Raw genomic sequence first — 56452 nt, 5'->3', positions numbered from 1 at the left:
GCAGTTCCAGCACGCCGACGCGCAAGCCATGGGGCAGGGTGACGGCAACGCCACTGCGGCGCCCGCCGTGGCGCCGGTGCTCAGCGACGGACCGAAGGTCGGTCGCAACGACCCGTGCCCCTGCGGTTCGGGCAAGAAATACAAGCACTGCCACGGACAGCTCAGCTGATATGAAAAACCCGCCGAAAGGCGGGTTTTTCATGGGTATCAATCGCCGCCGCCCTTGGGCTTCTGCCGGTAGGGCTCGGCGTCCACCGTGATGTAGGCCGGCTCGGGCGAGTCGAGACGCATGGCGGTAAGCTGGCCGCCCCACACGCATCCCGTATCGATGGCGTAGACGCCGAGGCCCGCGAAGCGGCCCAGTGCGGACCAGTGGCCGCAGACGATCTTCGTTTCGCGGCGGCGCACGCCAGGTACCTCGAACCAGGGGTAGAGGCCAGGCTTTTGCGTGCCGGGCACGCCCTTGCCCTCGAAGTCGATGCGTCCGTTCACGTCGCAGTAGCGCATACGCGTGAGCGTGTTGATCGTGGCGCGATGGCGCTCCACGCCTTGCAGACGATTGTTCCAGCCCGGCGGACGGTTGCCGAACAGGTTCTTGAGCAGACGCTGGTGGCGAGGGCCGCCGAGTTCGCGTTCGACCTCGAGGGCGGCGCGCTGGGCCTGGCGTAGCGTCCACATCGGTGCGAGCCCGGCATGGATCATGGTCCAGCCAAGTTCCTCGTCGTGATGCAGCAGCTTCTGCATGCGCAGCCACTCGAGCAGCACGGGTGCGTCGTCGGCGAAGAGCACTTCGCGGAGTTCGGCATTCACCCTCGCCTGTGCATCCTCACGGCGTTGGCCGATCGCGAGGAGCGACAGGTCGTGATTACCGAGCGTGATGACAGTCTGATCGCGCAGCGAATGGATGAGCCGCAGCGTGGCGAGGGATTCGCCGCCGCGATTCACCAGGTCGCCGCAGAACCAGAGCCTGTCCGCGGAGGGATCGAAGCGGAGCTTTTCCAGCAGGCGCTGGAGTTCCGGATAGCAGCCCTGGACGTCGCCGATCGCATAGACGGCCATCAGCCCGTGTGCTCCAGAGGTGTGCTCTTGTGGCCGTTCCCGGCATGCGCGCAGTCCATGTTCCGATCCTAGTGGAGCGTGCGCGGTATCGAAAGCACGAATGTGGGAATCGGCGCATCGAAGTGCGTGCCGTCGTCCGCGACCATGCGATAGCTGCCTTCCATGGTGCCCACTGCCGTTTCCAGCACGGCACCGGAGGTGTATTCGAACGAATCGCCCGGACGCATCCACGGCTGCTCGCCGACGACGCCGTCGCCGCGAACTTCCTCGACCTTGCCGTTCGCATCGGTGATGACCCAGTGCCGGGTCAGCAACTGGGCGCCGGTCTGGCCGACGTTGCGTAGCGTGATCGTGTAGGCGAACACGTAACGGTTATCCGTCGGTTGCGATTGGTCGGGAACGAAGCGGGTTTCGACCTCCACGTCGATCGTGTAGGGGGTTTTGGAATTCATGTAGGGATTGTCGGGGACGGGGAGGGGGTGGGCAAGTGTGCCCCGAAACCGCGCTTACATCACGTTCGCAAGCTTCACGAAGTCCGTGGGCGCCAGCGTTTCGGCCCGCGCCCTCGGGTCGATACCGACAGCGCGGATGGTAGCTTCGTCGATCATTCCCTTCAGGGTGTTCGCGAGCGTCTTGCGGCGCATCGCGAACGCCGCCTTCACGACGGCGTGAATTTTCGCCGGATCGCCCGCGGGACGCTGGTCCACCGGCAGAGGCACCAGCCGCACCACGGCGGAGTCGACCTTCGGCGGCGGCCGGAACGCCCCCGGCGGAACCGTGAACAGCGGGGTTACCCGGCAGGCCAGCTGGAGCATCACGCTGAGCCGGCCGTACACCTTGCTGCCGGGCTCGGCCGCCATGCGGTCCACCACTTCCTTCTGGAGCATGAAGTGCATGTCCTGGATGGCGGCCGCGTGCTCCACGCAATGGAACAGGATGGGACTCGAAATGTAGTAGGGCAGATTGCCGGCAATGCGCAGGCGCTCGGCACCCAGTTCGGCCGCAAGTGCGCCGAAGTCGACCTTCAGGACATCGGAGTGGACGATCCGCAGGTCGCCGATCGCCGCCGCGCGCTGCTGAAGGCCGGGAATGAGGTCGGTGTCGAGTTCGATGGCCGTCATGCGTTTGGCCACGGCCAGGAGCGGCAGGGTCATCGCTCCCTCGCCGGGACCGATTTCGACGAGCGTGTCGCCGTCCTTCGGCGAGATGGACGAGACGATGCGGTCGATGTAGCGCTTCTCATGGAGGAAGTGCTGACCAAAGCTTTTCTTGGGACGTGCGTTCATGACTGCCTGCGCTGCCGGGCGAGATCCATGGCCAGATGGGTGGCCGAGAACAGGCTGGCCGGGTTCGCCGTGCCGGTGCCGGCACGGTCCAGCGCGGTGCCATGGTCCACCGACGTACGGATGAAGGGGAGGCCGAGGGTCACGTTCACCGTGCTGTCGAACGCTTCGCTCTTCAGTACCGGCAGGGCCTGGTCGTGATACATGGCCAGTACGGCGTCGTAGCGATCGCGCATGGCGGGAACGAAGGCGGTATCCGCGGGCAGGGGGCCCAGCAGTTCCATGCCCTCCGCACGCAGGCGCTCGAGCACGGGCACGATGGTGTCGATCTCTTCGTGCCCCATATGCCCGCCCTCGCCGGCGTGCGGATTGAGCCCCAGCACCGCGATGCGCGGCTGCGGAATGCCGAACAGCGACGCCAGCGCCGTGCGGACGATGCGAAGCGTGCGTTCGAGCAGGGCAGGCGTCACGGCCGAAGGTACGGCGGACAGCGGAAGGTGCGTGGTGGCCAGGGTAACGCGAAGGCGAGGCCCGGCAAGCATCATCACGACCTCGGCCGAAGCGCGTTCCGCGAAGAACTCGGTGTGGCCGCTGAACGGGATGCCGGCGTCGTTGATGCTGGATTTCTGCACGGGGCCGGTGACCACACCGTCGAACTCGCCGGCCAGACAGCCGTCGGCGGCCAGGGCAAGCATGTCCAGGACGTGCCTCGCGTTGCGGGGATCGGGATGGCCCGGGGATTCCGCAACGGCGAGCGGTACGTGGCGGACCCTGATCCGACCCGGTGGTCGCGAGGCGATGCGCTTGCCGTCGTCGTCGACGATGTCGAGCACGACCCCGGACGCGGACGCGGCGCGCCGCAGGAGTGCCTTGTCGGTAATGGCGACGAGGTCGGCGGCGCAATCGCTTGCGGCGAGGCGGGCGACCAGTTCGGGCCCCACCCCGGCAGGCTCACCGGCGGTGACGGCGAGCCTTGGCAGGGTGGTCGCGTCCATGGGCTTACGGCGTGGCCGAAGCCTGCTTGTCGTCCGGGTCCTTCAATTCCGGCACGCGGATATCGACGAACGAGGTCGAACGCAGTTCGCGGAGGTAGTTCTCGTAGGCTTCGTCGGCCTTGCGGTTGCCGATGGCCTGACGGGCCTGGTCGCGCTGGAGCTGATCGGTGAGGTCGCTCTGGCGCGAGCCGAGGCGCTGCAGCACGATCCAGCCGGCGTCGGTCTGGATGGGGTGCGACACCTCGTTGTCCTTCAACTGGTCGATCTGCGCGCCGATGGCCTGGCCCCAGGCGTCCTTCGCGAACCAGCCCATGTCGCCGCCGTTGTTGGCCGTGGTCGTGTCCTTGGACTCGTCCTTGGCCAGCTTCGCGAAGTCTTCCTTCTTGTCGACGATTCGGGTGTAGAGATCCTGAGCCTTCTTCTCGGCCTGCTCGGGCGTGACGATTTCCGAGGGTTTGATGAGGATCTGGCGGGCGTGGTACTCGGTGACGATCTGCCGGCCCGGCTGGCGCGTGTCCACCAGCTTGAGAATGTGGAACCCGGTGGGGCCGCGCAGGGCGGCGGTGGTCTCGCCGGGCTTGAGGGTGGCAACGGCGTCGGCGAAGGCGGGCGGCACTTCGTCGAGGCGGCGCCAGCCGAGGTCGCCGCCGTCGAGCGCGTCGGGCGCGTCGGAGAAGCGAATGGCCGCGGCATTGAAATCCATGCCGCCCTTGATGGCCTTGATCGCCTCCTCCGCCTTGGCCTGGGCCTGCGCGATGTCGTTGGCGCCGCCGCCTGCCGGGGTGCTGATCTGGATGTGCGCCAGGTGGACTTCGCCGGCCTTGTAGGTGGGGCTGGCGAGCAGGTTGTTCACTTCGGCGTCGGTGACGGTGACCTGGTCGCGGACCACGCTCTCGTGCAGCTTCTGGGCGATGAGCTGGTCGGACAGCTGCTGGCGGAACGCCGCGTAGCTGAAGCCGTCCTGTTCCACCGCGGCGCGCAGCTGGTCGAGGCTCATCTTGTTCTGCTGGGCCACGTTGCCGGCGGCCTGGTCGATGTCCTGGTCGGACACGCGGATACCCTGGTCGTTGGCGCGCTGGACCTGCAGGCGCATGAGGATCAGGCGGTCGAGCACCTGGCGGGCCAGGACGTCCTTCGGCGGCAACTGGCCGGGGTTGGAGGCGTACTGGCGCACGATGGCGTTGATGGCCTCGTCGAGCTCGCTCTGCAGGATGACGTCTTCCTCCACGACCGCCACGATGCGGTCGAGCGAGCCGTTGCCGACGCTCATGTTGCCCGGGGTGGGCTGGGCCGAAGGCATCAGCTGGGCGTGGGCGGGAGGCACGGCCGCCAGGAAGGAGGCGGCGAGCAGGGAATACGCGAGGATCTGCTTCATCGAATAGGGAGCCCGGGGCACCTGCCCCATTTATTGATAGCCAAGGATAGCACGGCGCAGGTAGGCGCCCGATTGCGGGTTGAGCGAGCCCAAGCCCTTGAATTCAACCTCGAACATGATCGCGTTGTCGGTCTTCCGCAGGTAGTCGTGCACGTAGTGCCGGCCGAGCACGCGGAAGGCCACGCAGCAGCTGTCGTATTCCACGCCCGCCGCGGCCTCCAGCGTGCGATGGGAGAAGGTGAAGGCGCTGAAGGTGGCTCCATTGTCCAGGGTCACGGGTAGGACGTCGCGGCGGGCGAAGACCCAGCGAGCCAGCGCGCGCCACCTTTCCGAGACAGGAAAGACCACGGACGTGTCGAATTGTTCCATGACATTCCGGCGGTACCGGTACGAGAAGTTGACGATGCCGTCGCCCTTGATGCGCCTTTGCAACTGGACGGTGGCCAGATCCGTATCGCGGCCCTGCTGGAACAACTGGCCCTGGTCGTTCAGGTATGGGCTCTGCTGCTTGTTCGGATTCCACTGATACGAACTGTTGAAGCGCCACTTGTCGTTGAGCTGGATAGCGAGCTGGGCCACGTAGTCCGACCTGGAGAAGTCGGTGGGCGCCACGCCCGGCATCTGCACCTTCTGGTCGCTGAAATACTTGATTTGGCCGACGCTGGCGGAAAGCCGCTCCACGCCGCTGTCGTCAAGAAGGCGGGTGGTCAGCGCCGCTGTGAGGTTGTTCGCGTCCATCTGCCGGTCGGCGCCGGAGAAGCGGTTCGTGGTGAACAGCTGCCAGAAGTCGAACGACATCACGTTGGTGTCGAAGGTCGGAAGATCGTTCTGATTCCGGTACGGCACGTAGAGGTAATAGATGCGCGGCTCGAGCGTCTGGGTGTAGTCGCTACCGAACAGATTGACGTGCTTGTCGAAGATCAGCCCGGCATCGAGGCTGCCGATGGGCACCGAACGCGACGGGCTCTGCTTCGTGTAGTTGAAGCTGCGGAAATCCGAATCCAGGCGGTAATCGGTGTAGCGATATTCGACGCGCGGGCGGACGAACCAGGACGCACCGGAGAAATCCGCAGCAAGATAGGGGGCGAGGTCCAGGCGGTTGCCGTCGACCTGGCCTGGGAAGGTTCCGGATACTGGCGCGCGGTCGACCTTGCGGAACGCGACGGCCTCGCTGTCGACACCGACGTCGAGCCAGTCGTTCACCGGCGCATCCAGATTGAACGTGGCGCGTGGCCAGCGGCGATACGGTACGACGTAGTTGGGCAACCCGGCGTCGACGTTCTGGTAGTCGTCGGCGCCGAGGGCGGCACTCCAGTACTTGCCCCCCTTCGTGACATAAGCGCTGGACGAAAGGATGCCGATCGCCGATTGGTAGAGGTCGTTGCTGAAGTCGCGGAAGTACTGGTTATCCGATGCGCGGTTGATGTTCGCACCGAAATTGAAGCCGTTGCCGAGGTTGGTCGAGTTGGTGATGTGGACGAAGTAGCGCTGCTTGGAACCGTCGCGGTCGCTGGTGCCGCTCTCGTCATCGTCGGGGCCTCTGTCGCGAGCCATATAGCTCACGTCGAACGTACCGTTCGAGCGCGGCAGCAGGTAACGGAACTCGGCGCCCAGCATGAAACCGCGATCGCTGTAGTAGCCCGGCGTGATCGTGGCGTCGTAGTTCGGCGCCAGGTTGAAGTAATACGGCAGGTTGAGGAACAGGCCGGAACGGCTGCTCGAACCGAACGTCGGATACAGGAAGCCGCTCTTGCGCCGGTCGTCCAGCGGGAACGTGAAGTAGGGCAGGTACATGAACGGCACGCCCTTGAAGCGCATGGTGGCACTGCGCGCCTCGCCGACACCCGTTTCCTTGTTGAGGTTCATCGTTTTCGCGCGGAACTCCCACATGCGGCTGCCGACGTCGCACGTGGAATAGCTGGCGAGGGTGAACCTGCCATGTTGCGGGTCCATCACTTTCGCATGGTCGGCCACGCCGTTGCCGCGCGATTGCAGCAGCTGGTAACGGACGTTATAGGCATCGCCCTGATTGGGCGTAGTGGTGCCGGTCATGCGGTCGGCCGACACGAGCATGCCGGCTTCTTGATACTTCACGTCGCCGCGCGCGTCGTACGCGGTGGAGTCGGAGTTATAGGTGACGTCCTGCGCGCGCAGCACCTGGTCGGCGCGCTCCAGGCGAACGCCACCGGTCATGTGGTAGACGTTCGGCTCCGGGCTTTCGACCTTCACGCCCGCCTGATTGCCGTCGTCGATACCCGAATGGATGTCCGTCACCGCGGTCTCGCGCAGAGAGCTGTCCTTGGTGATCGACGGCTCGTAGAAATCGAGCATCGCGTTCGGCCGGCACAGCGCATAGCTGACCGGGCGGGGCGGGCAGATGAACGAGCCCAGCGGGCAGGTCTCCGCGGCCACCGGGGCGGCGGGAGCCACGGCGCGTGTTTCCCCCTGCGTCGGCGCACTCTGGGCGGGCGCCTCGAAGGCGTAGCCGGAAACGATGAAGGCGACGGCGGTCGCCAGCAGGCGGCGTTTAGGCAGGATGCTGATGCGTGACGTCACGGGCGATGTCTTATCCGGTCGAAAGGCCGCCAACTTAGCAGAATCGCCAGCCCCACCGCACGATGGCACGTCGCCCATGAGCATGATTCCCTGAAAGGCGCGGTCCGCATGGCCGCACCGGCCTGGCGAGCTTACACCGGCGGGGCGCCCGGCAGTGTTCCCGCCTTACCCGCGCGGGCGGCGTTCGTGCTCCCAAAGCACCTCGCCGTGGCCGCTACGACGTGCGATCACCCGGGCGATGACGAAGAGCAAGTCTGAAAGGCGGTTCAGGTAACGCCGGGCCTCGGGGCGGATGTCCTCTACCCTGCCCAGCGCAACCACCTCGCGCTCGGCGCGGCGGCAGATCGTGCGGGCGAGGTGACAGGTGGCGGCAGCGATGCCGCCGCCGGGGAGGATGAAGTCTTTCAATGCCGGAAGGTCGGCGTTGAAGCCGTCCAATACGGCTTCGAGGCGATCGATGTCCTTCGCCTGGATCATCGCCATGCCGGGGATGCAAAGCTCCCCGCCAAGGTCGAACAGTTCGTGCTGAATCTGGAGAAGCGCCTCGCGAATGTCGTCGCCCAGGCCATCCGCCGCGACCACCATGCCGATGGCGCTGTTCAGTTCGTCCACCGTGCCGTAGGCCGCGACGCGGAGGGAGTCCTTGCCGGTGCGGCTGCCATCGCCCAGGCCCGTGCTGCCATCGTCGCCGGTGCGTGTATAGATCTTCGAAAGTCGGTTACCCATCCGCGGATTCTAGACGGTCGCCAGCGCACTGTGACCAATTGCCGCCGGTGCCGCGGCGGTCGAGTCCGGTTGTGCCCGACGGCACGGGCGTATGATTCGCGCATGAGCCAGTCCGAACCCATCCTTATCGTCGGCGGGGGCCTGGTCGGCGCCAGCCTCGCCATCGCGCTCGATACGGCGGGCCTGCCGGCAGTACTTGTCGAGGCGTCGGCGCCCCGTATCGGTGAGCAGCCCAGCTACGACGAGCGCAACCTCGCGCTTTCCCGGGCCACCGTGAACGGCCTGGACGCCATTGGCGTATGGGATCACGTCAGGCAGCGCGCCACGCCCATCCGTCACATCCATACGAGTCGCGCCGGCGACTTCGGCAGCGTGCGCATGGACGCCGCCACCGAGGGCGTGGATGCGCTTGGCTGGACCTTGCCGGCGCGCGAACTGGGCGCTGGTCTCCTGCGGCGCCTCGACAGCTGCCGGCATCTCGTTCGCATGGCGCCTGCGCGCGTGGAGTCCATAGCACCCACGGCGGACGGCTGGGCGGTAAGCGTATCCAGCGGAAGCGACAGGCGGGACATGACGACGCCTCTACTGGTCGGCGCGGACGGAACGGGTTCCGTCGTTCGCGCGCAGCTTGGCATCGGCGTCCACGAACACGATTACGAACAGGCCCTCTTCGTCACCACGATGACCCCGGAGCGCGATCCCCAGGGCAGGGCGTTCGAACGCTTCACCAACCACGGGCCCGTCGCGGTCCTGCCGCTTACTGACCGACGGGTCGGTGTGGTGCTCACCGTCGATGCCGGTCGGGCGGACGCGGTCGCCGTGCTCGACGACGCCGCGTACGCGGCGCTGGTGCAGGAACGTTTCGGCTGGCGCCTGGGCCGACTGAGCCGGCCGGGCAAGCGTGTGCCTTATCCCATTCGCCGGGTGGCGGCGACATCGTTGACGTCGACCCGCGCCGTGCTCGTGGGCAATGCGGCACAGACCATTCATCCGATCGGTGCGCAAGGTTTCAACCTCGGGCTGCGCGACGCCCTCACCCTCGCCGAGCTGGCGGTGTCGGCACACGATCCCGGCGATGCGGCCGTGCTGGCGGAATATGTCCGTCGCCGCACGCCCGACCGCGAAGGCACCATGGCAATGAGCCATGGCCTCGTGCGCCTCGCTTGCATGGACCAGCCGCTACTGGGGCCATTGCGGTCGGTGGCGATGCTGGCCCTCGACCGGCTTCCGCCATTGCGGCACGCCCTGGCCCGGCGTGGCATGGGATTCCGTCCGAATGCGCCGCTGGCCGTACTGGAGAAGACACCATGAGCGACGCCTGGAACGATCCGGCACCGCGCCGGCGCGGCCATGTGCTCGACGTGGCGGTGGTCGGCGGTGGCATGGTGGGCGCGGCGGCCGCGCTGGCGCTTGCCCGCGCCGGATTTTCCACCGCCCTCGTCGACGCGCGCGAACCCGCGCCCTGGGCTGTGGCAAACGAGGTGGACCTGCGCGTGGTCGGCCTTGCGGCATCGTCCGTCAGCCTGCTGCACGATCTGGGCGTCTGGCATGCCGTTGCTTCCGCGCGTGCGTCCGGCTACGAACGAATGGAGGTCTGGGACGCGGAAAGCGGCGCCACGATTCGTTTCGACGCCGCCGACGACGGTCGCGACGTATTGGGTTACATCGTCGAGAACTCACTGGTGCAGGCCTGCCTGTGGCATGCGCTCGACGAGGCAGGCGTGCGCCGGATCGTTCCCGCCGAAGTGGTGGGCCTGACGCAGCGGGAAGATCGCGCACAACTCGAACTGGCCGACGGCCAGGGAGTGTCGGCGCGCCTCGTGGTCGCGGCCGACGGCGCGGCGTCGCCCCTGCGAGCGATGGCTGGCATCGGCACCCATGGGCGCGACTACGCGCAGCGGGCCATCGTCGGGCATGTGGAAACGGCCCGGCCGCACGAACGTACCGCCTGGCAGCGTTTTCTTCCGACGGGGCCGCTGGCCCTGCTTCCCCTGGCCGATGGTCGCAGTTCCATCGTCTGGTCGCTGCCCGACGCCGAGGCGTCGCGCGTGCTGGCCCTGGACGACGAGGGATTTCGCGACGCCTTGGGGGTGGCAAGCGATTTCCGCCTCGGTCCCATTACGGGAACGACGGAGCGAGCCGCGTTCCCGTTGCGTCTCCGGCTCGCCGACCGGTACGACGCCGATCGTCTCGTGCTTCTGGGCGACGCGGCGCACGCGGTGCATCCGCTGGCCGGGCAGGGGGTGAACCTGGGCCTGCGCGACGTGGTGGAACTGCGCGACACCCTGGTGCATGCCCGGGACCTGGGTCGCGACATCGCCGCCGCGCACGTGCTGCGCCGTTACGCTCGTCGCCGCCGCAGCGCGGACGGCCTGGATGCGTGGTCGTTTGACGCGCTCGCCCGCGTTTATGCGTGGCAGGCGCCGCCCCTGGTGGCGGCACGCGGCTTTGGGGTCAGGGCCGTCGACATGTTCGGCCCCTTGAAGCGGAAGCTGGCAAGGCACGCCGCGGGGCTGTGAGCCGCGGTTCCGGTCGTGCCCATCGGCCGGCCTGCATCGGCATGCCCCGGGCGAGGGGCATCGCGACAGACGCTCCGTCGACCTATGCTTGGCGCACTTTCCTCCAGGGAGTCTCGCCATGCGCCGTTCATTGCTCGTCCTTTCCTTAGTCGCTTTCGGTCACATCGGGGCGGCCGCAGCGGCCATGGTCGCCAAGCCGGTGCAATGGACCGACCACGGCGTGACCTACAAGAGCTTCCTCGTCTATGACGACGCCGTGGCCGCGAAGCGCCCGGGGCTCGTGATGGTGCCGAACTGGTTCGGTGTGAACGATATGGCGGTGGCCAAGGCCAAGGAAATCGCCGGCAAGGATTACGTGATCCTCCTCACCGACATGTATGGCGGCGACATCAGGCCGCGCAATACAGACGAGGCCGGCGCGGCCGTGAAGCCGCTGTATGCCGACCGCAAGATCATGCGCCAGCGCGTGTCGCGGGCGTTCGACGAGCTGAAGGCGCAAGCGCGGCAGGCGCCCATCGATACGTCAAAGCTCGGTGCCATCGGCTTCTGCTTTGGCGGCTCCGCTGTGCTCGACCTTGCCCGCGCGGGGGCGAACCTCGCCGCGGTGGTGACGTTCCATGGCCTTCTGGCCACGGACGACAAGCTGCCGTCGAACATCCACGCCAGCGTGCTCGCCTTGAACGGCGCGGATGACGAAAACGTGCCGATGGAGCAGCGCGCCGCCTTCGAGGACGAGATGCGTCGCGCGAAGGTGGACTGGGCCATGGAAGACTTCGGCGGAGCGGTGCATTGCTTCACCGAGAAGGAAGCGACCACCGCGACGGGCAATTGCCGCTACGACGCGAAGGTGGCGCGTCGCGCCTATGCCGCGATGCACGCCTGGTTGAAGGAGGCCTTCGCCGCGGCGAAGTGAACTTCCCTCAGAAGCGGCGTTCGACCGAGTAGTCGGCGAGCGCCGCCAGCGCGTCGCGGAACGGCGAGGGCGCCAGATCCGCCAGGGCGTCGCGTGCGGCCGCCGCATGCGCCACGGCCTTTTCGTGCGTACGCTCCAGGGCGCCCGAATCGCGGATGGCGGCAACGATGCGATCCAGCGAATCCAGTCCGCCATGTTCGATGGCATGGCGGAGCGATTTCAGCTGCTCCTCGTCGGCAGCCTGCATGGCATAGATGAGCGGCAGGGTCGGCTTGCCTTCGGCAAGATCGTCGCCGATGTTCTTGCCGAGGGTTTCCGAATCGGAAACATAATCGAGCAGGTCGTCGGCGATCTGGAAGGCGTAACCCAGTTCCATGCCGTACCGGCGCAACGCGGCGATCTGCGCGTCGGGCAAGCCGCCAAGCACGCCGCCCAGTTCGGTCGCCGCGGCGAACAGCACGGCCGTCTTGCGTTCGATCACCGCCAGGTAGGCGTTCTCGTCGACATCGGCGTTGCCGATGTTCAGGAGCTGCAACACCTCGCCTTCGGCGATGGTGTTCGTGGTATCGGCAAGGATGCGCATGATGCGCATGTCGTCGAGTTCCACCATCAGCTGGAACGAGCGCGAATAGAGGAAATCGCCGACCAGTACGCTGGCCGCGTTACCCCACAGTGCGTTCGCCGTCTTCCGGCCGCGACGCATGTCCGAATCGTCAACCACGTCGTCGTGCAGCAATGTCGACGTATGGATGAATTCGATGATGGCCGCGAGCTTCGCGTGCTCCTTCCCGTCGTAGCCGGCGGCCCGTGCGGCGAGCACGTGCAGCATCGGCCGCAGGCGCTTGCCGCCGCCGGCAATGATGTGGTCGGCGATACGGTTGATGAGCACCACATCCGACGACAGACGGTGGCGGATAAGAGTGTCGACCTCCGTCATGTCGTCTGCCGCCATGGCGCGAACACCGGCGAAATCGAGGGAGGAGGAACGTGCGGCGATGGAGGACATGGATCCGATCGTAAGCGACATGGCAGCCGGCATTATAGGGGCGGAGCCGTCGTTATCGGTGTGCATGGTCTCCTTGGGGCCGAGACATGGCCGCGACACTTCACTCACGCGGCCAAGGGGCGACCGCCGACCCGTGTTCGCGGCGCCGTCCACGAAAGTGCCTGTACTCGTTGAATTTTTCAGAATTTGCGTATCGACGGTAGCGGCGTCCGTGGGCAGATTGGCCGCGCACGCCCATCCGAGGCGTGTTCCAGCCTTAGAGGAAAACGCCATGCACAAATCTTCCATCGCGGTGGCCCTGCTCGCTTCCACCCTGGCCACGGCCGCGCTGGCCGCGAACGACGGCACCATCGACATCACGGGCACGATCACGTCGGCGACATGCCAGGTCGAGGGTCAGCAGCCGGGCACAGGGGGCGCCAAGAAAAGTGTCCCTCTGGACACCGTCAGCGCAGGCGCTCTCGCCCAGGTTGGCCAGACGTACGGCGACAGGGGGTTCAGCATCCAGGTCGGCGGCAACGCGGAATGCGCCAACGACACAAAGGTCAAGGTGCGCTTCGATCCGGCCAGTCCCGCCATCGACCGCCTCAGCGGGCGGCTCAACGTCGATGCCGGCAGCGCGGCGGCGGCCGGCGTCCAGATCCAGATCGCCAACGGCGACGGCACGCCCATCAACGTGTTCACCGAGGACTCCAAGAGCGTGATCGTGGCTGACAACAGGGCTCAGATCGATCTGATCGCACGGTACTACCGGTCGGGCGACATCACGCCCGGAGCGGCGAACTCCCGCGTCGGCTTCCAGATCGCCTACGAATAGGCCGGGGATAACGCATAACGGCCGGGCTGCATCGTCGTCCGGCCATCGTCATCGTGACAAAAGGAACCGTCATGCTACGACTCGTCCTGGCCATCCTGGCCTGTCTCCTGCTCGCCGAAGCGGTGCGCGGCGCCGTGGTCATCGGCGGCACGCGCGTCGTCTTTCCAGGGCAGGCGCGCGACGTTTCATTGAAAGTGGAGAACAAGGGCGCCGAGCCCGCTTTGGTGCAGGTATGGATCGACGACGGCGACGAGACCTCCTCGCCGGCCACGGCGCACGCGCCGTTCGCCATCACGCCACCCGCTTTCCGGATCGATCCAGGGCAGGCACATACCCTGCGGATCGTGCATGTCGGCGAGGCGGCTCCGAAGGAAAAGGAAGCACTTTACTGGTTGAATGTCCTGGAGATCCCGCCCAAGCCCACCACGACCCAGGGCGCGAACGTCCTCCAGTTCGCGTTCCGTCATCGCCTCAAGCTCTTTCATCGGCCTGAGGCCATGCCCCCGCCAACGGTGCGAACGACGGCGGCCCTCCGCTGGAAGCTGGAGCGCGATGGCGACACCGAGGTGCTCAAGGTCGAGAACCCATCGCCTTACCACGTGTCGTTCAATTCCGTGGCACTGGTGCCTGACAAGGGCGCCTCCGCGACGGCAACGCTCCGTGGTGGCATGGTGGCGCCCGGCGCGACCATGCGTTTCCCGCTCCCTGCCACCGCGCGTGGCGCCCAGGGCGGCAAGGTCGACTTCGTGACCATCAACGACTTCGGCGCGCCCATTCCCGGTTCGACGGCACTTGAACGATGACGCGGGCGACGCACGTATGGCGTGGCGCACGGATGCATCACCCGTTTACCGGCGGGGGCGCGGCTTGCGCACGTTCGCGAGCCAGCTTTTCGGTGCCTGCATCACGGTGGCTCGCATCGCGCGTGCGCAGGATGCCGGCGAGGTCGAGTTCGAGGGCGCGTTCCTCACGACGAGCGGCGGGGCTGCGCTCGACGTATCGCGTTTTTCTCGCGGCAATCCTGTCCTGCCCGGCAACTACCACGTGGACATCCGAATGAACGGCGAATGGCAGGCACGACGGCCGGTTCGATTCGAATCCGTGGGCGATCGTGCGGACGCACACGCATGCATCGCCAGGGACGAATTGATTGCCTTCGGCGTCGATCCGGCGGTGCTTACGCCGCGGGAGGGCGATGCGTCCTGTCTTCCGATCGAACGCCGCCTCGATTCGGCAACGGCCCGGTTCGACGTGGGCGAGCAACGCCTCGATATCGAGGTACCTCAGGCGGCCATGGCACGGCGTCGTGACGGCGTGGTGCCCCCGGAACAGTGGGATGACGGTATCGCTGCCGGTCTCCTGTCGTGGCGGGTGAATGCCCGCCACACGTCGGCCTCGCGCGGGAACGCCACTGCGCTCCTGGCCGCCGGCGATGCAGGCATCAATGTCGGGGCGTGGCGCCTTCGCCATGCCGGTTCCTGGACCGGTGGACGATACGGCTATCGCCATACGTACGTGGAGCGCTCGCTCGCGGTGTGGCGGGCGCGCGTGCGCGTCGGCGACCTGCCCCTGACGGGCGAGTTGATTTCGCCCGTCAGGTTGCGCGGCATCTCCGTGGCAAGCGACATGCGCATGGCTACCGACGGCACCGACGGCTATGCGCCGCGGGTGAAGGGCGTCGCCCTTGCCCATGCGAGGGTCAGGGTGATGCAGGCCGGCGTCGTCTTGCGCGAAGTTCTCGTCCCGCCGGGGCCGTTCGATATCGACGACCTGTACGCTGCCACTCGCGGCGGCGACATCGAGGTCGAGATCGAGGAGCAAGGGCGGCTTCGCACCTTTCGCGTGCCGTATTTCCCGGCGCCCGAACTCCTGCGCGAAGGCCACACCTCCTATGCGTTCAGTGCCGGTCGCACGGTGGTGGCGCGCGGGGTGGCCCCGGCCATCGTGCAAGGCAGCTGGCGGCGTGGGTTCGCACGCGGCGTCACCACCTTTGCAGGTGGTCGCGCGTCCAGCGACAACGCGTCTCTGTTGCTGGGTAGCGCACTCCCCACGCGCGCGGGCACCGTCTCGGCCGAGGTCACGCACACGCGATGGTCATCGGGTGGCCAAGGCATGCTGTGGCGTGTGCGGCACGGCCGCCTCTGGGGCACGAGTACCCTGGTATCCGTGGGCGTTGCGCGTGGGTATGAAAGCCAACCGCGATCCCGAAGCGCGTTCGCATCGCGGCGGCACGCCATCCGGCGCTTCGACGTGCTGATGCAGCGCGAGCTTGCCGGGCGCGGTGTACTCGGCGTGAGCGTGTCCCACGCCAGTGACGGAAACCTTGGCAGCAGGCACGACGAAGCGATCTCCTGGGCGCGCCACTGGAGGCAGCTCAGCGTTGACCTCACGCTCCGCCGGTCGCGGCGCAACGACGCTTCGGGAAGGTCGTCGGAAGCGACCGGTCAGCTGAGCGTGTCCATGCCGCTCGGCCTTTCGCCTTCGGGCGCCACCGTGTATGCCACCGTGCCCGCCGGCGCACGGGCCGGAGCGCCACGGATCGGTCTGCACGGCATCGCCGGCGCGGAAGGAACGACCCAGTATGGACTGGCGTTCGCCCGGCATCGGAGTGGACGCCATGGCGTCGACGCATCGCTCTCGCGGCGCCTGCCGTGGGGGGAGCTGACCGGTGCGGTCGCCCGCTCGGTCGCGGTGCGGGCGGCGTCGATCTCCGCATCTGGCGGCCTGGTGGTCCATGCGGGCGGCGTCACCCCGGCGCAGCGTCTCGGCGACGCGGTGGCACTCGTCCATGCACGGGGCGCGACGGGTGCGGGTGTCGCGACAGGCGCGGGCACACGAATCGGCGGGCGCGGCTATGCCGTGGTGCCGCATCTCATGCCCTACCGGTGGAACCCCATCGACCTCGATCCTGGCGGCACGTCCCTCGACATCGCCTTCGCGTCCACGCATCGCCGCATCGCGCCCACGGCGGGCGCTGTGGTGCGCGTGCCTTTCGAGACCGACGTGGCCACGACCTGGCTCGTCACCGCACGCTTCGCCGACGGGCGGCCGGTGCCGTTCGGGGCCGAGGTGCTGGATTCGGCGTCACGTTCCGTCGGGTTGGTGGGTCAGGGCGGCAGGATCTTCCTGCGCACCGACGACATCGCCGGCCGATGGACGCTGCGCTGGGCGGGCGACGCGGCTGGCCAGTGCACGCTACGGCTGCATCCACCGGCGCCGACCACGGCACGTCCCCGCTACACAGGAGTGTGTGAATGAATAGGATCGTCGCCGGCCGTCTGGCCGGCGGTCTGCTTTGCCTGGGGGCGTTGGCCGTGAGGGCCGACGACCGCCTGGACTTCCATGTGCTCGGCTCCATCGCCCCGTCCTGCGACCTGGTGGCCGACCGCATCCGGATCGACCTTGGCGCCGTGGCGGCCGGCGAACTGGCCGGGGCGGGCGCTATCAGTCCGTGGCGCGGGGCGGCTTTCAGCGGCCGGGACTGCATCGGCGCGACGCGTGCCGTCGTCACGATGCGCGCCACGCCTTATCCGGGACATCCGGGCCTCATCGCCCCTGTGGGCGAGGCCACGGGCGTGGCCATCGAGATGCGCTCCGCCAGCGGCCAGCCCTTGCCGCCGGACGGCAGCACGGCGGTGGAATTCTCCTGGACCGGCGGGCCGCCCGAATTGGGCTTCCAGGCGCGCTATGTCAGGGTAGGCCCATTGCAGCCAGGGACCGCGGGCGCCACGGCCCAGGTCCAGATCCGCTGGGAATGAGCGTTTCGCGCCCACGCGCCGCGTTGGGCGGGCTTCGCAGGCGCGGTTTGCAAGCCGCGTGACCAATCGACGAAACTAGCCGGTCCCGCCCGCCGGCGCCCCCTGCGCACCGGTATCATGGGCGAGCATACGCATACGAGGTAAATCCATGGCACGCGGCATCAACAAGGTCATCATCGTCGGGAACCTCGGCGCGGATCCGGAAACCCGCTACACCGGCAGCGGCACGGCGATCACGTCCTTGCGCATCGCCACGTCCGAAGCCTGGACCGACAAGCAGAGCGGCGAAAAGCAGGAACGCACCGAGTGGCATCGCGTGAAGCTGTTCGGCAAGCTCGCGGAAATCGCCGGCGAATACCTGAAAAAGGGCCGCCAGGTCTACATCGAAGGCTCGTTGCGCACCGACAAGTACACCGACAAGGACGGCATCGAGCGCTACTCCACCGACATCATCGCCAACGAGATGCAGATGCTCGGCGGACAGGGCGGCGGTGAAGGCGGCGGCTTCGCCGGCGGCCAGGGTGGCGGCCGTCCGCAGCAGTCGCGCGGCAATTTCTCCGGCGGCCAGGGTGGCCAGGGCGGCGGTGGTGGCGGCAACTGGAACAGCGGTGGCGGCCAGCAGCGCAGCGGCTACGCCGGCGGCTCGCGCGGCGGCGACGACTACGGCCAGTCGCGCGGCGGCAATGCACCGCAGCGCTCGGCCCCGCCCGTCAATGAAGGTTTCGACGACGACGATATTCCGTTCTAAGTCGGACCTTGGAGCGTCCCTCTCCGGCTTCGATCCAGAAACCCCCGATGCGTCGGGGGTTTTTCTTTGGCAGAAGGGACGATGGCGCCCCGCGCCGGCGTTCCGAGACGCCTGGTCGAAGAGGACATCTCCTTCTGGGCGATCGCGCAGCCGGAACTCAACTCAAGGCCGTACCGCAATCACCTCGATCTCCACCCGATACCCCGGGTTGCCCAGCGCCGCAACCTGAAACGCCGAGCGCGCAGGCAGCTTCGGCTGCTCCTTCGTCCCGAAGAACTGGCGATAGCCCGCCATGAAGCCGGCGAAATCCATTCGCCCGCCGTGGGCTTCGTCGCCGACCAGGAAGACTTGCATCTTCACGACGTCGCCGAGCCCCAGGCCCATGCCTTTCAGCTGTTTGTCGATGGCGGTGAGCACGCCCACGGTCTGCGTTCTGGTGTCGCCGTAGGCGGCTACGGAATCCTTCGCTGCCTTTGCATCGACCACGGGCGGCACATTGCCGCTGACGTAGACGGTCGCCTTGCCGGCCGGTATTTCGACCGCGGCGGAAATGGGGAAATCGCTGTCCGGAATCTTGTAGCGCTTTACTTCCTGGCCCTGCGCCGTCGCGGTGGCAGTCAGCAGGGCGAGCAATAAGGCGTGGCGGAATCGCTTGTGCATAGGGCCTCCTGTGACGAAACGTTGTCACCGATGCATCGCGGCGACGTCGTCGGCGCTGATGCGGTCGGTGTAGTGGTTGCCGAAGTGCGTGCGGATGTAATTGATCACGTCGGCAATCTGCGCGTCGCTGAGGCCGACACCGAGTACGAAGCGATCTTCGTCTTCCGCAGCGGGCTTGAACGAAGGCATGTCGCGCCGACCGTGGAGGATCACGGCCGCCATGTACTGCGGCGACACCAGCCGGGGATTGCCGGCCAGCGCCGGGTAGGTGCCCGCGCCTTGTGCGCCCCTGGCATCGGGCATATGGCAGCCCTGGCAGATGCCGCGATAGACCGCCTCGCCATCGACAGCGGCGAAGCGTCCACCGGCATGGCCGGCATTGTCGGAGGACTGCGCACCTGCAACGCTTGCGACGAGCAGAAGGAAGACACAGGTCGGCGCGAGTGCGATGCGTCTTGCGTATCGGTTCATACGATGCCTCCTGTTGCGCGCCGATGGAGACGTTCGATCGCGTCGAGCGCCGACGTCACTGCACCTTCCTGCCAGGCCGGCAGATAGGATGCGTGCTCGCCCGCTAGCACGATACGGCCGTCCAGACGGCAGAGGTTGTCGTAATGACGCTCGCGCATGTCGTCGGACCACGCAGCGAAGCAACCCAGGGTGAACGGGGAGCGATGCCACCCCACGGCAATCCCGTTCTCGAACTCCTCGCGGTACTGCGGATGGATGCGGCTGCCGTACTCGACGGCCTTGCGCACACGTTCCTCCGGCGCCATCGCCGTGAACTCATAGGCGTCCTTGCCCCACATATAAGCGCCCAGCAGCACACCCTTACCGCCATGGAAACCCGTGCTGGGATAGCTGATGTTGGCGATCGGCAGATCGGTATAGGTCATGCCTCCGTAGATCTGCTCGTCTTCTTCCCAGAAGCGACGCTTGAACTGCAGGCCCACTTTGACCGAAGCGGCATACGGTACCGCGGCGATGGCGTCGGCCATCGCGGGCGACACGTTGAGCGGCAGCTGACCGAGGATCGACAGCGGGATGGTGCATACGCACCACTGTGCGCTGGCCGTCTGCGTGGCGCCTGGGATGTCGGCGTCTTCGTAGGTCACGCTTACGCCACGTTCGTCCTGAAGGATGGCAGTGACCTTGGCACCGTAGCGGATCACGCCTTTCAGCTCGCGGCCAAACGCTTCGCCGATCCGGCCCATCCCGCCGACCGGCTGGAACAGCGTGGTCTGGAACTCGTAGATCTCGCTGTCCACAAGGTGTTGCCACAGGCGCGACCCGAGCACGTCCTTCAGTTGCAGCGGTGTGGAAGGTAACGGTTTGGCGGTCAGGCCGCCACCCGCATCGCGATCGTAGCCGCGACGGTTGCTGCTGGCCTCGCCGCGTGTGTAGACGAAGCGCTTGTCCAGTGCGCCCCATTGCCGCAGCGATTCCAGCAAGCGTTCCTGGTCCTCCTTGCTCACGCTCTGGTCCAGCTGTCCCTGCTGTGTGCTCTTGGCCAGCAGTTCAGCGACGTGGCCGCGGTAGTCGGCATGGATCTCGCGGTAGCGCTGCGGCTTGCCGCCGAACGCATCCGCGCTGTGCAGGTAGGCGTTGTAGTTCACCTGCACGAAGGGCTCCAGCGCCACGCCGAGCTTCTTGCAATACGACAGGATGCCGCGATGGTGATAGGGCAGGCGCCACGGGCCGGGATTGAGATACAGCCCGTCGTCGAACCGGCAGTGCTGGGTGAATCCGCCGAGTTCGGTAAAGCTGTCGCCGCCGCGCAATGACCAGTTGCGACCACCGGGGCGGCGGTTGTACTCGAGCACCTGCACCTGGTATCCGGCCTGGCGCAGTTCGTAGGCGGCCACCATGCCCGCGATGCCGGCTCCGAGCACGAGGACCGACGCGCCACGCGGTGCACCGTGCAACGTCGGCGTGCCGCGAAACGGCGACTCGGTCGCGAGACCCAGGCTGCTCATGGCCTGGTACATCGCTGCGCCGCCGGCAGTGGCGCCAATCATGCGCAGCAGGTCGCGCCGCCTCATGCTGCGCGGGACATCGGCCGCGCGCGAAGAAACCTCGTCGTGCATCGCTTACCTCTGACCTTGATTACGGAATGCCGCGAAGGCAGCTCATCGCCCCTCCGCGCGCGCAAGCGCGGAGGGGGCGTCGTCAGAAGCGGTAGGCGACCTTGCCGTACCAGTAGCGGCCGTTGAAGCCGAAGGGCGACAGCGCGGAGTACTGCAGGCCATCCGCGCGGTCCTCGTACACGTTCGCCAGCGAGGCCTTGGTCGGATACTGATTGGTCACGTTGTCCACGCCCAGGGTGAAGGTCCACGCGTCCCAGGCGTACCGGCCGGAAAGGTCGAGCAGCCAGCGTGCGGCGAACTTCTGGTCCTGGCTGCCGTCGTCGGCGTCGCCGCGCCGGATCACCGAGCCGTACCGTGTGAGGTTCGCATGCAGACCGAATCCCTTCAGTTCCCAATCGCCGCCGAACACATACTTGGTTCGTGGCGTGGACGAAGTGAGCAGCCCTTCGCTGGCGCGGCCGAACGCCGGCGTGGAGACTTCGAGCACCTTGGTCTTGTTGTAGTTGCCGCTGGCCGTGAAGTTGAGCCTTCCCCAGTCGGCCAGATCCATCCGGTAGGCGGCGATCAGGTCGGCACCGCGGGTGCGCGTGGTGGCGCCGTTGACGAAGAACTGCGCGCCGGTGACCTGGCTGTTCGGGATGTCCACCGCGATCTGATCCGAATACAGGATCGCGTGGGCGACACGGATCTGATACAGGTCGAGCGTCGCGCTGAAATTGCTCCATGGCTGCCACACCGCGCCCAGACCATAATTGGTCGATTTCTCCGGCTTCAAGGGCTTGGCGCCGAGCTCGATCGCCACCGGGTCCGACGTGCGATACGTGCCGATCTGCGCGAGCGTGCCGTTCTGGATCAGCGTCACGACCGACTCATAGTTCTGCTGTGCCAGCGACGGGGCGCGAAAGCCGTTGGAAGCCGTGGCGCGCAGGGCGAACGTATCGGTGAACTGATAGCGTGCCGACAACTTGCCCGAGCGCGTGGAGCCGGCGTCGCTGTAGTGCTCGTAGCGGCCGGCCAGGCCCGCGGAAAGCTTGGACGTCACGTCGGTTTCCAGATCGACGTACGCCGCCTGGCTATGCCGTCCGAAGCTGCCGGCCACCTCGGGTGTCAGGCCTGGAAACACCTGCGAGCCGCCAGCGTAAGGCGTGTCGGTGCCGGGAATCAGTGTGTTGGGATCGAAGAAGTAGGAGTCCGGGTCGCCGGACTCGATGTCATAGGTCTCCTTGCGGTATTCGGCGCCGAACGCCACGGTCACGGGATTGGGCAGGAAGCCGACGTGCACGTCCTTGCTCAGGTCCAGGTTGGCCACACTTTGCTTGTTGCGGAACGTGCCGGCATTGAAATACGTCGGCGAATAGCCTTGCGTGTAGTAGAGGTTGGTATTGACGCTGTTGGCGATGTCGAATGCCAGGTTGTTCTCGCCGTGATCCGCCGAGAAATCCCAGTGCCAGCCGCCGTCCGTCGTGCCACGCACGCCCAGCACCGCCGCGATGTCGTTGCTGTGATTGACGATCTGCGGAAGAAAGCCGTTCGGGTAGATCTCAGGGACATTGCGCGCCGAATCGTAGGCGCGGTAATAGCCGTTGGAGGTGACGTCGCGCCTGCTGCCGTTGAGGTAGCCATACAGCTCGACGCCGTGCGCGATGTCGTAGCCGAAGTTGAGCAGCAGCTGGTATGTCTTCACGGCCGGGTCGCCGTAACGCTCGTACGGTATGCCGGAGGGGTTCGGGGCGCCGGCGAGCGTGGTCGACCGGTCGCGGTTCTCCGCGCGGTTGGTGTTCATGGTGTTCTGGTAGTTCCACGCCACGCGCATCCAGCCGGGCGCGTTGCCTTCCGGACCGCCGAGCGGCACGCCCAGGCTGCCCTGCACGCCGTTCTGCGCGCCGTCACCCTTGTCCATGATGCCGCCGCTGGCGGTGATGTCGTTGCCGCCCGCGGCGCCGCCCCGCTTGAGCACCACGTTGATCACGCCGGCGATGGCGTCGGAGCCGTACTGTGCCGCGGCACCGTCGCGCAGCACCTCGATGTGATCGATCGCGGCGATCGGAATCGAATTGAGGTCCACCGGTGCCGAGCCGCGGCCAACCGACGAGTTGTAATTGACCAGGCTGGTGGTGTGGTAACGCTTGCCGTCCACCAGCACCAGCACCTGGTCGGGCGACATGCCGCGCAGGCTCGCTGGCCGGATGGCGTCGTTACCGTCGTTGATGGCGGGGCGGGGGAAGTCCAGCGATGGGAGCAGGGTACTCAGCGCGCTGGCCAGGTCGGTACTGCCGGTCGCGTTGAGATCGGCGGGGCTCAAGACATCGATGGGTGCGAGGGATTCGGACGCGGTGCGGTCGGTGCTGCGCGTTCCGGTGACTACGACTTGCTGGAGTAGCTTGGCTTTGTCGGGCGTCGCCGTGTCGGCGGCGGGCGTATCGTCGGCCCGGGCCGTCGAGGCGGCAAGGGCATGCAGCAAGCAAAGGGGTAGCAGTGCGGCCGCCGGCAGGCGCCGCTTGAGTCGTCTTGTCATCGGTGGTGTCCCCGGTCAGGCAGTCAGTGGAAAGGCTCCTTGGCTGGATCTGAGTCGCAGCAGGTACTCCCCAGGGCTGCGACGCCTCGAGGCTAAGCGCGAATGTTGCAATGCGTCAATATCTGGCAATCCTGGTGCCATTACGCTGTAATGGCGGGCCATGCTCAGTTTTGCACCGCGACAAAGTCGGGTGCCTACGGCCGGCCGGCGATCCCGGGGCCGTCGATGAAGGCAGCCATGGCATCGCCCACACCGGCTTCGCTGTCGCAGCGTCGCGCTGCCATGCCTGCCGCCACCGCGCCGTCGACATTCGCTTGCGCGTCGTCGATAAACAACGTGTCTTCTGCGCGCCACCCTAGTCTTTCGAGCACGGCGATATAGACACCGGGATCCGGCTTGGCCACGCCGAACTCGGCCGCCACATGAGCCCGGCCGCGAAAGAGGGGGAACAGCTCCGGGACGATATCTTCCCAATGTGCCGCGAGAAGGCGCCCGTTGTTGGTGAGGATGGCGACGCCGGTGCCCCGCGAGGCCAGCGACGAGATGTGCCCTATCAGGCCAGGGCGTGCACGTGTTGCGAGTCGGCGAGCCTCCGTCCAGACCTCGACGGGCAAAGGCACGCCCATCATCGCGCCAATGGCTTCAAGGTATTCGTCCGGGCGGAGGCGCCCGGCGTCCGCCTCCGCTTCCACGCCCGAGGCATAGATCGCGGCATGAACCTCGGCCGCGCTTCGCTGAAGCTTCGTGGCGATGTGATTGACGCGGATTGCGGGTTGGTAATCGACCAGCACGCCGTCCATGTCGAAAAGAATGTTCTTCATCGCCGGCATGGTATCTCAGGCACGCAAGAAGCCCGCGGGGACACCGCGGGCTTCTTGCGGAACCATTGCCTGGGATCAGGACTTGGCGTGCAGCGCGTGCTTCAGATCGCGCATCTGGTCGTGGCCCGTCTTGACCGACACATAAGCCTGGTTGATGGCCGACATGGTGCCTGCGGATACGTCGCTGTCCTTCAGGGCGTCCTCGTACTTCGCCTTGATGTGATCTTCGCCGCGTTCCACTTCGTCCACGATGGCGGTATCGTCGTTGGAGCTCATCTTCGCGCGCAGTTCCACGAACATGCGGTGGGCCTTCGCGAGAATGGTGCCGTCGTCTTCCGGCGTGCCGCCCAGCGAACGCACCTGCTGCTGCAGGCGCTGCGCCACCTGGCGGCGCTCGGCCGCGCGCTGCTGGAAGGCAGCGGCGTAACGGGTATTTTCGGCATCCTTCGCCGCTTCGCCGTAGCCCTCGGCGCTGTCGATGGTGGTCTCGATGAGGGTGTTGAGAACCTTGATATCGTGCTCGGTGCTGCTGGTCATCGTCGTGGGCTCCTTGGACTCAGAATGAGTCGTTCTGGGAGTGCCAGCTTCGCGGTTGGGGCATGCACGGAGTCGTGAAGGCCGCGTCTGAACGAAGGGCACAAACCCTCCTCGTTCATTCATGCGAGCTCGTTGCATACTTCCGGATCACGTGGCGACAACGGAGACACCCATGGCATCCAACCGCCGCGCCCTGGTGACGGGCGCATCCGCCGGTATCGGCGAAGCCTTCGCCCGCGAACTCGCGCGCCGCGGTCACGACCTGGTGCTCACCGCCCGGCGCGCCGACCGGCTGGAGGCGTTGGCGAAGGAATTACGTGAGCGCCATGCCATCGAGGCCATCGTCGCACCGCTGGATCTGGGCAGGGCAGATGGCCCTGAAGCTCTCGTCGCCGCCCTCGAGGCGCAAGGTCTTTCGATCGATGTGCTGGTGAACAACGCCGGTTATGGCGTACCGGGGTATTTCGAGGACCAGCCCTGGTCGACGCACGCGGCCTTCATCCAGGTGCTGATGACCGCGCCCAGCGAACTGGTATATCGCCTGCTGCCTGCCATGAAGGCCCGCGGTTATGGGCGCATCCTCAACATCGCCTCGCTGGCCGGTCACGTTCCCGGTTCCGCAGGCCACACTTTGTACGCCGCGTCGAAGGCGTACCTCATCAAGTTCTCGCAATCCCTTGCGCTCGAATGCGCGGGTACCGGAGTGCACGTGACCGCCGTGTGCCCCGGTTTCACGCGCTCGGAGTTCCACGATGTCACCGGGTCGCGCGAGCTGGTCTCAAAGATGCCGGACTTCATGTGGATGGATGCGCCCACCGTGGCTCGCCAGGGCCTGGAGGCGGTAGAGGCGGGCAAGGCGGTCTACGTCAACGGCAGGGTGAACAACGCAATCAAGGGCCTCTTCAGGCTCCTGCCCGACGCGTTGGCGCTCAGAATGGTCGCCAGGCAGGGCCGCCGCTTCCGCACCGGGCCCAGGCAGGGCTGATCCGTTACCCGTGACCTTTGGCATAGGCCCTTTCCGGTACAGGGGGGCTAGCCTCATCCGGTTTGCGGTGCTTCCCGCACCGCCCCAGCCGTCCATGGGGACCCTCGATGTCGACCAAACGTAACGCGGCGCTTTCCGGCGCCGTTCTCCTTGCCCTGATCGGGGCCTCCACCGCGAGCGCGGCGGTGACCACCGACGACTACCGCCGCGCGGACTCGTTCCTCGCCACCAACACCATGCCGCTGGTGGATCACTCCGTGCAGCGCGTCACCTGGATCGACGACGGCCACTTCTGGTATCGCGACCACGACAAGGACGGCGACCAGTTCATCAAGGTGGACGCCGCCACGGGCGAAGCCACCCGCGCCTTCGATCGCGACAAGATGGCCGCCGCGCTCTCCGCGGCCACCGGGAAGAAGGTCGACGCGGGCAAGCTCCCGATCACCGGTTTCGTCGTGCGGCCCGACGACGGGCTCGACGTCACCTCGGGTGGCAAGAACTACGTTTGCGACAAGGCTATCGGCAAGTGCGAACTCGCCGCGGTGAAGAAGGACGCCAAGGGCAAGGAATACGGCAGCGAACCGGGCCTGAAATCGCCGGACGGCAAATCGGAAGCCTTCCTCCGCGACTGGAACCTATGGGTGCGGGATGTGGCGACGGGCGCGGAAACGCAGCTCACCACCGACGGCGTGAAGGACTACGGTTACGCCACCGACAACGCCGGCTGGAAACACACCGACGAGGCCATCCTCGTGTGGTCGCCGGATTCGAAGAAGATCGCCACCTTCCAGCAGGACCAGCGCAAGACCGGCGAGATGACGCTCGTCAGCGTCAACGTGGGTCACCCGAAGGTGGACACCTGGAAGTACCCGCTGCCGGGCGACAAGGACGTGACCCTGATCGAGCGCGTCGTGATCGACGTGCCGACGAAGAAGATGGTCCGTTTCAAGATGCCGGCTGACCAGCATCGCTCCACCATCTGCGACGATATCTCGTGCAGTCCGGGCGTGTGGGACGATGTGCGCTGGGCGGCCGATGGCAAGAGCATCGCTTTCGTGTCCACCGCACGCGACCATACGCATGAGTGGTTCCGCATCGCCAATCCGGAAACCGGCGACGTGCGCACGATATTCGACGAAAAGGCGAAAACCTATTTCGAAGGCGGCAACGACAAGGCCAACTGGCAGTACGTGCCCGAAACCGACGAGGTGATCTGGTTCTCCGAGCGGAGCAACTGGGGCCACCTGTACATGTACAGCCTGAAGACCGGCAAGCTCGAGCACGCGATCACTTCCGGTGACTGGAACGTCACCCAGGTCCTCCACGTCGATCCGAAGACGAAGACGATCTGGTTCCGCGGCGTGGGTCGCGAGAAGGGCGTCGATCCGTATTACCAGCAGTTCTATAAGGTGGGCTTCGACGGCAAGGGCCTGACCCTGCTGACGCCGGAAAACGCCGACCACAGCGTGTCCATGTCGAAGGACGGCACGTATTTCTTCGATTCGTATTCGACGATCGACACGCCGCCCGTCGCGCTCGTGCGCCGTTCCGATACCGGCGCCACGGTGAAGGAAATTGCCCGCGCCGACATCTCGCGCCTGAAGGCGAAGGGCTGGGTGCCGCCGACCGCGTTCACCGTGAAGGCGCGTGATGGCAAGACCGACCTCTACGGTCAGATGTTCAAGCCCACGAACTTCGATCCGTCGAAGAAGTATCCGCTCGTGGTCTACATCTACCCGGGTCCGCAGACCGGCTCCGTGCGCACGCGCAGTTTCATTCCGTCGCATGGGGACAACCAGGCACTGGCCGAACTCGGCTTCGTCGTGGTGGCGGTGGATGGCATGGGCACGCCGTGGCGCTCCAAGGCGTTCCACGATGCCTACTTCAAGAACATCGGCGACAACACGCTGCCCGACCAGGTGGCGGCGGTGAAGCAGCTGGTGAAGAAGTATTCGTGGCTGGACGGCGATCGCGTGGGTATCTGGGGCCACTCCGGCGGCGGCAATGCCACGGCGACGGCGATGTTCCGCTACGCGGACGTCTTCAAGGTCGGTATCTCGGAGTCTGGCAACCACGACAACCGCAATTACGAGGACGACTGGGCCGAGAAGTGGCAGGGCCTGCTGGTCAAGGACAAGGACGGGAACTCCAATTACGACGACCAGGCGAACCAGAAGTGGGCGTCGGGCCTGAAGGGTCACCTGATGCTGGCGCACGGCACCTCGGACGATAACGTGCCGCCGTACGAAACCCTGCTGGTGGTCGATGCCCTCATCAAGGCCAACAAGGATTTCGACCTGGTCATGATCCCCAATGCGCACCACGGCTACGGTGCTGCCACCCAGTACATGACGCGCCGCCGCTGGGATTACTTCGTTCGCTACCTCAAGGGCGAAACGCCGCCCAAGGAATTCGAACTGACACCTCTGACCCCTCCGGGTCATTGATGCGAAAACCCCGCCGAACGGCGGGGTTTTTTTTTAGGCCCTCGCCGGCACGAAGCGCATGGCCGCCGCGTTCATGCAGTAGCGGAGACCTGTGGGTCGCGGACCGTCGTCGAACACATGGCCAAGATGCGCGTCGCAGCGGGCGCAATTCACGGCGATGCGTTCCTCGATCAGGCTGCGGTCGGTCTTCTGGGTAATGTTGCGTCGGGAGATCGGCTGCCAGAAGCTCGGCCAGCCCGTGCCCGAGTCGAACTTGGTCGCCGAATCGTACAGCGCGGTATCGCAGCCGATGCAGCGATAGAGGCCGTTGTCGTGCCGGTCCCAGCCATCGCCCGTATAGGCCGGCTCGGTGCCGTCGTGGCGGGTGACGTAGTAAGACTTGGTGCTCAGCTTCGCTTTCCATTGCTCGTCGGTTAGCACCACGCGCGGCTCGACGCAGGTGCCCAGCGGCCTCTTGTCGTCGGCGAAACAGTCCAGGGTGACATTGCCGCCCTTCGGTGCAGGCGCGTCGGCCGCCACGGCGGGGCGTGTGGCCCGCAGCAGGAAGGGCAGTGAAGCGGACGCGGCGACGGTGGCGGTCAATACGCCGAGGAACCGCCGCCGTTCGGAGTCGATACGCATGTTGCCTCCGGAAAGGAAGAGGCACCCGGATGGGCGCCCTTCCCATAAGACCGGGTCTGGGCCGGGGAGCTTACAGGGGAGCGTGCGCCTACGTTGGCCCTATGGCAAATCCCACAGATTGTCGGCGCGGCCCGCGACAGACCGCCAGGATGGGCGTGCCTAACCTAGGCGAAACCCACGCCCAAGAGTAGACATTGGACATGCTCCCGCCGCAGGCGCCGCCTGCACACATCGCTTCCGCCAACCAGGCCGCCGTCGATACGCTCCAACGCTTACGCGATACCCAGGCATGGCTCGTCCAGCAGCAGGGCGATCTCCCTGACCTGCCTGCCAGCCTCGACGGGCGCCATGGCTTCCTCACCGGTCTGGATGACTTCTGGAATGCGACGGTCGAGGCTGCCCCGGGCAAATCGCCGATGTCACGTCGGCAAGCCATGGCGCTACGTCTGGCCCACGTCATGCGCGACGACGCCTCGCTGCGTCGCCATGATGGCACCCTCCCGGACACCGCGGCCGAGGGAGTCGCCAGCGTCGCTCGCTACCCGGGCACTTTCTTGCCCAGCCACCTTCATGCGCAGGAGCTCATGGTCGGCAGCGTGCCCTATGCCGGCGCCTTGATCCTGAGCAACGACCGCGATTCGCGGCGTGTCCTGTTGTTCACCGTCGAGGCCGGATGGCGAGTCTTCGACTCCCTAGAGGTGCTCTACCGGGATGTCGAATTGCTGATGCGGCAACAACTCGTGGATCGTCACGAGCTGCCCGGTATCGGTGCGAGCTATTTGCTTCCCGTGCTGCCCACTCACTTCCTTTCCGCACGAGACATCGACAACGACATATTCGACACACTCGCCACGCGATTGTCCGAGCGTTTGCGTGAACGGGCGGCCGCTGCCTTTGACGGGCCCATCGACGCCACGAACCCCGATCGATGGCGCGACGACCTCTTCGCTGCCATGGATCTGAGCGCCCTCCTGGACGTTCATGCCATCGTGAGCCAGCGTGATCTGGCTCTGGCCGCTCAATGGGAAAAGGAGCGCCTCGCCGCGCAACCGGCCCATGTGCGCGAGCACTGGTTGCGCATGGCCCAGGATTACCGCGACGTGTCGCAGCGGCTGGGCAGGGAGGTCGGCGACACGATGCCTTCCCTGGCTGAGTTTGCCCAGCAGAAACTGGACGCCGCGTTGCGCGAGAAGGGTATCGCTGTCTCCTCAAGCCAGCTGCGGGTACGCCTCACCCGGCGCGCGCCCGACAAGGGCCCCATCGCCACGGGCATCTCTGGCTTCGACCACGAGGAGCTCTCCTTGCTGGCCCTGGCTTACCGGAATATCAGCAGCTTGCCCATCGAGGGGCTGGAGGTGATGGCTGTCGATGATTCCCCGAGTGAAGTCGTACCCGCACAGGCCCTGCGCGAGATCGTCCGCGACCTGGATCTGCCCCATGCCTATGCCCGGCACCTGGATGAAACGCTGAATCATGGTGAGGCAGAGGCGAAGCGACGCGCATCACGCCAAGCCTTGCAGGTGGCCCGCATGCGCTTCGAGGCGGCCGAGGCCCGCTTGAGTTACTACGACCTTTCGGGGCCGCGCGTCTTCCGCGCCAATCAAGAGCGAGCCTTCAAGTGGATACAGGCGGTCCTGGACTCGCCCGATCCGGGTTCCCGGGACAAGGTGGAGGGCCACGAGATCGTGGTTTCCCAACTCACCTACAAGGGCTTCCCGCTCGCTGACATGTTCCTGATCGCCCCACGACAGACCGAGGCGGTAAGCCACGTCGTTCTCTATACCCCTGACGCGCCCGATGGCCTTGCTTTCCGTGAATTTCCCGACCGCCAGGCACTGCATCGCGAAATATTGCTCAACCCGCGATTCGAGGCCTACCTGCTGGCACGACTGCCCGCCTTCTTGAGTGCCGTCGACGGTCGGGACAAACGACGCTTCGCTCATTCCCAAATCAATGGTGATCGCACCTGGTCGTGGGTCTTCAACTTCGACGAGTGCCCGGCACGCCAGCGCTGCACGGCGTTGGAGGAGCGCTTTCAAGAACGTCAGGTTTCAGGCTCCTTCCTCGATGCGAATGAAAAAGTCGGCATCGATCTGGCCAAGCGCAATGCCAACGACATGACTCGCTCCACCTCCCAGGCCGACTGGGACAGCTTCAAGGATGTGTCGTGGGGCTGGAACGTACCAGTCCAACTGGCCAAGGAGTTTGTCGTGGGCGCGGTGCAAAGCATTCCTCACACAGCGCAGGCCAGCTGGCGTTTCTATGACCACATCAAGGCGGGTGAAGGGACGGAAGCTTTCCTGGCCTTTGTCGAAGGTTATAACTCGGCACTGGCCGTGTTGCCGCTCTACACGCAGGTGCCAGCCGCGGCAGGGGCGCGTGTACGCGCTGCCTTTGGTTCGCGCGCTCTTGTATCCAGCCAGCGCTCACTGCCAACTCCCGATACGTTGTTCGACAAGCGCTACATCGCTCGTCACGTTAGCGCTCCCACCGGACAGCCGTCGGCTTCAGGGGTCTACGCCATGGAGGGTCGCCGTTATATCCAACAAGGCGGCAACCTGTATCAGGTGCGCTTCGATCGGAACATGGATACCTGGCGCCTCATGCGGCCCGGCGCCGGCCCCTCTACCTGGGGGCCCGCCATCGAGCGGCTGCCCAGCGGACAGTGGCGCTTCCACCGCGTGGGATTGCTCGGGGGCTACGGTGAGCGACATTTGCTCGACCTCGGCCTGCTGCGGGAAGCAGAAAGCATGCTGCGCGAGGGTACATACCTCGCCGGGGAAGTGGCCGCGCTCAGCGAATCCCAGCGCCTCACCTTGATCGGCACGCTGTATCGAAACCTGCCCTTCGAGGAATTCGCCCCTACGCTACGAATAAAGATCGATGCCAGGCCGCATCCTGGGGCGAGTGCGTTGTTGCAGCCTCAACTGAATGCATGGGACGAGGCCATGGTCAGTGCCCGGGCCACGGAAGCGCGAGCACCTTCACCCATCACGGCGCCCGAGTGGCTCGATCGGGAATTCGCGGTCCAGGCGGCGAGCTCCAGCTCCTCTACGCCTTCGGTAACCGGCGCACCTGCACCTGTACCGACAACGGGCTCCCCGGTGCTGCGCCAGACAACGGCCTGGTTTCAATCTTCGTACTATCGCGTCGCTGTCCAAAAGTGGCCGGAAACCGCCTACCTCTATCTTCCCGATCCAAGGCTTACGCAAGCGCAGGCAAGGGGGGCGGGCCACATCAGGCTGGCGCAGATGCGTCTTCTTGGAACCGACGTGCAAGGCATTCCGCTCACCACCTTGCCTCCCTATACCCTCATGAGTCAGGTGCCCCCAAAGTTTCAGGCGCTGCTGCCGCGGCATGCCGTTGGACAACCCGGGGCGACTCTGGCCAGCACTTACGGAAATTGGGTCCAGGTCAATTTAAGAAATCTGAACGTGCGTCCGAAGGGTCAGATGCACCATAACTATGCCCTTTACTCGATGCCAGAGACGGGAGGAAGCGGCTTTTATCTACGGCCCATCCAGTCTTCATCCGTGAACGGACCGACCGTCTTCGACAATGGGGCCGTCATGTTGATCGGAAACGAGTTCCAGCTTGGATCGCATCCACGCTGATCTTCGGCAGTGCCATGGCCCAAAAGAGAATGCCCTCGCGTTTTGCGAGGGCATTCCGGTTTTCGAAGGCTTCAGCGTCTACTCAATCGTCCACCCAATGGCAGCGGCGCTCCGTGTGGTAGGTGGCATTCTTGTTCTGATGGTTCTTCTGGATCTGGTTACCCGCATAGCCGCCACCGACGGCACCGGCCACGGTGGCAAGCGTCTTGCCCTTGCCGCCGCCCACCTGGTTGCCGAGAAGGCCACCGGCCACGGCGCCCACGCCGGTGCCGATCAGGCGGTTGTCGTCCTTCGAGTTGATCTGCTTCACCCGCACGTTCTCGCAGACCTGATGCTGGCTGCGCCGGGCCTGCGCCTCCGCGGGCGGCGCGCCGACTGTGACGGTGCCGGCGAACGCAAGCGCGGCAATGGTGAGCAGTGGGGTCTTCATGTTGCATCCTCCTTTTCGGTGGCCTTCAGGGATACCTCGGGCTTCGTGACGGAGGGGTCAATCCGGGAATCCTGTGCGGGCCGGGTGGACATCGCGTATGGCCGCGGTTTAATTGGCGTGCCCCGGGCTTCGGCCACCGCCTCGGTCAGCTCCGCGCCCAGGAGCAGGATCAGCGCGGAGTAATAGACCCACACGAGCAGCACCACGACGCCGCCGGCCGGCCCGTATGGGCCGCCCACGTTGCTGCGGTCGAGATATATGGCGATGGCGAACTTGCCGACAGCGAAGAGGAGGGCGGTCAGCGTGGCGCCGATCATCGCGTCGCGCCACTCGATGATCGCGTCGGGAAGCACCTTGTAGATGGCGCCGAAGATCAGCACGAAGACGCACAGCGAGATCGCGATCTCCAGCACCTGCCAGCCTGTGGTGCCGCCGCGCACGAACACCGCGATGAGCGCGCTGGCGGAGAAGGAGATGACCAGCAGGAAGGCGAGGGACAGCAGCAGGCCGAGCGCATGCATCCGCGCGCGCAGCCAGCTCAGGATGGCGCCCTTCGTGGACCCGGGCCGGGGTTGCAGGCTCCAGACGCGGTTGAGCGCACCCTGCAACTGGGCGAACACCGCCGAGGCACCCACCAGGGTGACGCCCAGACCGATCACGCCGGCCATGCTGCCCACGCTGGGTCGTTGCCTGGCGTTCTCGATGACCAGGCGCACCGCCTCCGACGCGCGGGGCCCCACGAGGCCGTTCAGGCTCTCCACGAGCTGGGCCTGCCATTCCGGCCGCAGCGAAGCCACGATCCACAGCAGGAGCACCAGCAACGGAGCAAACGACAGGGCCGAGTAGAAGGCCAGCGCCGCGGCGCGGGTCATCAGCTCGTCATCGCTGAAGCCCCTGGCCGTGGTCTTGACCACCTGCCAGCCCATGGCCAGCTTCGAATGCACGACATGCACCTCCTCAGGCGTCCGGCCCCAGCTTCGCGGGCGGGACGCGAAAGAAATGTCGAATCAGGCTGCGTGCATTCGCGCGATCGCCGCCGGAATGCCCTCGGCTCCCGTCACTTCCGCCACGCGGTCGCCCATCGCGAAGTCGCTTACCAGTTCGTGGGCCCAGGTGCTGTGGTAGGGCATGTACACGCCCCAGCCGCCGAGATTGACCACCGGCGCGATGTCGGACTTCAACGAATTGCCGACCATGGCGAAGCGTTCCGGTGCCACGCCGAACTCGGCAAAGAGGCGTGAATACGCCGCCGTGTCCTTCTCGGACACGATCTCGATGCGATGGAAGATGTCGGCCAGGCCGCTTCGCGCCACCTTGTATTCCTGGTGGAACAGATCGCCCTTGGTGATGAGCACCACCCGATGCGTGGCCGCCACGGCGGTCACGGCGTCGCGGATGCCCGGCAGGAGTTCCACCGGATGCGCGAGCACGTCCTTGCACAGACGCACGATGCGATGGATGTCGCTGGATTCGATGCGCCCGTCGGTCAGCTCGATGGCGGATTCGATCATCGAAAGCGCCATGCCCTTGGCGCCGTACCCGAAGAGGGCGATGTTGCCCCGCTCGGTGGCTAGCAGGGCTTCGTGGAGCCCCTGCCGGCCGAGGTCGACATAACGGCCCAGGATAGCCTCGAAGGCTTCCTGGGCACTGTCGTAGAACTCCTGGCTGCGCCAGAGCGTGTCGTCGCCGTCAAAGCCGACCAGGTCGATCATTATGCGGAAATCCTGTAGGAGCGCGTCTTTGCGCGCGATGCCGTGGGGCGGAATCGCGAAGACTGGCGCGAAAAACGGTCGCGCGCAAGGCGCGCTCCTACAGTGGGGCAACCCGCTAGAACGCGATGCTCGTCTTCAGGCCCAGCACGAAGGCGTCGTCGTTCTGTTTGCTGCCGCCCGGATCCTTGATGTACTGCAGGTTCGGGCGAATGGCGATCGAAGGGATCGGCGACCAGCTATAGAACACTTCGGCCACCTTCTCGTAGCCGTCCTTCACGATGCCTTCCTCGCCCGGGTGCGTGGCGTTGAACAGGCGCTGGTTGCGTGCGGCATAGCCATTCGCGTGCGTGCCGGCGATAGCGGCGCCTACGAAATCGTTCGCACGTCCGAAGATGCCCTTGTACTCCATACCGAGCGCGATCTGATTGTTGGTCGCCGACGTGGCGTGATCGGCCGAGGTGACGTTCAGGAATACAGTGGTGCCCCGACCGCCGGCCTCGCCGGTCACTTGCTGCTGGAAGGTGATCCACGCGCCCTTGCGCGAGCTGCGCTGCAGCGGCTCGCCCCCGGCGGTGGCCAGCGGCTGGCGATCCTCGTTGAGGTAGAGATCGTCGCCCTTCGAGGTGTTGTACCAGACGCCCGCGCGGTACGAACCCGGCAGGCCGCCGAGCGTCGGCGTCCAGCCGAATTCCAGCGGAATGAGCGCTCCGGTGGTGCCGCCCGGGAAGTCGAGGTCGAGGCCGCGGCGACGCGCGTACGAATCGTCGACGTATTTGGGGTTGACCTGATAAGCCGAAAGCTGCACGAAGGTGTCCTTCGTGGTGGCGAACTTCAACGTGGTGGCCCACATGCTGGTGGGCCAGTTCACCCAGTAGTCGCCGACGATGTTGCCCGGCTGCGCGCCGCAGAAGCTGAGGTTCATGAAGTCGCAGGTAAAGCTGGCGACTTCCTCGCCGACCGGCATGCGGCCGATCTTCCAGGTCAGCCGGTCGTCGAAGAACTTCTGCTCCAGCTGGAACTTGGTCAGGTGCCAGGTCTGGCCGCGGCCATACACTTCCTGGATGAGCTGGTTGTTGCCGATGTGCGCATCGGCGCCGAGGTCGCGGCCGTTACGATCGGTCACCATGATCTTGAAGGTGGCGCCCCGCCATCCCCACAGCTTGTCGAGGTCGAACGTGCCACCGAATTTCCACTGATCCGTATAGCGCGTGATGCGGCGGTCGCCGCCGGAATAGTTGTGGCCGGCTTCGAAGCCATAGCCGAAGTCGAACGTGATGCCTTTGTCGGCGAGACGCGTGCGCTCGCCATTCCAGTCACCGAACAGATATTTGCTGCTGGTGCTGTCGTCGGCGTGTGCGGTGGCGGTGCCGAAGGCTATGCAGGCGAGCAGGGCGGCAGCGAGGGGACGCGTGGGCGATGAAAGGCGCATGGGGCTTCTCCCTGAAGCAATTTATGATTTCGAGTAAGTGTTTTTCGTTTTTTATGGTTGCAATGCAGTACATCATTCCATCCAGGAACCGCTGCATCATAGTGTTCTTATTGCGCGAATAAAGCACTTATTGCGCATGTGCAATTCATGCTTCCGTCGATGTTCAGTCTGTGGGGTGTATCGGCGGGAATTCGTGAGAACCATCGCAACTTTTCAAACGAGCAAATCGCTCGCCTGTGAAAATCGCAACGACTTTGCCTGACTTCTATCAGGGTTGATTGAATGGGTTTGTCGCGCCGAGGATGTCCATCGACGGGGCCATCTGCCGGAGCGGTCGCTCGGCGGGCATAATGCGTGTCCGGCCCTTTACGAGATATCGCATGCCATACGATCGCACCTGGATGGGCTACGGCATCGTGGGCGCCCTGGAAACAGGCGGCATCGCCCTGCTGGTGGGCGTCGTCGTCTACGGCCTGCTTCACGTGCTCGCGAGAGGAAACGGCTGGAGTCACGGCAAGGAACTGGCGATCGCCTATGTATTCTCGCTGGCCCTGTCGGCCGGACAGGACCTGTGGGACCTGTTCTATTTCAACATGGCACCGCTGCAGTCGTTGACGCTTCTTCGGGTGAAGCTGGCGGCGGTGCACGACCCCGACGCCATCGGTCTGCGCGTGTTCTTCGAGTTCGTGGGTGCCCTGGTGGGCGTGTGCATCGGGTGGGCGGTGTTTTCGGGCGGAATGAAAAATCTCTTAGAAAGCGTCCGCCGTTCCTGACCTCCCGTGCGCGGCCACAGCGCACCAATTAGTGCAAGGTATGTCTGTGGGAGCCGGCCACGCCGGCGATCCCGCGGCAGCGGGCAGGCTCACCGGCGAGCACCCGTCGCCGCAGAAGCGGCTCCCACAAGTGGTCAGCGCTTGTGGCTGAACATCCAGTCCCAAAGATCCGGAGTGGCATAGGCCTTTTCCCACGAACCGTGATTCACTCCAGGGAACTCGGTGTATTTCACTTCCTTGCCGAGTTTCACCAGTGCGGCATTCATGCGGCGCGACTGTTCGGTGGGTACCACGTTGTCGTCACCGCCGTGGAAGATCCAGACGGGGAGCTTGCCGATGCCTTCCGCCACGCGTGCGAACGGATCGGCGCCCTTCGGCACGCCATGGACATAGAGCCTGTCGCGGTCGTCGTCGTCGGACGTGACGCCACCGCAAATGATGGCGGCGGCGGCGAAGGTGTTCGGATGGTCGACGGCCAGCTGCCATGAGCCGTAGCCGCCCATCGAAAGTCCGGTGAGGTACAGGCGGCTGCGGTCGCCGTGGAACTCCTTGATGCTCTTCTCCAGAGCAGCCATGGCCATGTCCGCATCCGCCGCATCCGTCCATTCCGTGTTTTCCGGCGCTTGCGGAATTACGACCACCGCCGGAAAGTCCATATGTTGCTTCAACCAGGGCGGCAGCCCCTGCGTCATCTGCTTCTGGTTGTCGCTACCCCGTTCGCCGCTGCCGTGCAGGAACAGGACGACCGCGGGTGACTTTGCCGTGTCAGCCGGCACGAATACCTGATAGCGGTACGTCTTGCCGTGGAGTTCGACACTGCGTTCGACGAAGCGGGCGGGACCGGCGGACGCGGTACCCGCGAATGCGATGGTCAGGGCGGCAAGGGCTCGAAGCATCATGGATTCCTTCAGAGGATGGGGTCGAAAAGACGGGCGACGTGGAGCGCCACTCGGCGGAAATAGGAGAGCCGGCGATAGTCGTTGGGATTCACCTCGTCGCCGTTCGCGAAGTCGTTCTCCAGCATGGCTTCGACAGACGCGGCAAATGCCTCGTCGACATTCAATGCCGAGATCTCGAAATTGAGGCGGAAACTGCGGTTGTCGAGGTTCATGCTGCCCACCACCGCCGTGTCGTCGTCGATGAGCATCACCTTCTGGTGCAGAAAGCCCTCACGGAAGCGGAACATGCGAATGCCCGCCAGCGTGGCTTCGTGCGCGTAGAGTGTGGACGCCATGAACACGGTGCGATGGTCGGGGCGGTCCGGTATGAGAATGCGTACGTCCACCCCACGGAACACGGCGAGCCGAAGCGCGCCGAACACGGCCTGGTCGGGAACGAAATAAGGCGTGGTGATCCAAAGCCGCTTCCGCGCCGCATGGATGGCCTGGACGAAGAACAGCGAGCAGCTTTCCTGGCGGTCGGCGGGGCCCGTCGCGACGATCATGGTCGCCGCCCGGCCGCAACGCTCCGGCGGTGGCGAGGATGGCGGGCGCTGTCCCGTCACCCAATACCAGTCCTCGGCGAACACGCGCTGCAGATCGGCCACGGCCGGGCCTTCGATCTCCATGTGCGTATCGCGCCACGGCGCGAGAGGCGGCTTTTCGCCCAGGTATTCGTCGCCCGCGTTCAAGCCGCCGACGAAGCCGCGTACGCCGTCCACGACCACGACCTTGCGGTGGTTGCGAAAGTTGAGCTGGAAGCGATTTCGCCAGCGGCGCGTGGCGAAACGGTGGACCTCGACGCCGCCATCGCGCAAGGCGTCCACATACGTGTCGGGCAGTGCATGGCTTCCTATGCTGTCGTAGAGCAGGCAGACCTTCACCCCCGCCGCGGCGCGCTCCAGCAGCGCGTCGCGCAGGCGCCGCCCCAGGGCGTCGTCGTGGATGATGAAAAACTGCACGAGCACGTAACGCTCGGCGCGCGCGATGGCGGCGAACATCGCGTCGAACGTGGCCGCACCGTCCACGTGGAGGAGGAGGGCGTTCCCCGCATGCATGGCCGTTTGCAACATCCTGCCGATCGCGTCGTAGCGCTGGTCCGCGACAGGCACGGATCGCGACAGGAGGCGGAGGCGACCATGCCGGATGGCTTCCTCGTGCAGCATGAAGAAACGCGCCTGCCGTTGCCGGTGCAGGTCGACATACCCGCCGAAGTGGCTGGCGCCAAGGAACAGGTAGGGCACCAGGGTCACGTAAGGCAGCAGCACGAGCCCGAGCACCCAGGCGAAAGCACCCTGTGCCGTGCGGGTATGCATCACTGCGTGCATGGCGGCGAATACGCCCGCCACATGAAGGCAAAGCGCCGCAACGGCAACCAGGCTTGCGATCATGCGCGCCCGGCCCGCGCCGCCTACCTGGCGGCGGCCCGGGCGTTTTCCTCCGCCAGGAGCATGTCGGCGACGCCCTGGGCCTGTTTGCGTATCTCGGGCATCGCCGTCGATTCCCACAACGCTCCGCGCAAGAGGCTGCCTATGGCGAAGAGGTTCGCCCGCGGCCGGCCATTGCCGTCGAGCAGGTGGCCGTCCGGCACGGCGGCGAAGCCCATGCCGAGGGGGTCCGGCGTGGCGATGCCGTCGATCACCATCTGGCGGACGAGGGGATGTTCCGTGCGCTGCGTGTCGGTGTTGAGGCCCACGGTCTGGATCACGACGTCGTAGGCGTCGGTGGAGTCGCCGCCACCGGGTAACGCGTGTACGACCTCCAGCGAACCTTCGAGCGACAGGCGCACCGAACGCATGCGTCCGCGCGAGCGGGTGAAGCGTCCTTCGGCCTCGAGCGCGGCGACCTGTGCGGCCACCTGCGGTGGCATGCGATGGCGCGCGCGTTCCCACGCCCAACGCGCGTGGCGCAGAAAGCGGGAACGTTCGCGCATCGGCAGATCGCGCCACAGCGATTGCGTGTGCGGACGCATGCCGTCCACCACCGTGCGCCAATCCTCGGCGAGTTCCGTCGCGTCGCGCAGCCGGCGCATCCACACGCGCAGGTTCGGGTCGTCGCGCATCGATTCGATGAGTTCCCCGCCATCGTCGTGTGGGGCCGAGGCGGCGGCCAGGTGCGGTTCCGGCAGCTTGCCGTGCCGCGACAGCGCGTCGAAATGCGCGTTCGGCCAGCGGGTCGACAGTTCCAGCAGGACGTCGACGGCGGTCAGCCCCAACCCGATGACCAGCACGCGCAGCGGGCGCTCGTCCAGTTCCGCCGAGGCGAGGAACGGCCAGGGATCGGTGACGTACCTTCCGCTGGCGATCGCCGCGTCTTCCACGCCCGGCAGGGGCCGCGGCGGCAGCGAGCCGATGGCCAGCACGGCGGCGTCCGCGCGTGAGGATTCGTCGCCGTAGCCGATGACGATGCCGTCATCGGAGGGAATGATCGATTCCGCCGCGAACGGCACGATATTGACGTCGTGGCCGAACGAGCCGGCGTTCTTCACCGCCTGCTGCACTCGCGACTGCAGGAAGTCGCCGTACATGCGACGCGGCAGGAAATCGGAACCCTTCACCGTAGGGTCGAGGGACTGGGCGTATTCGAGGAAACCGCCCGGCTTGCTGACGAACATGCCCATGGAAGCGGCGCGCACGTTGAGCAGGTGCCGTTGCGACGGCGTGCCATACGCCACGCCCCGGCCGGCCACGGGGCCGCCGGTGTACCAGTCCAGGTGGAGCGGCTGCCGCGTGCGCCGCTCGAGCAACTCGCTTGCCAGCGTCGCCGCCGCTGCGCCACCGCCGATGATGGCGACCTTTTGAAACATGCTTTGGTCCTTCGCCCGATGGGTGGGGTGGAGGGCCGTGAGACCGTCAGGCCGTCAGGCGTCCCGCGATAATCGATTGCCTCGGTCGTGCGATCCAGTGTCCGGACGGACCGGGCTGCTCATACGCGAGGTACTGTGCCAGATCGCCACCGTACACGTGAAGCGTGAGCGCCGTGTCGTGCCGCGACAAATTGCGGCAGCGGTGGGCAAGGTGGTCGGTGGCTTCGAACCAGGTGGCGTCGCCGGGTCCGAGCCAGGTGCGGCCCACGCTGCGCAGCGAATGGTCGGTTTCGCCCTTGTCGAACGATTCGACCTCCAGCGCGCCCGAGATCGTGGCTTCCAGGCCCCAGAGGCCGCCGTGATCGTGCACCGGGGTGGCATAGCCCGGCGGCCACGCCAGGACCAGCACGCTCACCGGTGGGCGCGACCGCTCGGCAAGAAGCCAGCGCTCGAAGCCGCGCCGACGCTCCCGCAGCGGGCCCAGGGTGTCCGCCAGCTCGGCGCTGCGGCCATGCAGGACGCTGCTCAGCTCCCTCCCCATGGAGGCGAGGTCAGGATGTGGCACGTCCGACAGGTCGAACGCGATGTCCCGCAAGGTTCTGATGATGGAAAAACGCTTACCCATGGCGGGCGCCCGCTGATACGACTGGCGGGGAGTGGATCATGCGGATCGTTAAACCGTCGTAACCCCTGTCTTTCGGGCGATTGTCGAGCAGGGCCCTAAACCCTTTCGCACACCCCCGCATCGAAGCTGCGACCGCCGCCCCCGGGCGGCCGTTCCGACCACGGAGTGCCCTGCCATGTTCTTTCTTACCTCGCTCGTCGTCCTCGCCGTCGGCTTCTGGCTCGTCTTCGCTTTTATCGGCATGGTGTTGAAGCTCGCATTCGGCATCATCGGCGGGGTGTTCAGCCTCGTCGGCACCCTTATCGGCGCCGTGATCGGCGGCGTGGTGATGCTGGCGGTGGCGCCGGTGGTCGCGTTGGCGTTGCTTCCCGTCCTCCTGCCGGTAGGCCTCCTGGCCCTGTTGGTCTGGGCCGTGGCCCGGGCCAACCGCAAGCCGGACGTCGTGGTGATGCCGCGCTGACGAATGGAGCACACGGGGAAGCGCGCCGCTGCGCAAGGTGCTCCTCAGGCCACCGCATCCGCGGCGGCGCGCTTTCCCAACGACGGTCAGATCTTTCTTAGGTCGAAACTGACCGGGATGCGTGCCCAGGCGCGCACCGGTTTGCCGCCCGCGGTGGCCGGCTGGAACCGCCAATGGGCCAGCACCTGTTCCCGCGCTGCTTTGTCCAGCACGGCGTGGCCGCTGCTTCCCTCGACGACCACTTCCAGGGGTTTGCCCCCTTCGTCCACCAGCACGCGCAGCGTCACGGTGCCTTCCATGTGCGCGGCGATCGCCATGCGCGGATAGGCGGGCGGCGGGGCCGCCACGTAGGCAAGCGTCGCTTCGACCGGCGCGGCCGGCTCGGCGGACGGCGTGGCTTTGACGGGGACGGGTGAGGTGAGGGGCGCCGTTCCCTCATCGACGGGTACCTCCGCGGCCGGGCGCGGAAGGCTCTCCGGTATCGGTTTGACGACGGGCTTCGTGGGAACGGGCCGCGCAGGTAACGGCTTGAGCAGGATGGGCGGCGGCGGAATGGCCTTCGGTTCGGCCGGGTGCTCCACCAGGCGCAAGGTGGGCGGAGAGGGCTGCGCCACCGACAGCGTGGCGGCGATCGGGCGCAGCGCGGCAAGAAGCGCGGCGGCGTTGAGGGCGATCGCCGCGCTCATGGCGACGATTCGGACGGTATCCGGATGAACTCCGGCGACGGACTGCGGACGAGCGAACGACATGAGCCACCTCCTGCAACGTGGGGGAAGGTGATGCGCGGTCGGGAACACGGCCGGTGGGGACCGGCGGGGATCGTGTTCGGGTCCGGAGTCAGGTTAGGCGAGGGCGGATGTTCCGCACAAGCGCCTCGTGGCGGGAACCGGCGCGCGGCTCAATGCGCCACGAGCATGGGCACGTCGGATTGCATGAAGAGGAAGCGTGTGGTGCCGCCCAGGACCATCTCGGAAAGGCGCGAGCGCCCCCAGGCGCCCATGACGATGAGGTCCGCACCCTCGGCATGCGCGGTGTCGAGCAGCGCGGGACCGGGTGCGGAAAGTGCTTTCTCGTCGAGGCGGCGAACGTCGGCCTTCACGCCGTGAGAGTCGAGCCAGCCGCAGATGTCGGTGTCGGGAAGGGCACAGGTGCCGACGTCCTCGTCGCGGCTGCCGTCGATGACCGTGACCCGCGCTGCCTTGCGCAACAACGGCAGCGACGATCGTACGGCCAGGGCGGACTCCCTGCTGCCGCTCCAGGCCACCAGCACGTGCTCCCCCAGGGTGTCGACGGGGGCGGCTTCCGGCACCACCAGCACGCCGCGGCTCGACGCGAACACGGTGCGCGACACGATGCCGAAGCCGACGGGCGCATCGCCGCGCATCGTCGAGGAGCGTTCCATGACCACGAGATCGTATCCCGCCGATGCATGCGCGAGCAGCGACACCGTGTCGCCATTGCCGACCCGCCACTTGCCTTCCAGGTGCCGCGACGCGAGCAGGGCTGCCCAGTCGGTCGCCACCGCCTTGGCGTCGCTCGCACGCTGGCGAACCGCATCCAATTGCATGGGCACCGCTTCGGGCACGGTGTAGGCGGCTGCGGGAAGGTCGATCACGTGCAGGGCGTCGAGCCGGGCACCCAGCCGGGTGGCCATGGCCAGCGCGGCACGCAGGCCCGCGCCCTGGGGCGGGAGGCGGCCGATATGCACGAGGAGTTCGAGAAGCATGGCCCATGGAACAACGCCGGACAGGGGGCGGTCAATGGTCGCGTTGCGCCTTCGAAGCCGCCATGGGCGGCCACCTTGGGCTAACCTTCGTGATCAGGCCACAGGAAAAAAGCAACCATGGTTCTCGACAGCACGCCGCGCTATCCCTTGGGTGAGGAAGTCGCCAGCAGCGTGATCCACGGCATCGGTCTCGTGCTCAGCATCGCCGGACTGGCCGTGCTCGTGGCGTTTTCGGCCATGTACGGCGGTGCGCGCGCAGTGGTGGCCAGTTCCGTCTTCGGCACCACGCTGATCCTGCTCTATACCGCCTCGACGCTTTATCACTCGATCCCCGGCGACATGCCGAAGCGCATCCTGCGCACGCTCGACCACATCGCCATTTTCCTGCTCATTGCCGGCACCTACACACCATTCACCCTGCTGGCCCTTCCAGGTGCGTGGGGCTGGGGTCTGTTCGGTACCATCTGGCTCCTGGCGATTCTCGGCAGCGCGGCGGAGCTTGGCCTGCTCAAGCGCTACCGCAAGGCAGCGGTGGCCATGTACGTGGCGATGGGCTGGGTGGCCGTGATCGCCATCGAACCGTTGCGCGACAACGTGCCCGCCGGCGGCCTCGCGCTGCTGTTCGGCGGCGGCGTGGCGTACACGGCGGGCGTGCCCTTCTACATGGCGCGGAAACTGCCTTACCACCATGCCATCTGGCATTTCTTCGTGCTCGCCGGCAGTGTGCTGCATTACCTGGCGGTGCTGCTCTATGTGATTCCGAACGCGTCGGGGCACTGAGCCTCCATAGATCGGCAAGGGACACTATCGACTGTGGGAGCCGGCTTCGCCGGCGATCCCGCGGCAGCGGGCACGCTCGCGAGCACCCATCGCCGCTAAAGCGGCTCCCACAGATGGCAGCTGCTACTTCTTCTCCTGCGACGGAATGAACCGCGTGCGCACCGCTTCCGTGAGCAGATCCGGCGGCAGCAGCCCCTGGGCGATCAGGAAGTCGTTGAAGGCTTTGCGGTCGAACTTGTCGCCCAGTCGGGTCTGGGTTTCCGCGCGCAGCTGAAGGATGCGCGTGTAGCCGTAGAAATACGCCGTGGCCTGGCCGGGCGAGTTCAGGGTGTAGCGGTCCAGTTCCTGGCGGGCCATGGGTTCCGAGAGTCCGACGTCGTGCACAAGGATGTCGTGCGCCCGCTCGCGCGTGACCATGCCGAGGTTGAGCATCGGGTCGAGGAACGCGCGGGCCGCACGCAAGAGGCGGAACTGCAAGGCGATGAACTGGCCCGCGGGCGGCTCGTAGGGCAGCATTTCGGCTTCGGCATACAGTGCCCAGCCCTCCACGTTCACGCTGTTGAAGGCGAACAGGCTACGCGTGAGCGACACGCCCTGTTCCACCATCGCCGCGAACTGCAACTCGTGGCCCGGCCGGCCTTCGTGCGCGGTGAGCGTCCATGCCGCGGCTTCGAAGGTGAAGTCGTCGTACATCTGCGTCTTGTCGCCGTCGGCCGGCGGATTGCCCGTGGTGAGCACGAAGGTGCCGCGCTGGCCGGTGTTGCCGACGAACGGCGGAGGATCCATGTGCGGTGCCGGCGTGCGGGCGTTCTCCGCCTCCGAAGCAAGGCGCATCGCCATCTCCCGCTTCGGCAGTTCGACGATGCGCTCGCGGCGGATGATGTCCTCGATCTTGCGGATCACCGCGTGATAGGTGGGTTCCACCTTGTCTTTCGCCAGCTGCTTTTTCTTCAGCGCCTTGAGCACGTCGCGATAATCGCCGTCGGGCAGACCTTCCGCCTTGGCCACGACGGGGGCAAGCATCTGCATCGCGTAGGTGGTTTCCATGAATTCCAGCTGTGCCCGCTCGATCAGCTCGCGGGGCGAGATGTCCAGGCCCACCTGTTCGAGGTTGTACGCATACAGCGGTTCGGGAAGGCGGAAGTCCGTACGCGCACGCGGCAGCACGGTCTTCTTCACCCAGGCGTTGTAATCCTTGAGTTGCTGGTCCAGCTTCGCCATGGCCTCTTCGGTGCCGGCGATCTTCTTCTCCGCGAACAGCTTGCGGATGCCGTCGACATAGCGCTGTGTGTTGCCCAGCTTCTGCTCTACGTCGGCTTTCACGGGCCCCAGCAACGACTTGTCGCCCAGCTTTTCGGTGGTGCGGGCTTTTGCCTGGTCCACGAGGGGCGTGCAACCCGGCGCCATACCCACGTAGCACTTCAGGCGACCCAGCGCGGCCTTGTTCTGCTCGGGTTTGCTCTCGGCGTTCAGCAGCGAGAACTCGCCGCTGAAGACGATCTGTCCGGCATCGAACCAGGGCAACAGGTATTTGTCGTTGAGGTCGATGCCCTTGATGCTGCCGTCGATCTGCTTGAGAAGGATCTGAAGGTCCTGCTTGACGTTGGGGTCTTTCTCTTCGGCGAGCCGCTTCTTCACCGTTTCGCGCACTCCGACAAGGGCGGCGCGCTGGCGCTTGTCCACGTCCGGGCCGAGGTCGACGGTCTTTTCGTCGAAGCCTTTCAGGCCGATATCGGTGGCCGACTCGGGGCTGAAGCGGGCGGTGACGTCGAGCAGCGGCTGCGCGTCGGCATTGCTGCGGGCGATCCAGGCAGGCTGTGTGGCGGGTTCTGCGTGCAGGCAGCCGACCGCCAGCGTGACGGCGGCAGCGAGCGTGAGTCGTCGGAACATGCGTGTCTCCCCGTTTGAGTCAGCCGAGACTAGCCGTTGCGGGCGGAGCGCGCCAATGTGCCGAATGGCGGTCAGCTGAAGAGCAGGGCGACGCCGGCCATGCCGATCATGAGAAACGAGATGACGACCTTGGCGAGCGTGCCCAGGAGCATGCCCACCCACGTGCTCACGCCCACATGGGCGGAGCGCAGCACGCTGGTGCCCGACCAGAGCTCACCGGCCATGGCGCCCGCGAACGGCCCCACGATGAGCCCGGGGATGCCGAAGAACATGCCGACCATCGTTCCCATGCCCGCGCCCCACAAGGCGCGTGGGCTTGCGCCGATGCGCTTCGCGCCCAGCGACGCGGAGACGAAATCGAGCGCGACGCCGACGGCGCCGACGATGCCGATCGCCACCAGCCAGGCCCAGCCGAGGTGCCGGTACTGATCCACGGCGGCTGCCAGCCAGATACCGCCGAAAATCATGGGAATGCCCGGGAGCACCGGCAGCACGGCGCCGGCGACGCCGCCCACCACCAGGGCCGCCGCAAGCAGATACAGAGCGACATCCATCAGCGGAAGGCCTCGCGGAATTCGGGTTTCAGGTAGGCGGCGAAGGCTTCGCTCGGGACGTCGACCGCCTGCTGGCCCGCGACGTACGACGCCACCTGGTACGGCGGAAAGATGAAGGTGAGCCCATGTACCTTGCCATCCGGCCCCGTGAGCAGGCTGAACACGCGGTAGCGCCCCTTGCCGGGCGCGGTGCCTTGCTCGATCTGTTCGCTGTCCGAAGCGAGCGGATCGTCCTGGTCGTCGAGCGCCGTCAGCAGCTGGCGCCGCGCCTCGGTCGCGAATGCGCTCTCGGCCGCGTGCGGATCGGCGAACAGGTCGTCGATGTCCACCACTCGCCGCTCTTCGAGGTCGAACGTGAAACTGTCCACGATCGGCGCGGGATGGGCGCCCCCGGTGAAGGCGGAGCCGTCGACCTGCACGTTGATGAAGCGGTCGGAGCGGCCGGCCACCGCGATGTCGAGATTGAGGTCCCAAGGGATTTCCCGCGCCCGCGCGCGGGCACCGGGCGTATCCAGGCTGGTGAGGAAATCGCGCTTCTGCCGCTCCACGTAACGGTCGATCGCCTCGCGCAGGGGCTGCGCGCCATGCGGCAGATCGGGCATCTTCAGTTCCATGGTGTAGAGGCCTTCGTTCGCCGATTGGGTATCCTTGTCCGCACCGGCCCTCGCGGGCGGTGGCGACGGTCCCCCGCGTTCCTGGTCGGCGTCATGGCAAGCGGTCAGCCCGGCGGCGGCCACGGCCAGCGACAGGATATGTCGCAGCAACATCGTGCGTTCTCTCCCTGCGAAGTTCGCATCTTAGCGTAGCTGCCGTCATGGGCACGGCGCGTCAATGTCATGAAGGAAAAGCGTGCATAGCGCGACCACGGAATCCATCACCCTGCTCAAGGCCGACGAACTCGGCCGCATCGAACGCGTGGAACGGGACGGCGTGACGCTGATCCGACGCGACATCGGTAGTGCCCGCTGGTGGGCGCGCGGTTTTGCCCGCCGCGCTGCCGCGCGCGAGGCCCGTGCGCTCGCCCGCCTGGAGGGCCTGGACGGTGTGCCGCGCCTGCTCGCGTGGGACGGGCGGGTACTGGAGCGCAGCTACATGTCAGGTCAACCCATGCAGGTGGGCAAGCCGGCGAACGCCGGGTATTACCGCGCCGCGTTGCGCCTGCTGGCGGCATTGCACCGTCGCGGCATCGTACACAACGACCTGGCCAAGGAACCGAACTGGCTGGTGCGCGACGACGGCACACCCGGCCTCGTGGATTTCCAGGTCGCCTGGACCCGCGGCCGCAGGGGGCCGCTTTTCCGCCTTCTCGCCCGCGAGGACCTGCGCCACCTGCTGAAACACAAGCGGACGTATGTCCCCGACGCCCTGACGCAGCGGCAGCGCGCCATGCTGGCGCGCCCCGCGGCGCACTCGCGGCTATGGCGCGCGACGGGCAAGCGCCTGTACAAGCTCATCGCCCGCCGCATCTTCGGCTACTGGGACAACGAAGGGCAGGGGCGCATCAGGCGCTGACCAGGAAGAAGCGACTTGGGACGCCGTGCTCGTTCGTGCGGCGGGGCGCTGGATTCCCGCTTTCGCGGGAATGACGGGACGGGCGGGAATGACGGGGCGCGAGACTATTTCTCGACGAACGCTCGCTCGATCACGTAATCGCCCGGCTCGCGCGTGCGCGGCGACGCCTGGAAGCCCTTGCCGTCGAGCAGCACGCAGATGTCTTCCAGCATCGAGGGGCTGCCGCAGAGCATCACGCGGTCCTCGGCCGGGTTGAGCGGAGGAAGGCCGGTGGCGCGGGCCAGCTCGCCGTCGGCGATCGCGTCGGTGATGCGGCCCCGGTTGCGGAACGCTTCGCGAGTGACGGTCGGGTAATACACCAGCTTCTCGCGGATGAGGTCGCCGAGGTACTCATGCCTGGGTAGGTCGTTTTCGATGTAGTCCGAATAGGCCAGGTCGTTCACGTGGCGCACGCCGTGCGCGAGCACCACGGTGTCGAAGCGCTCGTAGGTGTCCGGGTCACGGATGATCGAGAGGAACGGGGCCAGCCCCGTGCCGGTACCGAGGAGGTAAAGGCGCTTGCCCGGCTTCAGGTCGTTGAGCACCAGGGTGCCGGTGGGCTTGCGGCTGACGATGATGGGATCGCCGGGCTTCAGGTGCTGCAGCCGCGAGGTGAGCGGGCCGTCCTGCACCTTGATACTGAAGAATTCCAGGTGCTCCTCGTAATGCGCGCTGGCGATGGAATACGCCCGCATGAGCGGTCGCCCATCGACCTCCAGGCCGATCATCACGAAATGCCCGCTCTCGAACCGGAATCCCGGGTCGCGCGTGGTGCGGAAGCTGAACAGGCTGTCGTTCCAGTGATGCACGTCGATCACGTGCTCGGTCGCCAATGCCACCATGGTTTGCTGAACCTCGAAAACGTAAACAGACGGGCCATCGCGCGATGCACGGAAGGCCTTCGGGCTGGCTGGGGAAGCGGCCTCGCGGGCCGCGCTGCCTCGCGCGTCGCGTCGCACCCATGGGTGCGCGCTCATGGGGCGCAAGTTTAAGGCATCTCGGCCCGGGCCGCCCGGAAGGCCCGGCTGGACTAAGATGCGGGGCCGAACGAACGCAGGCACGAGGAGAATCGCCGGTGAGCAAGCCCGACTATGCCGTGGGCCAGTCCTGGACCTACCGCACCCGCCCGGGTGAGGAGGCGTCCCGCGTGGCGATCCGCCGGATCGACATCGAACCGGAAGACGGCGAGGTGTTCCACGTTTCGATCCTGGGCGTGAAGCTGCGCAATCACCGGCTCCCGGGCGGAATCCAACCCGCCATGCACCATGCTGCCGTGTCCCGGGCGAGCCTGGATGCCAGCCTGCTCGAACCCGACGGCCATGCCGACGCCGAAGAGCACTGGCGCGACGGCTACGACGTCTGGCGCCAGGCCTACGACAATGGCGACGCCGGCATCTTCGACCTTCCCCTGGCCGACGTGCTCGGCTACATCGAGATGGTCGTGGCCGCCTCGGGCGAGGCGCGCTGACAAAAAAAAAGAGCGCCCGGTCTGCGGGAAGCGGCTGGGGAGGAGCCGGTTCCCGCAGAGGGGCGCAAGTGTCACACAGGGATCTTGCTGTTCTTAAGCGACCTTAGAAGTCGTAGCTGACGGCCAGGCGGGCGTAACGCGGGTCCTGGGTGTACAGCGGGACGCGGTAGATCGGATGCGGCGAACCGCGGTTTTCGTACTCGGTGGGGTAGCGGAACGTCGGACGCTGCTGGTTGAGCACGTTGAAGACGTTCGCGGAGAACGCCAGCTTCGAACCCGCCCACTCCGGACGGTAGGTCACGCCGAGGTCGAGCTGGAAGGTCCAGGGCAGGCGGCCCTTGTCGCCCGGGGGCGAGGGCTGGCCGTCGCACCAGTGGTACGAGCTGCCGTAGTGCGCAACGTCTTCCTGGTTCGGGCCCCAGTAACCGAGGCAGACTTCCGGTGCACCGGAGATCGCCTGGAGGTTGCCGGACAGCTGCCATTCCGGAGCGAACTGCCAGTAACCGTAGGCCTTGAACACGTGCGTGTGGTCGTTGCCGAGCGGGCCGTTGGCGTAGTCCATCACCCAGTGGTTATCCCAGTCCACGCTGCCGGCGGCACCCGACTGGCGGGTGTCGGTACGCGCCTGGCCTTCGGTGTTGCCGTACGAGTGCGACCACACGTAGTCGAACTTGCCGTACCAGGTGCCGTCGAACTGGTGTTCCGCGTAGAACTCGGCGCTGAGGTAGCGGCGCTTCGTCTTCGGCATGCCCATTTCTTCACGGCTGAGCGGCACGACGAACGGGTTGCCGGCGGTGTCGATCAGGGTGAACTTGTTCGAGTGGCCGCCGTTGACGAGATAGCAGCTGTTGGTCGAACCGACCGTGTAACCCAGGGCCGCGGCCTTGTTGGTGACCACGTCCAGATCGCAGAAGTCGTCGATGACGGCATTGAGCTTGCGCTGGGTCAGCTTGACGCCGTAGTTCCAGTTCTCGTTGAAGGTCTTGTCGAAGCCCACGATGAATTCATCCTGGTTTTCGGACTTCAGGTCCTTCGCGGCCACGGTGCGCGGGTCGGGCGGAATGCCATAGGAGTTGTTACCGGAGACCACGCCGCTGAACTGGGTGAGGCCGGTCGGATTGCCGGTGACCGGATCGATACCTGAGTAGGTGAAGTACTGCTGGGTGGCGGTATAACCGGCAGCCGCACCCGTGGCGGGATTGAGCGGCAGACCGAGGTAGTAGCGGCCGGCGTTGGCGTAGACCTTGAAGCTGCCGTCGCCGTTCACGTCCCACGAAGCACCGAGGCGCGGCGCCCACTGCGGACGCGTCTGCTTGATGAACGGCTCGCCGAACTGGTTGTAGTCGGTGAACTGGTCGTTGCGCAGACCGAGAGAGAGCAACCAGCGATCGCTGACCTGCCACTTGTCTTCGATGTACTGCGCCTTCTGGTCGGAGCGGACGTTCACGAGGTTGTTCACCACGTTGCGGCTCACCCAGTAACCCTGCTCGCCATTCGGGAACAGGCCCGGCGCGGGTACGAAGTTGCGGCCCGGGGTGTTGTCGATCGCTTCCATCGGATCGTCGGAATGGCCGTAGCTCCAGACGTAGCCAGGACCGGGGCTCTGCGTACCGAAGTCTTCGACGCGCGAACGTACATTGTCGATACCGACGGAGATCGTGTGATCGCCAAGCACGTAGGCGACGTCGAAGCGGAAATTGGTCGACTTGTTGCCGCGACCCGGCGAGCTGATATCGCTGACCTGGTTGTTCTGGATCGGAGTGCCGCCGTTGAGCGCCGGATTCTGGCGCACCGGGTTGTCGACGCGAATCAGGTTCGGGTCGTACTCGGTGGGTTGGTCGTAGTTCTTGCTCGACATCTTGCCGTACATGGCGCTCACGGTGAGGTTGTCCGTGATGTAGCCGGTGTACTTCGCCACCCACAGGTCGCCACCGGTCTTGGTGTCGTTGAGGTCGCCGATGCGGGTCGTGCGGCTCAGGTTGGCGTAGTCGTAGCGATAGCGCGTGCCCGAACCTTCGCGCTTGTCGCCGGCGCTCGTCAGCTCGAGGATGTTGCTGTCGTTGATGTTCCAGTCGAGCTTGCCGTACCAGCGCGGATTACGGTAGTTCTTCGTGTCGGCAGGCGTGTTGCTGCCCACGCTGTTGACCTCGCGCAGACCCTGGCGCTCGAACTCGCCACCCAGGAAGAAGAACAGCTTGTCCTTGATGAGCGGACCGCTGGCGTAGGCGCTGACCGTGGTGGTCCACTTGTCGTTCTGGCTCTTGGGCTGGTACAGGTCGCCGGCCGGTGCGGATTCCGGCGTGTTGGCGTAATGCAGGTTCGGGCCCGAGGCACGGGCGAAGGCCGGCTCCCAGAGCACCTGCGCGCCGAAGTGCCACTGGTTCGTGCCGCGCTTGCCCACCTGGCTGATCACGCCGCCGTCGGAGCGACCGTACTGCGCGCTGTAACCGCCGGTGTAGACCTCCTGCTGGTCGATCGCGCCATAGGGGAGCTGCAGGCCGCCGAGCGCGTTGAGCGGATCGGTGGTGTTGAAACCGTTGACGTAGTACGCGTTCTCGTTCGCCGCGGCACCGCCGAAGCTGGCGACGGAGCGGCCGGTGTCGCTGGTGAAGCCGCCGCCGTTGTTGACCACGCCCGGCGCGAGGCGGGCGATCTCTTCGGCCGAGCGGCCGAGCGGAATCTTCGACAGCTGCTCCGACGTGATGACGGTGCGCGAGTCGACCGCCGTCACGTCGATGCTCGGCAGCGCCGTACCGGTGACGGTCACGCCTTCCAGGCTCTCCGCGGCAGCCGCGGTGGCCGGAGCGGCGTTGAACGACACGTCGGTGCTGGCACCGACGCGCAGCGTGACGTCCTTGCGGGAATCGACGGCCGCGCCGTCGCGCATCAGGGTCACCGTGTAGGTGCCCAGGGGCAGCTGCGAGAGGGAGTAGCGGCCGCGCTCGTCGACCTGCACCTCGCGGCGGAAGCCGGCGCCGCTTTCAACCACGACGGTTTCATTGGCTGCCACCGGGGCGGAGCCGTTGATGGCACCCGTGGTGGACTGCGCGTAGACGCTCGAAACGCCGCTCAGGCAGGCGCAGACCGCCAGTGCCAGTGCGCTCCTGCGAGAGAGAAACTGCTTTTTCATGCTTTCCCCGAAAAGTGATGCCCCGAAAAGACGGATCACGCGGGAAGTGCGCTCCGGGCCCCCGCCCGGTATGACGACTGCGGGCCCTCGATGCCCCTCCCCGCGCTCCGTCGCTAGCTATCCATTTGCCTCGATCCAAATGGAATGAATCGAAGATTTACAGCAGGTCGGGCGGGTTGTCCAGCGGATGAAATCGTGGGTCACCCGGGCGATCGAGGGTGCGGAACGTATGCTGCGATGCAGCAGAAAATCACCCAAGCACAGGTATTTAGAGGGAAATGAGGCGAGACGACGCCTTGCCGAAAACGTGCAATTTCGTGGCGTAGCACCTCGCAAAAAATTGTTGCCTGAGGGCTGCCGTCCTCCCACCCGGGACGTTCCTGCGACGTGAATTTGGATCGAGGCAAATCTCGTGCCAAGACTTCGGGCCCTCCTCACCCTTCCTCGACCCGGGCTGCCGGAAAGTCGCCCGAATGAAGATCGCGACCTACAACGTCAACGGCATCCGCTCTCGCCTTCCCAATCTGCTGGAATGGCTGGAGCGCGAGGCACCGGATATCGCGTGCCTGCAGGAATTGAAGTCCGCCGATCGGGGTTTTCCCATCGGGGCGATCAACGATGCGGGCTATGGCGCGCTGTGGGCGGGCCAGACGTCGTGGAACGGCGTTGCCATTCTTGCCAAGGGTGTGGACCCAGTCGAAAGCCGCCGCGGCCTTCCCGGGGACGCGAAGGACACGCAAAGTCGCTACCTGGAGGCGATGGCGCATGGCGTGCTGGTCGGCTGCATCTATCTGCCGAATGGCAATCCGTGGCCGGGGCCTAAGTTCGACTACAAGCTCGCCTGGTTCGAGCGCTTACTGCGCCACGCGCAACGGTTGCTCGACACGGGGCAGGCCGTCGTGCTGGCAGGCGATTACAACGTGGTGCCCACCGACGAGGACATCTACGACCCGAAGCACTGGCGCCGCGATGCGCTGTTGCAGCCGGAGAGCCGGGACGCCTATGCACGCCTTCTCGCCCAGGGATGGACGGACGCGCTGCGCGAGCGACACCCGGACGAGCGCATCTATACGTTCTGGGATTACTTCAGGCAGCATTGGCCGCGCGACCGGGGCCTCCGCATCGACCACCTGCTGCTGGCCCCGGTGCTGGCGGAGCGACTGAAGGACGCGAACGTGGACCGGTGGGTACGCGACCGTCCGAAGGCCAGCGACCATGCGCCGGTGTGGGTCGAACTGGACATGGGTACCCGCAAGCGTTCGCCGGCGAAGAAGACGGCGACGAAAAAGGCCGCGGCAAAGAAAGCCGCGTCGAAGAAAGCGCCGGCGCGAAAGGCGTGAGGGCGTCGCGGAGGCGCCAACTTAGCTGAACCTGAGCCCGCACTTGCCACTGGCGGCAGGTTTACTAGACTAGGCCGCTATTGGGGAAGCCGGACCAGGCGGTATGAGAATCGACGACGGGAGCGGCAAGCGCGCCGAACCGGTGATGCTCGGTGAGGTCGCCGCGCGGCTGCGCAACCCCCGTATCGATCGCATCGTGGCGAGTTTCAGCGAATATCGCGTGGCTCTCATGCGTACGGTGATCCTCGGTTTCATCGTCATCTGGACCGCCGCCTGGCTGCATGGCCCGGAGAAGATGGGGATCGAGGCGCAGCGAGCCGTTCCCGTGGCCGTTGCGCTGTTCGTGCTCAGCACCGTGTGGATGCTCTGCGTGCGTGCCGGTTCCCTGCGGCAGAACACGGCGATCGACGCGATCGGCAGTGTGGCGAACTTCGTCATGGTCGCGATCCTGCTGAAAACCGCGTTCATGCTGGTGATCACGCTTACTGCGGTGCTTCCGTTTCTCTCCGTGGCCTTGGGCGTGCGCTACAGCCGCAAGGCCTTCGCCGCCGGCGTGGCGGCTTCGGTGCTTATCCTCACGATCGTCGCGCCCGATGGATACTGGCTCGCGCGGCCTGCGTATGCCCTCTACGCGCTGGGGCTGGTGATCGTCCTGCCGATGACGCTCTACCGCATGACCGAAGCCCTGCGCGAGGTATCCGCGGAAGCCATCGCCTCCCGCGAGGCCCAGCACCGCTTCATCTCCATGATGAGCCATGAGATGCGTACCCCGTTGGGCACGGTGATCCATGCCGCCTCGCTTATCGATACATCGGTGATGAACGACGACCAGCGCGGACTGGTCGCGCTGCTGTCCAGCAATGCCAACGCGCTGCTGCATCGCGTGAACGCGGTGCTCGACGTGGCCTCGTTCGCCGGCGGCAGCTTCACCTTGCGTCACCAGGTGTTCGGGTTCGACGAAGTGCTGGCGACGGTCGGGGCGGTGTGCCGCCCGTTCGCGGCGGAGAAACGTATCGTCTTCAGCCTCGCGCGCGATGCGTCCGTGGACGGAGTCTTCACCGGCGATCCCGGGCGCATCGAACAGGTGTTGTCGAACCTCGCGTCGAATGCCTTGAAGTTCACGCCGCCGGGCGGGTCCGTGGACGTTCGCGTGGAACTGGTGGAGAGCGGCGCTGGCCGCGATCCGACCATCGTCTGCACGGTGACCGATACCGGCATAGGCATCGCCGATGCCGACAAGCCCCGCATCTTCGACCCTTTCCACCAGTTGAGCACCGGTGAAAATCGCCGCCAGGAGGGTGTCGGGCTCGGTCTTTACATCGTGCGCAACGTGTCGGAACAGATGCGCGGCCAGCTCGACGTCGCCGACAACCCCATCGGCGGCTCGGTCTTCAGCTGGCGGTTTCCGTTGCCTCGCGCCGCCGCGGGCGCGCGCAGCGCCTCGGAGATGCCGCTCACCGATCTGCTGGACGATCATCGCGACCGCGTTCCCTCGCAGCGCTGCCTCGTCGTCGACGACAACGCCGCGAACCGCGAGATTCTCGGCCGCATTCTTCAGCGTGCCGGCCACCGCACCGTCTTCAGCGCGGACGGCGACGAGGCGCTGGATCGCCTCGCCAGCGAACCGTTCGACCTCATCTTCATGGACCTGCACATGCCCGGCAGCTCCGGCTGGGACGTGCTGGGTCGTATCGAGGCCGCGCGTCGCTCCGGCAGCGTACCCCCGATCGTGATGCTGAGCGCCGATTCGAGCCACGACGCCGTGCGTATCGCCTTCAAGGCGGGCGCCCGCGCGTACCTCACAAAACCGATCCCCACGCAGCGCCTGCTCGACGTGATCGAGTCCGTGGTGGAGGAGCGCCGCATGGACCATGCCGCTCGCCTCTGGCAGCCGATCGTGGACACGGGGCATCCCGCGGACACGCCGTCGCCCCTGGACGACATGCGCGCGCTGAGCAGCCGGGAGGAGTTCGGCGAGTTTGTGGAGCTGTGTGCGCGCAGCGCGGCAAACCAGCTGGAAAACCTGCGCGGTGCGATCCTTTCCCAGGATGTCGCCGCCGCCTCCGAAGCCGTGCATGCGCTGCGCAATGTGTTGGGCAACCTGGGCGTCCCCGGCGGCCATCGCGTGTGCGACGACATTGCCGTGATCGTCGAGGCCGGCATCGACATGCGCGCCGCCCTGGCCGAAGTGGACAGCCTCACCCGTTCCGTTCATCGCTTCGTGACCGCGCAGCGGGAACACGTCGGCGCGGCCGCCGACGCGTGACGAGACCGGGCTGACTCGCGGACATCGGCGGCGTCCCGCGCTATCTTTGCCAGCCGATCCGAGGACCGCGACGTGCCTTCGAGGCGTGTGACGACTGTATGGGCGATGGTCTGGCTGCTTGCGGCCGGCTGGCTGGCGTTCGCGCACGTGGCGCGGGCGATGGACGGCCGCGATCGCAACGTGGCCCAGTTCTACCATACGGCCTGGACGGTGCGCGAAGGCGCCCCGGGGCAGGTCACGGCGCTGGCGCAGACCTCGGACGGTTACCTGTGGCTGGGCACCCAGACGGGCCTGTACCGCTTCGATGGCGTGCGCTTCGAGCGCTACCGGCCGCGCGAAGGCGGCGACTTCCCCGCATCCAGCGTCGCCTCCCTGTACGCACCGCCGTCGGGCGGGCTGTGGGTCGGGTTTCGCTATGGCGTGGCCAGCTTCATCGACGGCGATCGCGCCATGCACTACGCCGCCGCGGCCGGGCTTCCACCGGGAACGGTGTATGCCATCGGCGGCACGCCGGACGGTCGGATCTGGGGCG

50 protein-coding genes (2 of these 50 only partly in view) are annotated in these 56452 nt (G+C 66.0%); 20 read left to right on the top strand and 30 right to left on the bottom strand.

What is annotated here, in order from left to right; all coding sequences use genetic code 11:
- Positions 1-169, top strand: partial view of a preprotein translocase subunit SecA gene (gene secA, locus HBF26_RS05415; protein WP_167123856.1) — the 3' portion only. The gene continues 2546 nt to the left of window position 1, outside the view; 169 of the gene's 2715 nt are visible here — the last part of the coding sequence; the start codon falls outside the window, past its left edge; the stop codon is at positions 167-169.
- Between the two features lie 38 nt (positions 170-207).
- On the opposite strand, the gene HBF26_RS05410 is transcribed toward secA, so the two are convergent.
- The 7 genes from HBF26_RS05410 to HBF26_RS05380 all read right to left on the bottom strand — a co-directional run bounded on the left by HBF26_RS05410 (position 208) and on the right by HBF26_RS05380 (position 7994).
- Positions 208-1059: a symmetrical bis(5'-nucleosyl)-tetraphosphatase gene (locus HBF26_RS05410; protein WP_167123854.1), complete on the bottom strand. Its 852-nt coding sequence runs from the start codon at positions 1057-1059 to the stop codon at positions 208-210.
- Between the two features lie 68 nt (positions 1060-1127).
- Positions 1128-1511, bottom strand: a complete 384-nt coding sequence (gene apaG / locus HBF26_RS05405) for a Co2+/Mg2+ efflux facilitator ApaG/CorD (RefSeq protein ID WP_167031522.1) — start codon at positions 1509-1511, stop codon at positions 1128-1130.
- A 54-nt stretch (positions 1512-1565) separates the two neighbouring features.
- Positions 1566-2345, bottom strand: a complete 780-nt coding sequence (gene rsmA / locus HBF26_RS05400) for a 16S rRNA (adenine(1518)-N(6)/adenine(1519)-N(6))-dimethyltransferase RsmA (protein WP_167123852.1) — start codon at positions 2343-2345, stop codon at positions 1566-1568.
- Complete coding sequence (gene pdxA / locus HBF26_RS05395; RefSeq protein ID WP_167123850.1) at positions 2342-3337, bottom strand: 4-hydroxythreonine-4-phosphate dehydrogenase PdxA; 996 nt, start codon at positions 3335-3337, stop codon at positions 2342-2344. Before pdxA ends, rsmA begins: the two co-directional genes overlap by 4 nt.
- Positions 3338-3341: 4 nt before the next feature.
- A complete protein-coding gene (locus HBF26_RS05390) occupies positions 3342-4712 on the bottom strand; it encodes a peptidylprolyl isomerase (protein WP_167123849.1) in 1371 nt (456 codons plus the stop codon).
- A gap of 30 nt (positions 4713-4742) precedes the next feature.
- Positions 4743-7268 (bottom strand): LPS-assembly protein LptD, encoded by a 2526-nt coding sequence (locus HBF26_RS05385; protein WP_338039633.1) that lies wholly within the window; start codon positions 7266-7268, stop codon positions 4743-4745.
- Positions 7269-7433: 165 nt separating this feature from the next.
- Positions 7434-7994, bottom strand: a complete 561-nt coding sequence (locus HBF26_RS05380) for a cob(I)yrinic acid a,c-diamide adenosyltransferase (protein ID WP_167123844.1) — start codon at positions 7992-7994, stop codon at positions 7434-7436.
- A 102-nt stretch (positions 7995-8096) separates the two neighbouring features.
- On the opposite strand from HBF26_RS05380, the gene ubiH reads away from it, so the two are divergent.
- From ubiH to HBF26_RS05365, 3 genes are all read left to right on the top strand, one after another.
- A complete protein-coding gene (ubiH, locus tag HBF26_RS05375; RefSeq protein ID WP_167123842.1) occupies positions 8097-9305 on the top strand; it encodes a 2-octaprenyl-6-methoxyphenyl hydroxylase in 1209 nt (402 codons plus the stop codon).
- Positions 9302-10513: an FAD-dependent oxidoreductase gene (locus tag HBF26_RS05370; protein WP_167123840.1), complete on the top strand. Its 1212-nt coding sequence runs from the start codon at positions 9302-9304 to the stop codon at positions 10511-10513. The genes ubiH and HBF26_RS05370 overlap by 4 nt, the downstream gene beginning before the upstream one ends.
- A 118-nt stretch (positions 10514-10631) precedes the next feature.
- A complete protein-coding gene (locus HBF26_RS05365) occupies positions 10632-11426 on the top strand; it encodes a dienelactone hydrolase family protein (protein ID WP_167123838.1) in 795 nt (264 codons plus the stop codon).
- Positions 11427-11433: 7 nt separating this feature from the next.
- Here HBF26_RS05365 and HBF26_RS05360 read toward each other — a convergent pair whose 3' ends face one another.
- On the bottom strand, positions 11434-12432 hold the full coding sequence (locus HBF26_RS05360) for a polyprenyl synthetase family protein (RefSeq protein ID WP_193569780.1): 999 nt from the start codon (positions 12430-12432) through the stop codon (positions 11434-11436).
- 271 nt (positions 12433-12703) lie between these two features.
- Here HBF26_RS05360 and HBF26_RS05355 point away from each other — a divergent pair, with 271 nt between their 5' ends.
- The 5 genes from HBF26_RS05355 (at position 12704) to ssb (ending at position 17755) form a co-directional block, all read left to right on the top strand.
- Entirely contained in the window at positions 12704-13249 is a 546-nt protein-coding gene (locus tag HBF26_RS05355) for a fimbrial protein (RefSeq protein ID WP_167123836.1), read from the top strand.
- Between the two features lie 71 nt (positions 13250-13320).
- The gene (locus tag HBF26_RS05350; protein WP_167123834.1) at positions 13321-14052 is read left to right on the top strand and encodes a fimbrial biogenesis chaperone; all 732 of its coding nucleotides are present in this window, start codon (positions 13321-13323) and stop codon (positions 14050-14052) included.
- 64 nt (positions 14053-14116) lie between these two features.
- A complete protein-coding gene (locus HBF26_RS05345; protein WP_167123832.1) occupies positions 14117-16507 on the top strand; it encodes a fimbria/pilus outer membrane usher protein in 2391 nt (796 codons plus the stop codon).
- Positions 16504-17007: a fimbrial protein gene (locus HBF26_RS05340; RefSeq protein ID WP_167123830.1), complete on the top strand. Its 504-nt coding sequence runs from the start codon at positions 16504-16506 to the stop codon at positions 17005-17007. The genes HBF26_RS05345 and HBF26_RS05340 overlap by 4 nt, the downstream gene beginning before the upstream one ends.
- A 148-nt stretch (positions 17008-17155) precedes the next feature.
- On the top strand, positions 17156-17755 hold the full coding sequence (gene ssb / locus HBF26_RS05335; RefSeq protein WP_167123828.1) for a single-stranded DNA-binding protein: 600 nt from the start codon (positions 17156-17158) through the stop codon (positions 17753-17755).
- A gap of 162 nt (positions 17756-17917) precedes the next feature.
- Here ssb and HBF26_RS05330 read toward each other — a convergent pair whose 3' ends face one another.
- The 6 genes from HBF26_RS05330 to HBF26_RS05305 all read right to left on the bottom strand — a co-directional run bounded on the left by HBF26_RS05330 (position 17918) and on the right by HBF26_RS05305 (position 24375).
- A complete protein-coding gene (locus tag HBF26_RS05330; RefSeq protein ID WP_167123826.1) occupies positions 17918-18415 on the bottom strand; it encodes a RidA family protein in 498 nt (165 codons plus the stop codon).
- A 24-nt stretch (positions 18416-18439) separates the two neighbouring features.
- A complete protein-coding gene (locus tag HBF26_RS05325; protein ID WP_167123824.1) occupies positions 18440-18886 on the bottom strand; it encodes a c-type cytochrome in 447 nt (148 codons plus the stop codon).
- Positions 18883-20457: a flavin monoamine oxidase family protein gene (locus tag HBF26_RS05320; protein WP_167124379.1), complete on the bottom strand. Its 1575-nt coding sequence runs from the start codon at positions 20455-20457 to the stop codon at positions 18883-18885. Before HBF26_RS05320 ends, HBF26_RS05325 begins: the two co-directional genes overlap by 4 nt.
- Positions 20458-20584: 127 nt before the next feature.
- Entirely contained in the window at positions 20585-23017 is a 2433-nt protein-coding gene (locus tag HBF26_RS05315) for a TonB-dependent receptor plug domain-containing protein (RefSeq protein WP_167123822.1), read from the bottom strand.
- A 194-nt stretch (positions 23018-23211) separates the two neighbouring features.
- Positions 23212-23838 carry an HAD family hydrolase gene (locus tag HBF26_RS05310; RefSeq protein WP_167123820.1) on the bottom strand — a complete coding sequence of 209 codons (627 nt, stop codon included), beginning with the start codon at positions 23836-23838 and terminating at the stop codon, positions 23212-23214.
- A gap of 75 nt (positions 23839-23913) precedes the next feature.
- Positions 23914-24375 carry a PA2169 family four-helix-bundle protein gene (locus tag HBF26_RS05305; RefSeq protein WP_167123817.1) on the bottom strand — a complete coding sequence of 154 codons (462 nt, stop codon included), beginning with the start codon at positions 24373-24375 and terminating at the stop codon, positions 23914-23916.
- Between the two features lie 172 nt (positions 24376-24547).
- Here HBF26_RS05305 and HBF26_RS05300 point away from each other — a divergent pair, with 172 nt between their 5' ends.
- Positions 24548-25360: an SDR family NAD(P)-dependent oxidoreductase gene (locus HBF26_RS05300; RefSeq protein WP_167123816.1), complete on the top strand. Its 813-nt coding sequence runs from the start codon at positions 24548-24550 to the stop codon at positions 25358-25360.
- Positions 25361-25467: 107 nt separating this feature from the next.
- Positions 25468-27807, top strand: coding sequence for a S9 family peptidase (locus HBF26_RS05295; RefSeq protein ID WP_167123814.1), 2340 nt, complete (start codon positions 25468-25470; stop codon positions 27805-27807).
- A 33-nt stretch (positions 27808-27840) separates the two neighbouring features.
- Here the strand turns inward: HBF26_RS05295 and msrB are convergent, their stop codons facing one another.
- Entirely contained in the window at positions 27841-28428 is a 588-nt protein-coding gene (gene msrB / locus HBF26_RS05290; RefSeq protein ID WP_167123812.1) for a peptide-methionine (R)-S-oxide reductase MsrB, read from the bottom strand.
- Positions 28429-28628: 200 nt separating this feature from the next.
- Between msrB and HBF26_RS05285 the strand changes: the two genes are divergently transcribed.
- A complete protein-coding gene (locus HBF26_RS05285; RefSeq protein ID WP_167123810.1) occupies positions 28629-32042 on the top strand; it encodes a dermonecrotic toxin domain-containing protein in 3414 nt (1137 codons plus the stop codon).
- Between the two features lie 82 nt (positions 32043-32124).
- Here HBF26_RS05285 and HBF26_RS05280 read toward each other — a convergent pair whose 3' ends face one another.
- From HBF26_RS05280 to HBF26_RS05265, 4 genes are all read right to left on the bottom strand, one after another.
- The gene (locus tag HBF26_RS05280; protein WP_167123808.1) at positions 32125-32472 is read right to left on the bottom strand and encodes a glycine zipper 2TM domain-containing protein; all 348 of its coding nucleotides are present in this window, start codon (positions 32470-32472) and stop codon (positions 32125-32127) included.
- Positions 32469-33416 (bottom strand): YihY/virulence factor BrkB family protein, encoded by a 948-nt coding sequence (locus HBF26_RS05275; protein WP_338039632.1) that lies wholly within the window; start codon positions 33414-33416, stop codon positions 32469-32471. Before HBF26_RS05275 ends, HBF26_RS05280 begins: the two co-directional genes overlap by 4 nt.
- A gap of 63 nt (positions 33417-33479) precedes the next feature.
- Positions 33480-34184, bottom strand: a complete 705-nt coding sequence (locus tag HBF26_RS05270) for an HAD family hydrolase (RefSeq protein ID WP_167123805.1) — start codon at positions 34182-34184, stop codon at positions 33480-33482.
- A gap of 115 nt (positions 34185-34299) precedes the next feature.
- Entirely contained in the window at positions 34300-35613 is a 1314-nt protein-coding gene (locus HBF26_RS05265) for a carbohydrate porin (RefSeq protein WP_167123803.1), read from the bottom strand.
- 380 nt (positions 35614-35993) lie between these two features.
- Here HBF26_RS05265 and HBF26_RS05260 point away from each other — a divergent pair, with 380 nt between their 5' ends.
- A complete protein-coding gene (locus HBF26_RS05260) occupies positions 35994-36386 on the top strand; it encodes a hypothetical protein (protein ID WP_167123801.1) in 393 nt (130 codons plus the stop codon).
- A 134-nt stretch (positions 36387-36520) separates the two neighbouring features.
- Here HBF26_RS05260 and HBF26_RS05255 read toward each other — a convergent pair whose 3' ends face one another.
- Genes HBF26_RS05255 through HBF26_RS05240 form a run of 4 tightly spaced genes read right to left on the bottom strand, consistent with a single transcriptional unit; the run spans position 36521 to position 40755 of the window.
- Positions 36521-37282, bottom strand: coding sequence for a carboxylesterase family protein (locus HBF26_RS05255; protein ID WP_240151217.1), 762 nt, complete (start codon positions 37280-37282; stop codon positions 36521-36523).
- An 11-nt stretch (positions 37283-37293) separates the two neighbouring features.
- Positions 37294-38715, bottom strand: a complete 1422-nt coding sequence (gene cls, locus HBF26_RS05250; protein ID WP_167123799.1) for a cardiolipin synthase — start codon at positions 38713-38715, stop codon at positions 37294-37296.
- A 20-nt stretch (positions 38716-38735) separates the two neighbouring features.
- The gene (locus HBF26_RS05245) at positions 38736-40130 is read right to left on the bottom strand and encodes an FAD/NAD(P)-binding protein (RefSeq protein WP_167123797.1); all 1395 of its coding nucleotides are present in this window, start codon (positions 40128-40130) and stop codon (positions 38736-38738) included.
- Between the two features lie 46 nt (positions 40131-40176).
- A complete protein-coding gene (locus HBF26_RS05240; RefSeq protein WP_167123795.1) occupies positions 40177-40755 on the bottom strand; it encodes a cysteine dioxygenase in 579 nt (192 codons plus the stop codon).
- 175 nt (positions 40756-40930) lie between these two features.
- On the opposite strand from HBF26_RS05240, the gene HBF26_RS05235 reads away from it, so the two are divergent.
- Complete coding sequence (locus tag HBF26_RS05235) at positions 40931-41215, top strand: hypothetical protein (protein WP_167123793.1); 285 nt, start codon at positions 40931-40933, stop codon at positions 41213-41215.
- A gap of 86 nt (positions 41216-41301) precedes the next feature.
- Here the strand turns inward: HBF26_RS05235 and HBF26_RS05230 are convergent, their stop codons facing one another.
- Both HBF26_RS05230 and HBF26_RS05225 read right to left on the bottom strand, forming a co-directional pair.
- Positions 41302-41964, bottom strand: coding sequence for an energy transducer TonB (locus tag HBF26_RS05230; RefSeq protein ID WP_167123791.1), 663 nt, complete (start codon positions 41962-41964; stop codon positions 41302-41304).
- A 149-nt stretch (positions 41965-42113) separates the two neighbouring features.
- The gene (locus HBF26_RS05225) at positions 42114-42941 is read right to left on the bottom strand and encodes a universal stress protein (RefSeq protein ID WP_167123789.1); all 828 of its coding nucleotides are present in this window, start codon (positions 42939-42941) and stop codon (positions 42114-42116) included.
- 117 nt (positions 42942-43058) lie between these two features.
- Between HBF26_RS05225 and trhA the strand changes: the two genes are divergently transcribed.
- Complete coding sequence (gene trhA / locus HBF26_RS05220; protein WP_167123787.1) at positions 43059-43721, top strand: PAQR family membrane homeostasis protein TrhA; 663 nt, start codon at positions 43059-43061, stop codon at positions 43719-43721.
- Positions 43722-43844: 123 nt separating this feature from the next.
- On the opposite strand, the gene HBF26_RS05215 is transcribed toward trhA, so the two are convergent.
- The 3 genes from HBF26_RS05215 to HBF26_RS05205 all read right to left on the bottom strand — a co-directional run bounded on the left by HBF26_RS05215 (position 43845) and on the right by HBF26_RS05205 (position 46932).
- Complete coding sequence (locus HBF26_RS05215) at positions 43845-45611, bottom strand: DUF885 domain-containing protein (RefSeq protein ID WP_167123785.1); 1767 nt, start codon at positions 45609-45611, stop codon at positions 43845-43847.
- 71 nt (positions 45612-45682) lie between these two features.
- The gene (locus HBF26_RS05210; protein ID WP_167123782.1) at positions 45683-46165 is read right to left on the bottom strand and encodes a DUF456 domain-containing protein; all 483 of its coding nucleotides are present in this window, start codon (positions 46163-46165) and stop codon (positions 45683-45685) included.
- A complete protein-coding gene (locus HBF26_RS05205) occupies positions 46165-46932 on the bottom strand; it encodes a PdaC/RsiV family protein (RefSeq protein ID WP_167123780.1) in 768 nt (255 codons plus the stop codon). The genes HBF26_RS05210 and HBF26_RS05205 overlap by 1 nt, the downstream gene beginning before the upstream one ends.
- Positions 46933-47014: 82 nt before the next feature.
- Here HBF26_RS05205 and HBF26_RS05200 point away from each other — a divergent pair, with 82 nt between their 5' ends.
- Positions 47015-47677, top strand: a complete 663-nt coding sequence (locus HBF26_RS05200; protein WP_338039631.1) for an RIO1 family regulatory kinase/ATPase domain-containing protein — start codon at positions 47015-47017, stop codon at positions 47675-47677.
- A 104-nt stretch (positions 47678-47781) separates the two neighbouring features.
- On the opposite strand, the gene HBF26_RS05195 is transcribed toward HBF26_RS05200, so the two are convergent.
- Positions 47782-48558 carry a ferredoxin--NADP reductase gene (locus HBF26_RS05195; RefSeq protein WP_167123778.1) on the bottom strand — a complete coding sequence of 259 codons (777 nt, stop codon included), beginning with the start codon at positions 48556-48558 and terminating at the stop codon, positions 47782-47784.
- Between the two features lie 233 nt (positions 48559-48791).
- Between HBF26_RS05195 and HBF26_RS05190 the strand changes: the two genes are divergently transcribed.
- Complete coding sequence (locus HBF26_RS05190; RefSeq protein WP_167123776.1) at positions 48792-49184, top strand: hypothetical protein; 393 nt, start codon at positions 48792-48794, stop codon at positions 49182-49184.
- Between the two features lie 103 nt (positions 49185-49287).
- On the opposite strand, the gene HBF26_RS05185 is transcribed toward HBF26_RS05190, so the two are convergent.
- Positions 49288-52314 (bottom strand): TonB-dependent receptor, encoded by a 3027-nt coding sequence (locus HBF26_RS05185; protein ID WP_167123774.1) that lies wholly within the window; start codon positions 52312-52314, stop codon positions 49288-49290.
- Between the two features lie 473 nt (positions 52315-52787).
- Between HBF26_RS05185 and xth the strand changes: the two genes are divergently transcribed.
- The 3 genes from xth to HBF26_RS05170 form a co-directional block, all read left to right on the top strand.
- The gene (gene xth, locus HBF26_RS05180) at positions 52788-53654 is read left to right on the top strand and encodes an exodeoxyribonuclease III (RefSeq protein WP_167123772.1); all 867 of its coding nucleotides are present in this window, start codon (positions 52788-52790) and stop codon (positions 53652-53654) included.
- 103 nt (positions 53655-53757) lie between these two features.
- A complete protein-coding gene (locus HBF26_RS05175) occupies positions 53758-55920 on the top strand; it encodes an ATP-binding protein (protein WP_167123769.1) in 2163 nt (720 codons plus the stop codon).
- A gap of 72 nt (positions 55921-55992) precedes the next feature.
- Positions 55993-56452: the 5' portion of a two-component regulator propeller domain-containing protein gene (locus HBF26_RS05170; protein ID WP_167123767.1), read on the top strand. It continues 2594 nt past the right edge of the window; the window shows 460 of its 3054 coding nt (coding positions 1-460); its start codon is at positions 55993-55995; its stop codon lies beyond the right edge, outside the window.

Origin of the sequence: Luteibacter jiangsuensis (assembly GCF_011742555.1) — a bacterium.
Lineage (GTDB): Bacteria > Pseudomonadota > Gammaproteobacteria > Xanthomonadales > Rhodanobacteraceae > Luteibacter > Luteibacter jiangsuensis.
Note: the sequence above shows the minus strand (reverse complement) of the source record. Positions and strands in the feature narration are given on the sequence as shown.

Excerpts from the sequence above, each read along its gene's own strand:
- HBF26_RS05410 (WP_167123854.1), bottom strand. The coding sequence starts at position 1,059 with ATGGCCGTCTATGCGATCGGCGACGTCCAGGGCTGCTATCCGGAACTC.
- apaG (WP_167031522.1), bottom strand. The coding sequence starts at position 1,511 with ATGAATTCCAAAACCCCCTACACGATCGACGTGGAGGTCGAAACCCGC.
- rsmA (WP_167123852.1), bottom strand. The coding sequence starts at position 2,345 with ATGAACGCACGTCCCAAGAAAAGCTTTGGTCAGCACTTCCTCCATGAG.
- pdxA (WP_167123850.1), bottom strand. The coding sequence starts at position 3,337 with ATGGACGCGACCACCCTGCCAAGGCTCGCCGTCACCGCCGGTGAGCCT.
- HBF26_RS05390 (WP_167123849.1), bottom strand. The coding sequence starts at position 4,712 with ATGAAGCAGATCCTCGCGTATTCCCTGCTCGCCGCCTCCTTCCTGGCG.
- HBF26_RS05380 (WP_167123844.1), bottom strand. The coding sequence starts at position 7,994 with ATGGGTAACCGACTTTCGAAGATCTATACACGCACCGGCGACGATGGC.
- ubiH (WP_167123842.1), top strand. The coding sequence starts at position 8,097 with ATGAGCCAGTCCGAACCCATCCTTATCGTCGGCGGGGGCCTGGTCGGC.
- HBF26_RS05370 (WP_167123840.1), top strand. The coding sequence starts at position 9,302 with ATGAGCGACGCCTGGAACGATCCGGCACCGCGCCGGCGCGGCCATGTG.
- HBF26_RS05365 (WP_167123838.1), top strand. The coding sequence starts at position 10,632 with ATGCGCCGTTCATTGCTCGTCCTTTCCTTAGTCGCTTTCGGTCACATC.
- HBF26_RS05360 (WP_193569780.1), bottom strand. The coding sequence starts at position 12,432 with ATGTCCTCCATCGCCGCACGTTCCTCCTCCCTCGATTTCGCCGGTGTT.
- HBF26_RS05355 (WP_167123836.1), top strand. The coding sequence starts at position 12,704 with ATGCACAAATCTTCCATCGCGGTGGCCCTGCTCGCTTCCACCCTGGCC.
- HBF26_RS05350 (WP_167123834.1), top strand. The coding sequence starts at position 13,321 with ATGCTACGACTCGTCCTGGCCATCCTGGCCTGTCTCCTGCTCGCCGAA.
- HBF26_RS05340 (WP_167123830.1), top strand. The coding sequence starts at position 16,504 with ATGAATAGGATCGTCGCCGGCCGTCTGGCCGGCGGTCTGCTTTGCCTG.
- ssb (WP_167123828.1), top strand. The coding sequence starts at position 17,156 with ATGGCACGCGGCATCAACAAGGTCATCATCGTCGGGAACCTCGGCGCG.
- HBF26_RS05330 (WP_167123826.1), bottom strand. The coding sequence starts at position 18,415 with ATGCACAAGCGATTCCGCCACGCCTTATTGCTCGCCCTGCTGACTGCC.
- HBF26_RS05325 (WP_167123824.1), bottom strand. The coding sequence starts at position 18,886 with ATGAACCGATACGCAAGACGCATCGCACTCGCGCCGACCTGTGTCTTC.
- HBF26_RS05320 (WP_167124379.1), bottom strand. The coding sequence starts at position 20,457 with ATGAGGCGGCGCGACCTGCTGCGCATGATTGGCGCCACTGCCGGCGGC.
- HBF26_RS05315 (WP_167123822.1), bottom strand. The coding sequence starts at position 23,017 with ATGACAAGACGACTCAAGCGGCGCCTGCCGGCGGCCGCACTGCTACCC.
- HBF26_RS05310 (WP_167123820.1), bottom strand. The coding sequence starts at position 23,838 with ATGAAGAACATTCTTTTCGACATGGACGGCGTGCTGGTCGATTACCAA.
- HBF26_RS05305 (WP_167123817.1), bottom strand. The coding sequence starts at position 24,375 with ATGACCAGCAGCACCGAGCACGATATCAAGGTTCTCAACACCCTCATC.
- HBF26_RS05300 (WP_167123816.1), top strand. The coding sequence starts at position 24,548 with ATGGCATCCAACCGCCGCGCCCTGGTGACGGGCGCATCCGCCGGTATC.
- HBF26_RS05295 (WP_167123814.1), top strand. The coding sequence starts at position 25,468 with ATGTCGACCAAACGTAACGCGGCGCTTTCCGGCGCCGTTCTCCTTGCC.
- msrB (WP_167123812.1), bottom strand. The coding sequence starts at position 28,428 with ATGCGTATCGACTCCGAACGGCGGCGGTTCCTCGGCGTATTGACCGCC.
- HBF26_RS05285 (WP_167123810.1), top strand. The coding sequence starts at position 28,629 with ATGCTCCCGCCGCAGGCGCCGCCTGCACACATCGCTTCCGCCAACCAG.
- HBF26_RS05280 (WP_167123808.1), bottom strand. The coding sequence starts at position 32,472 with ATGAAGACCCCACTGCTCACCATTGCCGCGCTTGCGTTCGCCGGCACC.
- HBF26_RS05270 (WP_167123805.1), bottom strand. The coding sequence starts at position 34,184 with ATGATCGACCTGGTCGGCTTTGACGGCGACGACACGCTCTGGCGCAGC.
- HBF26_RS05265 (WP_167123803.1), bottom strand. The coding sequence starts at position 35,613 with ATGCGCCTTTCATCGCCCACGCGTCCCCTCGCTGCCGCCCTGCTCGCC.
- HBF26_RS05260 (WP_167123801.1), top strand. The coding sequence starts at position 35,994 with ATGCCATACGATCGCACCTGGATGGGCTACGGCATCGTGGGCGCCCTG.
- HBF26_RS05255 (WP_240151217.1), bottom strand. The coding sequence starts at position 37,282 with ATGCTTCGAGCCCTTGCCGCCCTGACCATCGCATTCGCGGGTACCGCG.
- cls (WP_167123799.1), bottom strand. The coding sequence starts at position 38,715 with ATGATCGCAAGCCTGGTTGCCGTTGCGGCGCTTTGCCTTCATGTGGCG.
- HBF26_RS05245 (WP_167123797.1), bottom strand. The coding sequence starts at position 40,130 with ATGTTTCAAAAGGTCGCCATCATCGGCGGTGGCGCAGCGGCGGCGACG.
- HBF26_RS05240 (WP_167123795.1), bottom strand. The coding sequence starts at position 40,755 with ATGGGTAAGCGTTTTTCCATCATCAGAACCTTGCGGGACATCGCGTTC.
- HBF26_RS05235 (WP_167123793.1), top strand. The coding sequence starts at position 40,931 with ATGTTCTTTCTTACCTCGCTCGTCGTCCTCGCCGTCGGCTTCTGGCTC.
- HBF26_RS05230 (WP_167123791.1), bottom strand. The coding sequence starts at position 41,964 with ATGTCGTTCGCTCGTCCGCAGTCCGTCGCCGGAGTTCATCCGGATACC.
- HBF26_RS05225 (WP_167123789.1), bottom strand. The coding sequence starts at position 42,941 with ATGCTTCTCGAACTCCTCGTGCATATCGGCCGCCTCCCGCCCCAGGGC.
- trhA (WP_167123787.1), top strand. The coding sequence starts at position 43,059 with ATGGTTCTCGACAGCACGCCGCGCTATCCCTTGGGTGAGGAAGTCGCC.
- HBF26_RS05215 (WP_167123785.1), bottom strand. The coding sequence starts at position 45,611 with ATGTTCCGACGACTCACGCTCGCTGCCGCCGTCACGCTGGCGGTCGGC.
- HBF26_RS05210 (WP_167123782.1), bottom strand. The coding sequence starts at position 46,165 with ATGGATGTCGCTCTGTATCTGCTTGCGGCGGCCCTGGTGGTGGGCGGC.
- HBF26_RS05205 (WP_167123780.1), bottom strand. The coding sequence starts at position 46,932 with ATGTTGCTGCGACATATCCTGTCGCTGGCCGTGGCCGCCGCCGGGCTG.
- HBF26_RS05195 (WP_167123778.1), bottom strand. The coding sequence starts at position 48,558 with ATGGTGGCATTGGCGACCGAGCACGTGATCGACGTGCATCACTGGAAC.
- HBF26_RS05185 (WP_167123774.1), bottom strand. The coding sequence starts at position 52,314 with ATGAAAAAGCAGTTTCTCTCTCGCAGGAGCGCACTGGCACTGGCGGTC.
- xth (WP_167123772.1), top strand. The coding sequence starts at position 52,788 with ATGAAGATCGCGACCTACAACGTCAACGGCATCCGCTCTCGCCTTCCC.
- HBF26_RS05175 (WP_167123769.1), top strand. The coding sequence starts at position 53,758 with ATGAGAATCGACGACGGGAGCGGCAAGCGCGCCGAACCGGTGATGCTC.